Here is a 55,746-nt window from a genome sequence, read left to right on the forward strand (position 1 = left end):
TGCAGTTGGCCGAGCATCACATTACTCCTGGATAAAGTCAGGTTAACAAACTTGATATTTTTCCAATGTAACCGAGGGCGCACGCTGTAACCACTCCAACTGGTCAGGTGTTTGTCATGGCTCCTCTCTTCAAGCTGTGTTTCCCCGCGCTGTTACTCGCCATGGCCGTGTCCGCCCAGGCTGAGGAAAACGTCGTCAACCTTTACAGTTGGGCCGATTACGTGGCGCCCGAAACCCTGCAACGCTTCGAAAAGGAAACCGGGATTCACGTGCGCTACGACACCTTCGATGCGTCGGAGGTGCTGGAGACCAAATTGCTCACCGGTGGCAGCGGTTATGACGTGGTGGTGCCGTCGTCCAGTGTTCTGGCGCGCGGGTTGGCGGCGGGTGCGTTAAGGGCAATTCCTCACGAAGGACTCGAGGGTTACGCCAACCTCGATCCGGATTTGTTGGAGAAACTCGCGGCGGTCGATCCCGGCAATCGCTACGGCGTGCCGTATACCTGGGGCACGTTGGGCCTCGGGATGAATGTCGACGAAGTAAAAAAGCGCTTGCCGGACGTGCCGCTCAATAGTCTGGATCTGCTGTTCAAGCCCGAGTTCGCCAGCAAGCTGAAAGACTGTGGCATCGCCATTCTCGATTCGCCGCAAGAGGTGATTGGCCTGGCGCTGCACTATCTCGGTAAAGATCCCTACAGCACCGACAAGACTGATCTGTCAGCCGCCGAGGCGTTGCTGCATCAGCTACAGCCGAATGTGTTGTACGTCGCTACTGGCCGGCAGATCAGCGACCTGGCCAACGGCAGCGTCTGCCTGGCCCTGACCTATAACGGCGACGCGAGCATGGCGGCGGATCAGGCGCGCAAGGCCAACAAGCCTTACGAAGTGGCGTACCGGATTCCCAAGGAAGGCACGCTGGTGTGGCAGGACAACCTGGCGATCCCCAAGGGCGCGCCGCACCCCGAAGCCGCCCGCCAATTCATCGAATTCATGTTGCGCCCCGAATCCGTGGCGGCGCTGACCAACACGCTGTTTTTCGCCACGGCCAACACCGCCGCGACGCCTTTGGTGGATGAAGCGGTACGCACCGACCCGGACATCTACCCGCTGGCCGACGTTCGCGACCGTTTGTACGCCGACCGCAGCATGAGCCTCAAGGACATGCGCCAGCGCACTCGCCTCTGGACCACTTTCCGTAGCCGTCAATAATAAGGAACTCACCATGGATGTCCCTGTGCAAAACGACCAGGCCATGACGCGCGACAGCCTCTACGGGACTGCCGCCGAAAGCACCTACGCTGGTATCACCAGTTTCATGCGCCGACGCTACAGTCGCGACTTGCGCGGGGTCGATGTGGCCGTCAGCGGCGTGCCGTTCGACACCGCCACCAGCAACCGCCCCGGCGCGCGTTTTGGGCCGCGCGGGATTCGTGCGGCGTCCACCGGGATTGCATGGGAACGCCACTGGCCGTGGACTTTCGATCCGTTCGATCATTTGGCGGTGATTGATTACGGCGATTGCGACTTCGACTATGGCACGCCGCAGTCGGTGCCGGAAAGCATCGAAGCCCACGCCGAGCACATCTTGAACGCTGGCAGCGCGATGCTCACGTTCGGTGGCGATCACTTCATCACCTATCCGCTGCTCAAGGCCCATGCGCGCAAGCATGGCACGTTGTCGCTGATCCACTTCGACGCCCACAGCGACACCTGGCCGGACGAGGAGGGCAAGCGGGTCGATCACGGCACGATGTTCTGGCACGCGGCCAGGGAAGGGCTGGTGGACCCGGCGCGATCGGTGCAGATCGGTTTGCGCACCACCAACGACGATCACATGGGTTTTCAAGTACTGGACGCGCGGCAAGTGCATCGCCAAGGGTGTGAGGCGATTGTCGAGGCGATTCGGGCGCGGGTCGGGGATAACCCGGTGTACCTGACGTTCGACATCGATTGCCTGGACCCGGCGTTTGCTCCCGGCACCGGCACCCCGGTGTGCGGCGGTTTAAGCACGGTGCAGGCGCTGGAAATCCTCGGCGGCTTGCGCGGGATCAACCTGGTGGGCATGGACGTGGTGGAAGTGGCGCCGGCCTATGACAGCGCGGACATTACCTCGTTGGCGGCGGCGACGTTGGCGATGGAAATGTTGTGCCTGTATGCGGCCAGACACAAAGTCGACAAGTAATACGCGGTTAAAAATGTGGGAGCGGGCTTGCTCGCGAAAGCGGTGTATCAGACGGCATCATTGGTGGATGTGCCGCCGCCTTCGCGAGCAAGCCCGCTCCCACAGGGGTTGTGGAGATCCCGTAGGAGCGAGGCTTGTTGCCCGCGAAGCTTTTTCAGGCCACCGGAATCTTCGGCAGATCCAAGGTTTCAACCCCGGTATACCGCGCCGCCGACCCGGCGATCATCGCGTGAGGCACACCCAGTTCTACAGCACTGGACCCATCCAGCCGCGCCAGTTGCTCGTCACTCAACGCCACGTTCAACGCCCCCAATGTCGCATCCAGTTGCTCACGCGTCCGCGAGCCCAGAATCGGAATCAGCGCGGTGGTCGAACGCTTGGCTTTTTCACGCAACCAGGCAATCGCCACGTGGGTCGGTGTCGATTCCAGTTCTGCGGCGACGGCCAGCAAAGTGTCGAGCAGGGCGGTTTCCCGGGCGCTTTTCTCGGCGTGGATCAACATGCCGAGTTTGGCGGCGCGGTTGTTTTCGTCGTTGCTGCGGTACTTGCCCGTGAGGAAGCCACCGCCCAAAGGTGACCACAAGGTTGCGGCCAGGCCAAGGGCTTCGGCCATCGGCAGCAATTCACGTTCAGCGGTGCGTTCGGCCAGGCTGTATTCGGTCTGGATCGCGGCAATCGGCGAGAAACCGCGCACCTCCGCCAGCACGTCAGCCCGGGCGATGCGCCAGGCCGGGAAGTTCGACAGCCCTGCATAGTGAATCTTGCCGGCGCGCACCAGGTCGTCGAAGCCGCGCAGGATTTCTTCCATCGGCGTGACGCCGTCGGTGATGTGCGCCCAGAACAGATCAATGTGATCGGTTTTAAGGCGTTTCAGGCTCTCTTCCACGGAGCGGACCATGTTCTTGCGGTTGTTGCCGGTGAAGGAAATACCGGCAACCCGGTCAGTCCCCATCGTGAATTTGGTGGCGATGACCAGACGATCCCGTTCCGCGGCGATGAACTCGCTGAGCATGACCTCGGACTGGCCATTCTGATAACCGTTAGCGGTGTCGATGAAGTTGCCGCCAGCCTCCAGGTAGCCGTCGAAAATCCGCTTGGCTTCATCGCGCTCCGCGCCGTGGCCCCAACCGGTGCCGAAGTTGCCACCGCCCAACGCCAGTTCCGAAACCCGCAAGCCGGTTTTGCGACCAAAGACTTTGTAATGCATGGGAAGACTCCTGAAGGAAAACATCGCGCTTAAATATAAATGTCCAGCAACATGTATTTAATATGATGCGAGTAATATCCAGCGTCAAGGCGCTTTTTTCAGGGGCGATAAAAGGTGCGATCACTCCTGCCAGTTTCTGACAGCAGCCTTTGCTAAGCTGCGAGCACTTTTACGAACAGAGCGTGCCCATCGTGTCGCGAACCACTCGTTTACTGACCTTGCTCCAAGTGTTGCGGGGTAAAAGCCGTCCGGCGACCGCCGCAACCCTGGCCAGCGAACTGGAGATTTCCGAACGCACGCTGTACCGCGACATCGCCGAGCTCACGGCCCTCGGCGCGCCGATTTACGGCGAGGCGGGGATCGGTTATGTGTTGCGCAGTGGTCTGTTTCTGCCGCCATTGATGCTCAACGCCGACGAAACCGAAGCCATCGTGCTTGGTTTGCGTTATGTCGATCAGCGTGGGGACGAGGTGCTGAGCAAAGCCGCCGCCGACGCACTGGCGAAGATCGCCGCCGTGTTGGCGCCCGAGGCGCTGGACGCCTTGCACAACCCGACCGTGTTGCCCGGCCCGCCGGGCTACGGCTTTGCGCAAAACGCCGTGCCGCTGAATGTGTTTCGCCAGGCGATTCGCAACCAGGCCAAGTTGCACATCGATTACGCCGATGCCAACCAAGTGCCGACCCAGCGCTTGATCTGGCCATTGGCCCTGGGGTTTCTCAACGAAGTGCGGATCATCGTCGCCTGGTGCGAGTTGCGCAGCGCCTACCGGACCTTTCGCACCGACCGGATCTGCGCCGCGAGCGAGCAGGGCGAACGTTATCCGGGCCGGCGCAGCGACTTGCTGCGCACCTGGCGCAAGCAGATGCAACTGGACGAAAACGGACGATTCACTCCTGACAAGAACTGACACAGCAGTGCTTTAGCATGGCTCCAGAATCAAACAACAAGGAGCCTTCACCATGTCTAACCCAGCCACTTCACTGGCACCGGCCATCGCCGATTACATCGCCGCCGCCAATGCCCGTGACACCTCACGGGTCGCCAGTTTTTTCGCTGAGGACGCCAACGTCTTCGATGAAGGCGAGCATCAGGTCGGCACCCAGGCTATCGCCCAATGGATGCAAGACACCGCGCAACGTTACCAGCCTCGGGTCGAGGTGCTTGACGTGCAGTTGCGAACCGGCAAGGTGCTGGTGCACAACCTGATTTCCGGGACGTTTCCCGGCAGCCCGTTGGAATTGCGCTACACCTTTCGCCTGAACGAACAGGGCAAGATTGCGCGGCTCGACATTTCTCTCTGACACTATGCGGTCAATGTGGGAGCGAGCTTGCTCGCGATAGCGGTTTGTCTGCCAACATCAATGTCGGATGTGCAGCCGCCATCGCGAGCAAGCTCGCTCCCACAGGGGAATGCCATGTTTGAAATCTTTTCGGCTGGCATACTGCCTAGCTTCAAACCTGAAGCGCGGCCCCATGACTTTCGATTCCCCGTTAAGCGCCTGGCAATACGCCGTTGAACACAAGGGCTTCGTCCAGGACGAGGCCCAGGAACATGCCGTCTGGGCCTTGCAAAAGTGTCACGAAGCCTTGCACGACGGACTCAAGTCGATCACCGGGGTTTACCTCTGGGGCCCGGTCGGCCGGGGCAAGACCTGGTTGATGGATCAGTTCTACGAAAGTCTGCGAGTGCCGGCCCGGCGTCAGCATTTCCACCATTTCATGGGGTGGGTGCATCAGCGTTCGTTTCAACTGACCGGCACCGCCGACCCGCTGAAAGCCCTGGCGCGGGAGTTAGCCCAGGAAGTGCGGGTGTTGTGTTTCGATGAACTGTTCGTCAACGACATCGGCGATGCGATCATTCTCGGTCGTTTGTTCCAGGTGATGTTCGAGGAGGGCGTGGTCGTAGTCAGCACCTCTAACCAACCACCGGATCAGCTCTATGCCGACGGCTTCAACCGCGACCGCTTTACCCCGGCCATCGAGGCAATCAAACAGCATATGCAAGTGATCGCGGTGGATGGCGGGGAAGATCATCGCCTGCACCCCGGCACGGCGCTGCAACGGTATTGGGTGGGGGCACTCGATCAGCCCAGCGGCTTGGCCGAAGCGTTCAAGGCCCTGACCGTCGGCCAGTCGGTGTCGAGTGATCCGATCCAGGTCGGCTATCGCAGCGTCCACGTGGTGCAGGCCAGCGCCACGGTGCTGTGGTGTCGTTACGCCGATCTTTGCGAGCAACCTTTTGCCGCCATGGACTTTATGGCCCTGTGCGACACCTTCAGCGCTATTCTGATGAGTGAAGTGCCCAACCTCAGCGCGCAGAAGCGCGAAGGGCGGATTGCCCGGGGCACTGAAGACGGGGTGGAACGGGTGGTGGCCGGTGACCGCGAGTTGCCGCAGTTGTCGGTGCATGACGACGGCGTGCGGCGCTTCATCGCCCTGGTGGACGAATGCTACGACCGCAAGGTGCCGCTGTACCTCGAAGCCCAGGTGCCGATGGACGCTTTGTACACCGAGGGGTATCTGGAATTTCCGTTCCGCCGCACCCTCAGTCGCTTGCAGGAAATGCAATTGCAACGCTTTGCCGACGCTTGAGCACCAGGAGGAGCGACGATGAATCAGCCTCTGTCTCACCATTTGCTGACCATGGCCTACCAGAACGCCTGGGCCAACCATCGACTGGCCAAGGCCTGGGGCCAGTTGAGCGCGTCGGAACTGACGGCACCGCGGGTCAGTTTTTTCCCGAGCCTGTGTGCGACCCTCAACCACATCCTGACCTGTGACTGGTTTTATGTGGATGCCTTGGAGCGAGAGTTGCGCGGTGATGTGCCGCACCCGGATTGCTACGTGTTTTTCAAGGACGAGCAACCGTTCGCTGACGGTGTTGAACTCAGGCGCGAACAGGCCAGCGTGGACCGACGGCTGATCGCTTATTGCGAACAACTGCGTGACGCGGATCTCGGGCAGATGGTGACCATCGCGCGGGACACGCCGCAACACGACAGCCGTTTGCGCATGCTTTCTCATTTGTTCGAACACCAGATTCACCACCGTGGGCAGGTTCACGCCATGCTCAGCGGCACTTCAGTCAAACCGCCGCAACTGGACGAGTTTTTCTGCGCCGGGGAGGCGGGGTTGCGGGCAGAGGATTTTGCAGAGTTGGGTTGGACTGAAGAATTGGTGTGGGGTCATTAAAAGATCGCAGCCTTCGGCAGCTCCTACAGTGGATTTGCGTACACCCCGTAGGAGCTGGCGGAGCCTGCGATCTTTTGATCTTGATCCACTCCAACGCCCGCGCTAATGTCCGTGGCCAATTTGATGTGTGGTCGAGGGTGGAAATGGAATCCGCAGAAATACTTGTGCTTCAAGCCAGCTACATCAACCCGGTGCACGCCGAGGCCATTTGCCTGGTGCTGAACAGCTACGCCGAAGACCCGATGGGCGGCAGCGAGCCACTGGACGCCGAGGTGTTACGGCAACTGCCGGCGGAACTGGCCAAGCGTCCTTATGCGTTCAGTGTGTTGGCTTTCGTCGGCGGTGAGCCGGCAGGGCTGGTCAATTGTTTTGAAGGTTTCTCGACCTTCGCCTGTCGGCCATTGGTCAACGTGCACGATGTTGCGGTGGTGCCGAAGTTTCGCGGCCTGGGGCTGAGCCAGAAGATGTTGCAAAAGGTTGAAGACATCGCCCGCCAGCGCGGTTGCTGCAAAATCACCCTCGAAGTCCTGGAGGGCAACGCCGTGGCCCAGGCGTCCTACGCCAAGTTCGGTTTTGCCGCCGGCATGTTCGACCCGGCCCACGGTCGCATGCTGTTCTGGATCAAGACGCTGTAAATCGAAGGCATAAAAAAGGGCGCCCGTCAGGACGCCCGAAGTGTCAGCTCTGGCGGCGGAGCAGGGCCGCCAGAGGTCCATGGGTTCAGGGTTTGTAATATTCGGTCACTTGCGCGGTTTGATCGTCCGGTACCCGGAGTTCACCGCTTGGCCGTTGATCGGTCTGGCTTTGCGCCGTATGGACCGGAAAGTTGTCCCAGTGATGCTTCATCCGTTCGGCGCCGCCTTCGGCAAACGCGCTGGTGGAACCGAGGGCTAGCAAACCCGCGAGGATCAGGCTGACTCGTTTCATGATGAATCTCCCACTAAAGAATGACGGGGTGCCTTTCATCCGTGATTCAAGGGCGTGGGCGCAGTATCGGCAGAGCTCATTAAGTCGGGGTTAACCGGGATCAACCTGTGGGAGCGGGCTTGCTCGCGAAGGCGGCGGCACATCCAGCAATGATGCCGTCTGACACACCGCTTTCGCGAGCAAGCCCGCTCCCACAGTGGATCTGTGGTGAACGCAAGTACTGCATCCAGTTTCAATCCCTATGGGAGTGAGCAAGCTCACTCCCTCGGTAGATTGCAGCGATGGCTCAGAGTTTCCAGTCCAGGCTCAACGTCACCGTGCGCGGGTCGCCCCAGAACACGCCGTTGTAGAAGCCGACGTTGTCGTAATACTTTTTGTCGAACAGGTTATCCACGTTCAGCGAGGCGGACAGGTGCTTGTCGAACGCGTAGCGCGACATCAACTTGACCACGGTGTAGGCCTCCTGGCGGATCTTCGCGTTTTCGGTGATCAGGTCTCCCTGGGCGTCCCGACCGGTCGGGCGATTGGAGTTGCCCCAGATATCACTCTGCCAGTTCACCGCACCGCCAACGGTCAGCGCATGCCAGTCGCCGGGCAGGCGATACGCCGTCGACAGTCGCAACATATTCAGCGGTTCATTGGTATTTGCGCGCTGTTTATCGCCGTTGGCCGCGTGGGTGTAGGTGTAACCGGCGGTCATGTTCCAGTCGGTCATGACCTCGCCGGAGACTTCGACTTCGAAGCCCTGGACCTTTTGCCCCTTGCCCCCGGATTTATAGAACTGCTCACCGGTCAACGGGTCTTGCGGCACCGAGTTGTCCAGCTCGGCGACGTTATCCTGCTTGCTCCAGAACAACGCCGTGGCGACGTTCAGGCGTTCGTCCAGCAAGCTGCCCTTGAGGCCCAGTTCATAATTGCTGCCGACCACCGGTTCCAGGTATTGGCGATTGGCGTCGCGGTTGTTCTGGGGCTTGAAAATGTCGGTGTAGCTGACGTAGACGGTGTACTCGGGCGTGAGGTCGTAGAGCAACCCGGCGTACGGCGTCCAGATATCACTTTGTTGCTGGGCGGTGATTTCCACGCCGGTCAGTTGCAGGTTTTTATCGTAGCTGTAGTTCTTGTTCGAGGTTTTCCAGCTGCCGTAACGGCTGCCGAGCACCGCGTGAAAGCGGTCGGTCAGGCTCAGGCGCGTGGCCAGGTAACCGGCCTTTTGCCGGGTGCTATCCGAAGAGCCGGTGAGATGGGTGACGGTGTCGGGAAACTTGGCGATACCGCCCATGTATTTCCAGTCGGGTATGTTGCCGTAGCCCGAAGGAACGGCGCCGCCCACGGTGTGGGGCGATTCCGAGCTGCGTTCGGCTTCGCCATAACCAAACATCAGTTCATGCTCGCGCCCGAACAGCGCATAAGGACCGGCGACGTTGACGTCATAGGTATTCATTTTCTGCGTGCCGAGCATGTGGCCACGGTAGGCACTCATGCCGCTGCGATCCTCATTCGGGAATCCACCGCCACCGTAATAGACCTTGCCGTCGGTATCGCTGTCACGGTGGGTGTAGGCCGCTTTCAGATGCCAGCCGCCGCCCAGTTGCTGGTCGAGGTTGGCGAAAGCGGTCTTGTCCTTCAGCGGCCAGGAACTCCACGACGTCGCCATGTGGGTGGAGCGCCCGAGGTTGGCCTTGCCACCGGACGAATTCCAGTAAGGCACCGTGCCCCAGGACGTGCCCTGGACCTGTTTGTCCTGGTAGTCATAACCCACCGCCAGCAGTGTGTCGTCGGTGAGATCAGCTTCCAGCACGCCATAACCGACTTCCCGTTGCAATTGGTAGTGATCGCGAAACGACTGACTGTCGCGATAGGCCAGCACGCTGCGCCCGCGCAAACGTCCGTCGAATGCCAGCGGGCCGCCGACATCCACGTAGCTGTAGTAATCGTCATAGCTGCCGCCACTGACGCCGGTCTGGGCCTGCCATTGCGCGGTCGGGCGTTTGCGCACCATGTTGATGGTCGCCGAGGGATCGCCCGCGCCGGTGGTCAACCCGGTGGCGCCGCGAACCACTTCGATGCGGTCATAGATGATGGTGTCAGCGTCGGACTTCATACGGCCGAAGGTGTTGAGCATCCCATCGATCTGGAAGTTGTTGATCTCGTAGCCACGGGACGAATAACTCACCCGGTCCGAGTCATTGTGCTGAACCACCACGCCCGTGGTCTGGCTCATGGCTTCGGACAGGGTGCCGAGCTTGAAGTCGTCCATTTGCTGGCGGGTGACCACAGACACCGATTGCGGGGTTTCCTTGATCGACAGGTTCAGCCGCGTGGCGGTGCTCATGGCGCCGGTGGTGTAGGACTCGGTGTGTTCGGTGGTGCTGCCCAATCCTTCGGCGGTCACGTTGGTGCTGGCGAGTTCCAGGGCGCTGGCGGCCGGGTCCTTTTCAGGATCGGTTTCGGCCAGCAAATCCGGGCTCAGGGCTGCGCTGCACAGCCCAAGGGTCAAGGTCATGGAACGGGTGATAGGCGCGAACATCGCAGCCGACTCCTTGTCTTCGAGGGAAAAATTCCGTTTGCTCAAAGACGAAGGGGAACAGGGGGATTTAGCTTTAAACGAGAATAATTGTCATCTGAATGTTTCGGGCGCGGAAAACAACTGTGGGAGCGGGCTTGCTCGCGAAGGCGGTGTGTCAGGCAACATTTATGTCGACTGACACACCGCCTTCGCGAGCAAGCCCGCTCCCACAAAGGGTATTGCGGTGTGACTTACTGCTTCACGACTGCCGGCACTTCACTCGCCGCAGGTTTGGGTTTGATCAGGCTGAAGTCGATCAATGGACGCTGCTGACGTGTATAGGGATCGCCGATCAGCAATGGCCGCGCCTTGAAGCTGTCGCTGACCAGGCTCTTGCTGCGGTCCAGTTCATCGAAACTCAGGCCCGCCAGATCAGCCCAGGTGTGGATCAGATGCGAGCTGCTGTAAGGGCGGCTCAAGTCGGCGGCAAAGTTCCAGTTGTGGGTTTCACGCCATTTCGGCGAGGCCCAGGCCATGAACGGAATGGTGTACATCGGTGCCGTCGGCTTGCTTTCGTTACGCCCCAGGGTGTTGTGGCCCGGGGAGTCGAAGACGTCTTCGCCGTGGTCGGAGAGGTACAGCAGGAAACCGTTCGGATCGACCTTGGCGTAGTCTTTGATCAGGCTCGACACCACGAAGTCGTTGTACCGCACCGCGTTGTCATAGCTGTTGTAGGTCGGCACTTCATCGTCGTGTACGCCGGCCGGAACGCCAGTGCGGTCCTTGAACGTGTTGAACGTCGGCGGGTAACGGTACTGGTAGCTCATGTGCGTGCCGAGCAAATGCACGACGATCAGCTTGCGCGGCGCCGCATCGCCCAACGCCTTGTTGAATGGCTCGATCACATCGCCATCGTACTGGGCGGCATTCTGGTTGCGGTTGTTGTTCAGGTACACCTGCTCGTCGGCTTGTTCAGAGAACGTGGTGAGCATGGTGTTGCGCTTGGTCATGGTTTGCTGATTGGTGATCCAGAAGGTTTTGTAACCCGCCTGTTTCATCATGCTGACCAGGGAGGGCGTCGTCAGGTACAGGTCCGGGTTCTCTTCGTCGGCGAAGGTCAGTACCTGTTGCAGCGCCTCAATGGTGTATGGGCGCGGGGTGATGACGTTATTGAAGATCGCCAGTTGATCCTTGAGCTTGTCCAGTTCCGGGGTGGTTTCCCGGTTGTAGCCGTACAAGCTCATGCGCTGACGGTTGGTGGACTCGCCGATCACCAGCACCAGGGTCGACGGTTGATCGGCCGAGGAGTTCTTGAGGTTTTTCAGCGGCGCGATCTTGCTCGCACTGTCGAGCATGTCCTGCATGCCGGCCAATGTGTCGAGGTAACGGTGATAAGCCACGGCCATCTGCCAAGGCACGGCGGGCTCGATGCGGGTTTCGAATTTTTCGAAACCGCCGGCCAGACTGCCGGTACGCGCGGTTTGCTTGATCAGCGGATAACCGACCACCGCCACCAGAATGGCAGTCGCAGCCACCAGCGCACGGCCACGCGGCATGTACACCGGACGCAAGCGGGTCCACAGGAAGTAGGCGAACGCGGTGTGAGCGAGGAACGCCAGCACCATCCACCAGGCAAAGTACTGGGTCATGTACTCGCCGGCTTCAGAGATGTTCGACTCGAACATAATGAAGATGACGCTCTGGGAAAACTCCTGCTGATAGATGAAGAAGTAGCCCAGGCTCGCCATCGAACAGGCCCACAGCACAACGCCGATCAGCGCGGCCAGCAGGCGGGTGCGCTTGGGGAACAGCAACATCGGCGCCAGCCACACGGCACTCATCACAAAGGCCTGACGGAAACCGGTGAAACCCGAAGTACCCGTCAGTTGGATCAGCAGTTGTGTGATACCGGAAAAGTACCAGAAGAACACAAATAGCCAGATAAACCCGGCCCAATCGAAACCTGTCGCAGACGTTTTGCTGCGTTTAAGCAATGCCATTAAGTACGTACTCCCACCGGCGTCATGGAGTCGCCAGCGTCATCAAACGAACCTACGAGAAACCGCTACTCGAGAGCCGAGCAGCCACAAGGACCGGGAGTATCGCTAGGGGAATGTGAAAACTTTGTGAGTTTTGTTCAGGAACGCGACAGGAAGCGTCAGCGCGAATGGCTTTTCATGTGGGAGCGGGCTCGCTCGCGAAGGCGTCCGGTCAGTCAGCATTTGTATTGCTGACACACCGTTTTCGCGAGCAAGCCCGCTCCTACAAGGGATGGCGGGGGGTACTGAGGGAAATCAGGCGTTCAGCGCAGGCATCGATTGCCCGGCCAATTGAGCCTGTTGCTGCAACAATTGCCGAAGCTGTGCCACCTGGGTCTTCAAGGTGTCACGCTCGTCTTTCAATTGGCGCAGTTCATCACGACGAATCGTGACGTAGAGAGTTTGTGGGGGACGTGCGGTAACGATTGTGTCCATTGCTCACCTCGCAAATGGCCTGCATCAACTGTGATTGCGTCATTTATTTAAATGACACCTTCACTATCGGCGCCGATTTTGATTTCTTTTGCCTCTGAAGGGAACTTTTTTATTTTTCATGGTCGGTGTGTCTTCAACACGATTCCCGACGTTATCAGTGTGAATCGGGCACAATGCCCGGAAACTTCATCCCGGCGCTCTGGACTAACCCACATTAGTCGCGTTGGGCTATAACCTTTGACACACATTATTTGCAGTAAGGAGCATCAGCACATGCAACTCGGGATTATTGGACTGGGCCGCATGGGCGGTAATATTGCGCGGCGCCTGATGCTCAATGGGCATACCACCGTTGTTTACGACCGCAATACCGCCTTCGTCGAGAACCTCGCAGCAGAGGGTTCCACCGGCGTCGCCGACCTGCCGGCGCTGGTCGCCGGCCTGGCCAAGCCGCGTGCGATCTGGGTCATGCTGCCGGCCGGCGCACCGACCGAAGACACCATCGACACCCTGAGCAACCTGCTCGAAGCCGGCGACACCATCATCGACGGCGGCAACACCTTCTATAAAGATGACATCCGTCGGGCCAAGACCCTGGCGGAAAAAGGCCTGCACTACATCGACGTCGGCACCTCCGGCGGCGTCTGGGGCCTGGAGCGCGGCTACTGCATGATGATCGGTGGCGACGCCGAAACTGTCACGCGCCTCGATCCGTTGTTCGAAAGCCTGGCGCCGGGCCTGGGTGACATCCCGCGCACCAAGGACCGCAAGTCCGACGACGATCGCGCCGAACGCGGCTACATTCACGCCGGCCCAGCGGGTTCCGGGCACTTCGTGAAGATGATCCACAACGGCATCGAATACGGAATGATGCAGGCCTTCGCCGAAGGCTTTGACATTCTCAAGACCAAATCCAGCGAAAACCTGCCGGAAGACCAGCGCTTCGACCTCAATGTCGCTGACATCGCCGAAGTCTGGCGTCGTGGCAGCGTCGTATCGTCGTGGTTGCTCGACCTGACCGCCGATGCCTTGGCCAGCGACCCGAAACTCGATGGTTACTCCGGCTCGGTAGCCGACAGCGGCGAAGGTCGCTGGACCATCGAAGCCGCCATGGAGCAGTCCGTGCCGGTACCGGTGCTGTCGAACTCGCTGTTCTCGCGCTACCGTTCCCGCGGCCAAGGCACTTTTGGCGACAAAATTCTCTCGGCCCAGCGCTTCGGCTTCGGCGGCCACGTGGAGACTTCGAAAAAATGAGTAATACGATCCGCAGGAAATCCAAGGCAGAACCCGCACCACCGACCACGCTGTTCCTGTTCGGTGCCCATGGTGACCTGGTCAAGCGTCTGTTGATGCCGGCCCTGTACAACCTCAGTCGCGACGGCCTGCTGGGCAATGGACTGCGGATCATCGGCGTTGACCACAACGCCATCAGCGATGAAGCCTTCGCGCAAAAGCTCGAAGACTTCATTCGCACCGAAGCGGCCGCCAAGGTCGGCAAGGGCGATGAAGCTCTTGATCCGGCCTTGTGGGCCAAACTGGCCAAAGGCATCAGCTACGTTCAGGGCGACTTCCTGGACGACAGCACTTATCAAGCCCTGGCGGCAAAAATCGCCGACAGCGGCACCGGCAATGCGGTGTTCTACCTGGCCACCGCGCCACGGTTCTTCAGCGAAGTGGTGCGCCGCCTCGGCAGCGCCGGTTTGCTGGAAGAAACCCCGGAAGCCTTCAGAAGGGTGGTGATCGAAAAACCGTTCGGCTCCGACCTGCAAACCGCCGAAGCCTTGAACGCGTGCTTGCTCAAGGTGATGTCGGAAAAGCAGATCTACCGGATCGATCACTACCTGGGCAAGGAAACCGTGCAGAACATTCTGGTCAGCCGGTTCTCCAACAGCCTGTTCGAAGCGTTCTGGAACAACCATTACATCGACCACGTACAGATCACCGCCGCTGAAACCGTCGGCGTGGAAACCCGTGGCAGTTTTTACGAACACACTGGCGCCTTGCGGGACATGGTGCCCAATCACCTGTTCCAGTTGCTGGCGATGGTGGCCATGGAACCGCCGGCTGCGTTCGGCGCGGATGCGGTACGTGGCGAGAAAGCCAAAGTGGTCGGCGCGATTCGTCCCTGGTCCGTTGAAGATGCGCGGGCCAACTCGGTGCGTGGCCAATACGCCGCTGGCGAAGTCGACGGCAAGCCGTTGGCCGGTTACCGCCAGGAAGGCAACGTGGCACCGGACAGCAACACCGAAACCTATGTCGCGCTGAAAGTGATGATCGACAACTGGCGCTGGGTCGGCGTGCCGTTCTACCTGCGCACCGGCAAGCGCATGAGCGTGCGTGACACCGAGATCGTTATCTGTTTCAAGCCTGCGCCGTACGCGCAATTCCGCGACACCGAGGTCGACGAGTTGCAGCCGACGTACTTGCGGATCCAGATCCAGCCCAACGAAGGCATGTGGTTCGACCTGCTGGCCAAGCGACCGGGACCGGCGCTGAAGATGGCCAATATCGAACTGGGGTTCGCCTACAAGGACTTCTTCGAGATGCAGCCGTCCACCGGCTACGAAACCCTGATCTACGATTGCCTGACCGGCGACCAGACGCTGTTCCAGCGCGCCGACAACATCGAGAACGGCTGGCGCGCCGTACAGCCGTTCCTCGACGCCTGGCAGCAGGACGCGAGTGTGCAGAGCTATGCGGCAGGTGAGGATGGCCCACAAGCTGCCGAAGACCTGCTGACCCGTGATGGCCGCGTCTGGCACAGCCTCGGATGAGTGAAGCAGCGAAGCATCCCATCCGTTTTCTGCTCAGCGACATGGACGGCACCTTGTTGCTGCCCGATCACAGCCTCAGCCAGCGCACGATCGACGCGGTTCGTGCGCTGCGCGAGGCGGGCGTTTTCTTTAGCCTGGCCACTGGCCGGCCACCGAAAGCCATGTTGCAGCAGATCGAAGCCCTGGGCGTCGACCTGCCGACCGCAGCCTTCAACGGCGGCACCATCGTCAACCCGGACGGCAGTGTGCTGGTCGCGCATTACTTGCCGGCCACTGCGGCGCTGACCGCATTGGCGCTGTTCGCTGACCGGCCGGACATCGAAATCTGGGTGTTCAGCGGTGGCGACTGGTTGCTGAAAGATCCCCACGGTCCGATGGTTCCCCGTGAACAGCACGGCCTGGGCTATCCGCCGGTGGTGGTCGAGAGTTTTGAGCCGTACCTGGAACGCATCGACAAGATCGTCGCCACCAGCAACAACACGGACTTGTTGATCGAGCTGGAAGCGCTGCTGCTGCCGAAAGTGGAAGGTCAGGCGCAAGTCTCCCGTTCACAGCCGATTTACCTGGACGTGACGGCGATGCAAGCCAACAAGGGTGCGGCGCTGGCAACATTGGCCGAGTTTCTCGGCGTGCCGCTGGCGCAGACGGCCGCACTGGGTGATGGCGGCAATGACCCGGCGATGTTTCATCGTGCCGGGTTGTCGATTGCCATGGGCCAGTCCGAGGAGGCGGTGAAGCGCCAGGCCGATGTGGTCACCGGTGCCAATACCGAAGATGGTGCGGCGCAGGCGATCGAGCGGTACATCCTCAAACGCTGAGCCTCCACCGTAGGAGCTGCCGAAGGCTGCGATCTTTTGATCTCGTTTTTAAAGATCAAGGTCAAAAGATCGCAGCCTTCGGCAGCTCCTACAGGTAAATCGGAGTTACAGCCAGAAACTCACCGCATACCACCCCAAAACCCCCATCACCACCGTATACGGCAACGCCATCCACACCATCCGCCCATACGACAGGCGAATCAGCGGTGCAATCGCCGAGGTCAGCAAAAACAGAAACGCCGCCTGACCATTTGGCGTCGCCACGCTCGGCAAATTGGTCCCGGTGTTGATGGCAATCGCCAACGTCTCGAAATGCTCGCGGCTCATGTGGCCGGCGATGAACGCCTGTTTCACTTCGGTGATGTAAATCGTCGCCACGAATACGTTGTCGCTGATCGCCGATAACAATCCGTTGGCAATAAACAGCATGCCCGGCTGTTGATCCGCCGGCAGGGCCAGCACCCATTGAATCAGCGGCGTGAACAGTTGCTGATCATGAATCACCGCCACCACGGCGAAGAACACCACCAGCAGCGCGGTGAACGGCATGGCGTCTTTAAATGCGTTACCGATGCGATGTTCGTCCGTGATGCCGGTGAACGCAGTGATCAACACGATCACCATCAAGCCGATCAACCCGACTTCCGCAATGTGAAACGCCAGCCCGGCAATCAGGATCAGCGCCGCCGCGCCCTGGACCAGCAACGCCGCCCGTTGGCGCGCGGTGCGCTCGGCATTGTCTTCGGCGGCGTAGTTGGCCAGCACCGTGCGCACGTTGTCCGGCAGCAGCGTGCCGTAACCGAACCAGCGCAGCTTCTCCAGCAGCACACAGGTCACCAGGCCGGCGGCCAGTACCGGCAAGGACACCGGGGCGATCTTCAGGAAGAATTCGGCGAAATGCCAACCCATCTCATGGCCGATCAACAGGTTCTGCGGCTCGCCGACCAGCGTGCACACGCCACCGAGTGCCGTGCCCACCGCGCCGTGCATCAGCAGGCTGCGCAGAAAGGCGCGGAACTGTTCGAGGTCTTCATGGTGAAGGCTGGGCAGGTGTTGATCGTCGCTGAAACCGCTGTCCAGGCGTGGATCGTTGCCCGAGGCGACGCGGTGATACACCGAGTAAAACCCCACCGCCGCGCTGATGATCACTGCCGTGACGGTCAAGGCGTCGAGAAATGCCGACAGGAACGCCGACAGAAAACAGAACATCAGCGCCAGCAACGCCTTGGAGCGAACCCCGAGCAACAGGCGCGAGAATAGAAACAGCAGCAGGTCTTTCATGAAGTAAATGCCGGCGACCATAAACATCAGCAGCAGGATCACCGGAAAGTTGTGCACCAGTTCGTCATACAGCGCCTGGGGCGTGGTCATCTTCAACAGCAGCGCTTCGATCAGCAGCAGGCCACCGGGCATCAGCGGATAACATTTGAGGGCCATGGCCAGGGTGAAAATGAATTCCAGGACCAACAACCACCCGGCGGCTACCGGGCCCACGGTCCACAGCACCAGGGCGTTGAGGATCAGGAAGCCGACGATGCTCGCCTTGTACCAGCGGGGAGAGTGCCCGAGAAAGTTGTGCGCGAACGCCTGGGCCATTGAACCGGACATCGGCTACTCCTTGTATTAAGAAGCGCGCAACTTGCCGGAAGCGACAGGGAAGATCAAGCGCCGGGGCTAGCTCAGGTATCGCGCCACCACCGCCCGGTAGTTGCCGTCCAGTGAATAGCCGCCGACGACGATCCGACCGTTGTCCTGCACCGCCAGGGACGTGGCCGTGTCGAGGCTGCGGCCCAGTCGGGTACGCACCCAGCCGATGCCATTGGCAAAGCGGCGATCCAACTGTCCCTGAGGCAGGTATCGAGCCAGGATGAAATCGGCTTCGACCCCGCCGATCGTGGCTCCGACGGCCAGGATGCTGCCATCCGCTTGAACCTGGGCGGCGGTCCATTGGCTGCCGCTGTGGCCGATTTCCAGGCGTTGCGGCTGACCTCCGTTGCAATGTTTATCCGGGCGACCGTTGCTGTGCAATTTCAGTGACAGGCAGTGCATCGGGTCGCGGCTGCTGCCAAAACAGTGCAAGTCACTGTTGCCCTGCTGAACGATCTGGCTGACCTGAGCACTGCGTCCCTGAGCCTTGAAAGTCATGAATCCATCCACGGCGAAGCTGTCGTCCAGTCGGCCGTCGGCGTGATAGCGGGCGAGTAATCCTTCCGCCGGAAAATTGATCGAGCCACCTGCGAGGATGCGCCCGTCCTGTTGCACCATGAGGCTGCCGAGCCAGGTGTTCATCAGCAAATGCCTGACCACCACGAAACCGCGGCCGTTGAAGTCCTTGTCCAGAGTGCCGTCGACATTGAGGCGGATCAGCAGGCCGACGTGATCGGCGAGTTCGAAATGATGATTGGCCAGCACCAGGATTCGACCGTCCTCCTGCACGGCGATATCGCAGGCTTCGGCGCCCGGCACACCTGGTGGCAACCAATCGTCGCGCAGCCCCCGGGACAGATCACCGGGAAGCCGCACCACCTGGCGTCCGTTGTCGCCAAAGCTTCGAACCGGGTGGCCATGGGGATCGAACAGCGCCAGAGCGGGCAAGGTGCGGTGAGCGTTTTCGTAGTGCAGGCCAGCCAGCAGAATGGAACCGCAGGGCAGGACATGGACCTTGCTGGCCATGGCCTCGAAGCCCAATGCGAACTGACCGATCAGGCTGCCCTGATTGCCAAAGCTCAGGTCCGCCGAGCCATCTTCCAGCAAGCGGGCGAGGCCAAAGCGGCTGCCGCCATGGGTGCCGACCTTGGCTGCGACCAGCAAGCGACCTTGCGGGTCGATGGCGACACCGTTGGCCATGCTTGAGGAACTGCCGGCGAAATACACTTGGGTTTTGCCGGCGGCGGCAAATTCCGGGTCGAGGTGCCCGGCTGCATTTGCTGTGGCAGGGCAGGCGAAAGCGGTCTGGATTGACATGCACGCATCTCCTTGCCAGTCGACCTGATCCCGGTAGCCGGGAGGGTGACTGCGCGTGCGAAACATTCAATCCCTGAATGCGCAGACGCACAACTGTCATAACTAACAGGTGGAGGGTCGTTGTGTGCCAGAACAGTGTCTTTTGGAACCACTGAAGAAGGGTGCCAACAATCAAGCCTTTATAAAGCAAAAGATCGCAGCCTTCGGCAGCTCCTACAAGGAAACGCATATTCCAATGTAGGAGCTGCCGAAGGCTGCGATCTTTTGATCTTTAATTAATGAGGCATGGACCACGATTGCAAGGTGTAACCATCTTCGCTAAGTGCGGCACGCGCCTGTTCCAGCAGATGTTCAAGTTGCACCGGATCCGAATAAGCGCTGCTTGGGATCTGTGCACGGCCGATGCGGGTATTGGTGCGGTCGATAACGCTCAGGCTGAGTTCGCCGTTGCCGTCTTGTGGGGCCCAGGCCACGCATTGAAATGGCTTGAACGCGCGGTCGGCAATCAAAAGAGCTTCGTTGATACGGAGCGGGGCGGTCATGGGATCTTCTCTCTGTATGCCCAATCAAGTGATGTGCCGTCGGTTGGGCTTACCGTTCGGCTGGTTACTTGTACTGATGCCCGCAATAGGGGGTTGGGTCACACACAACGCAAAGAAAATTCAACTTTCTTTCATATACTCAATATTCAGGCTGTTTTTGAAAGCTGGGTGAAAGGTTCAGTCGTTAGGTAACTAACAAAGTCTCTTCTTATAACTAATTAGTTAACACTCCTATAGTCAAACGATACAAGGCCCCGTCAAATTCTTGCTAATGTTACAGCCAGGTCCGCCAAATGACTGTTTTTAATAATATTTCCTTAAATTTGGCGCCAAGGAACAGTCATGATCGAAGCGCCTGCCTTACGACGTCTGTTAGTGGTTGATCCTTGCGACGATTGCCATCGTCTTTTGCCGGGTTTGCGCGCTGTGGGATGGGATGTAGACAGCTGCACGCTGGAAAACGCCGCCGATAGAACGTGCGATGTCGGCCTCTTGCGATTGCAGCCGTTCCATCTGGAACGGCCCGAAGCCGTCAAAGAATTGATCAGCCGCAGCGGCACCGAATGGATTGCCGTGCTCAACCAGGAAGTCCTGCGCCTGCAAAACGTCGGGGACTTTGTGTGCGAATGGTTTTTTGACTTCCACACCTTGCCGTTCGACGTCTCCCGGGTTCAGGTAACCCTCGGGCGTGCGTTCGGCATGGCACGCCTGCGCGGGCAGGGCACGGTCCACATTGATCAGCCCGAACACGAGTTGCTTGGCGACAGCAAGCCCATTCGTGAGCTGCGCAAATTGCTGAGCAAACTGGCGCCGACCGAGTCGCCGGTCTTGATCCGCGGCGAAAGCGGCACCGGCAAAGAGTTGGTGGCCCGTACCCTGCACCGACAATCCCAGCGCCACAGCAAGCCTTTCGTCGCGATCAACTGCGGCGCGATTCCCGAACACCTGATCCAGTCCGAATTGTTTGGCCATGAGAAAGGGGCCTTTACCGGTGCGCATCAACGCAAGATCGGGCGGATCGAGGCGGCGAACGGCGGCACGCTGTTTCTCGATGAAATCGGTGACTTGCCGTTGGAGTTGCAAGCCAACCTGCTGCGCTTCCTCCAGGAAAAACACATCGAGCATGTCGGCGGCAGCCAGCAGATTCCGGTGGATGTGCGGGTATTGGCTGCGACCCACGTCGACCTAGAGGCAGCGATCGAGAAGAAACGCTTTCGCGAAGATTTGTACTACCGCCTCAACGTTCTGCAAGTGGTCACCGCGCCGCTGCGTGAACGCCATGGCGATCTATCGATGCTGGCCAACCACTTTTCCCATTTCTATAGCCATGAAACCGGTCGCCGCCCACGCAGTTTCAGCGAAGACGCGCTGATTGCCATGGGCAAACATGACTGGCCAGGCAATGTTCGCGAACTGGCCAACCGCGTACGTCGCGGGCTGGTACTGGCCGAAGGGCGCCAGATTGAAGCGCGAGACCTGGGGCTGATCAGCCAACAGACCATTGTCGCGCCGATGGGCACGCTGGAAGACTACAAGACCCGCGCTGAACGCCAGGCCTTGTGCGATGTACTTAACCGCCACAGCGACAACTTGAGCATCGCCGCCAAAGTACTGGGGATTTCCCGGCCTACCTTCTACCGTTTGTTGCACAAGCATCAGATACGTTAACAATTTCAAAAGGTCAAAAGATCGCAGCCTCGTTTCACTCGACAGCTCCTACGGGTTCACGGAGTCCTTGTATGAGCTGTGTAGGCGCTGTGTAGCAGCTGTCGAGTGAAACGAGGCTGCGATCTTTTGCGATCTTTCAACAATCCACAAAAAAAGCCCCTCCGCGATTGAAGTCGCAGCGGGGCTTTGTACTTGTGGCTTAGAAGTAGTACGGGAATTTCAGGCTGAAGGAAAAGTCAGGCGAGTCGTCGGTCAGGCCGATGGCCAGGTTGGGCACGATCGTCAGGTTGTCGCTGGCTGCCAGCGTCATGCCGATGTTGAAGTTGGCCGCGTTGTAATCGCTGTTGGAAATCGACTGCCAATCTCCACCGTCGGGCCTGATCTTGCTCTTGCGGGCGAACTGATCGGTGAACGAGAACGACATACTCATCTTCTCGTTCAAGGCGAACGCAATGCCGGCGCCAACCTGCCAGGAATCACCCAGTTTCACGTCGCCCTTAACTTTGGAGCCAACCTGAGGGCTGATATCGCTGAAAGAGTCTTGAATGTTGTAGGTGTAGGCCAACGTACCGAACAGCACGGCCGGGTCGAAGGTCTTGACCAGCGAGAGCCCCGGGGTGACCGACCAGACACCGTTGCCGGTAGGCAGGTCCTCGGGTACCGAGAGGTTATCGTTGGTCGGGTCACTGACCAGCTTGATACCGTAAGGGTCCTTGCCGGTCGGAGCCTTGACGCGCAATGTAGCGACCGCGTCGGGCCAGTTGGACGACTCATCCAGAAACTTGTAAGCGACACCCACGTTCACATCGCCGATGGTCGGGTCCCGGGTAACGGTTGCGTCCGACGTCACCGGGCCTGCGCCACCCGCGCCACCGGAGGAGTACGTCGATTCGCGATAAACAACCGGGACGTTAATGTCGAACTGCCAACGTTGCGCCACGTTGTAGCGGGCCGTCAGGTCCAGCGTCCAGTTGTCGGCCTTGATCCGGTCGAGGTTGATGTTGCCGAGAAAAATCGAATCCAGTGCCAGGAAGCCGTTGAGCGTTAATGCCCGGGTATCGTAGTGCGTATAGGTCAGGCCGGTTTCGACGCTGAACTTGCCACCACCGAAGAATCCGCTGGCTTCGTCGTACAGGTTGGAAACGCTTTGCGCCGGTTCCGAGTCATCCTTGAGCGATTGGCCGTAAGAACTGCCTTGGGTTCCGGGCGCACCGGCGGCCACCGTCTGACCACCCCTGGCCGGCTCGGCAGGGGATTTGGTCAGGCGTTTGGGAGCCGGTGTCGCAGGTGCTGCTTCGACTTGGCGAACGCGCTGCTCAAGTACCATCAGCGCGTTCTGTTGTGCTTCGTAACGCTGTTTCAACTCCATAAGTTCTTGTTTTAATGCTTCGACCTGAGGGTCCGGCGCTGCGTATAGCAGTGTCGCCGGGGTCAGGCTACTCAAACAGACGATAGCTCTGAACGTTAACGATCGGTGCATGGGTTAGCCGTCCCTTCTGATTAAATCTGATGAGACAGAGCGTAGATCAGAATCCGATAGTGCGAAGACCTTTGAGCTGGTCCAGATTGCCACTCACCGACCCGGTTGTCGGCACGTTGTCACGCAGCACGACATTGAAGGAAGTGAGATTGCGAACCTGGTTGCTACTGCCAAGCAAAGTCGTGTTCTGCATCAGTCCACCCTGGGCCAGGCGCTGCACAGTATTGCCCTGGTTGTTGTTTGCGACGATGTTGAGTTGCACTCCCGAACCGGTTGAGGAAACGCTGAGCGAGCCAGCATCATTGGAGCCAAGCAGCGTCGAGCCTGCGGTTAATGCCTGGCCCTGCGGTTGCGTTGCGGGTGTCTGGTTGACCTGGCTGGTTTTGGCGACGTTGATATCAACGTTGTTGTAGGCGGTGTTGTTGTCGCCGGCAGCCCGCACGACTTGAGTCACGCCTTCGGTGGTGTTGAGGCCGGCGCCGCCAGTGACGGTGCCTGTACCGGTGCCTGTGTTTGCGCCGGCGACTTGCGAGCTCGTTGAGCTACCAGGTTTTTCGTCGATCATCGACACATAGAACTGTGGCTTGATGGTCGATTGCTGGACTTGCATCGCGGAAGTAGCACCGATCAATGCACCGTTGGCGTTCTGCCAAGTGGTGGTCATGACAATGCCAAAACTGACGATCCGTCCCGGCATGACAAACCGGCCTCGCAGGTTCGCCAGTTCCTGATCTTTCAGTTCAATGGGTTTGAATATCTCTGCCTGGGTCGGCAGGCTGGCGGCCAGGCAAACCACAGCCAGCCAGGTTGAAGTTTTCATGGGATGCTCCCGGAGCTTCGTGCTCCCTTGTTATTAGAAGAAGTCGCTTTGGATGAATCCGAAATCCATCAACTCCGCGTCTTGCACCGGGCTGAACATGTTGATGCGGTTTTTGGCAGTCAGGGGCAGGGGAGGCTCGAGCAGCGCATTGGCTTTGTCGTAGCCCTGGCCGATGACGGCGAAGATGATGCCGTTCCAGCCTTTGACAAAGTCGTCGACGCTGTAACGTTTATGGCCGAGTACCGGATCACCGATATAGACCCAGCCTTTATGGACTCTTTGCAAGACCACAAAATGTTTGTAGCCACGGATGTCCATAAGGACCACGACCGGAATTTTGATTTCACTCAACGTTTCCGTCGCTACCCGGTAGCCGCGGGCGCGCATGCCGATACTTTCCACGTAATGCTTCATGTCGAGCATGGAGAAGCCCTGGACGCGGACAAGATTTTGATCCGAGTGGGCCAGCATGCCTTCGATGATTTGATTTTCAGTCACGTCCAGCCAATAGGCCTGGCGCAAAATGGTCGCCAGGGCAGCTGCACCGCAACTGAAGTCGGTTTTCTGTTGGACCAGGTCCTCAAATTTTCGCTCGCGTACGCTCTGGATCGGCTTGTACACCACCGCGCCGCCCGGCAGGACGGAAAGCGGCATACGTGCAGCCTCGCTCACACTGGCCACGCAAAGCAAAAGTGCCAAGGCAATCATGCGCATGGTGGGACGCCTTCTGGTTGTTGCTGAAAAGGCCCCCAAAAGGGGGCCTCAAGACAGCCATTAGAACGAGTTGTTGGAGATGGCCAACGAGTTGCTTTGTTGGTTGCCCACACCCGCAGCCACGTTGACGCCCAGGTTGCCGCTGCCGCCATTCACCGAACCGCTCAGGGTTGCAGTGTTGGTCACAGGGTTGGCCCAGCCGGTTGGAGTCAGCACTTGATAGGAATACGTGTTGCTCAGATCAAATGAACTGCTCTCAGCGTAGGCTTTCGCCTTGTCATACGAAGACTCGTGGGATTTGCTGCCCGATTTTTCGAACGAGGAGTCGAACGATTTATCGAACGAGGAGCTGCCCGCACTTTGGTGCGATTTATCGACCGATACGTCCAGCGTTGCGTCAAGCGATGCGGTCAGAGAAGCGTCGGATGACGAACTGGTGCTGCCCGAATTGTGGCGGCCATAGTCCCAGGATGCGTTTCTGGAAGCCTCGACGGAAGCATCCAGCGTAGCGTTCAACGAAGCATTCAGATCAGAACTGGAAGAACTGCTCTTCTCGAAGCTTTTTGAGCCACTGGCATCGAAGCTTTTCGAACCGCTCACGTTAAAGCTCGACGAAGAGCTTTTACTGCCCGACGCTGCGCTTGCTTTAGCGAAGTTGGAACTGCCGCTGGCCGAAGTGGTAAAGGTCAGCGTGTCTACGCGATAGGTCCGATCGGCATTGTTATTGACGGTCAGGCCAGGACCACTTTGTGTAGCAGAGGCGGTGGCGGTTGCGTTACCCAGTGGCGCATTGGTGTTGGCAATGGCCATGGTGTTTTTCTGTTGGTTAAGGTCGCCAGCTGCAACGTTGACACCCATGTTGCCGCTGCCGCCATTAGCCGATCCGCTCATCGACGCAGTGGCAGAGCTGCCATAGTTGTCGACCCGGTTGTTGCTGCTGGTTTGCTGGACGGAAGCGGTGGCGCTGGCGGTGCCGAACACGAAGGCGTTATCCGGAGCAGCAGCAGCGGCGTTAGCAATAGCGGCCGCGTTGTCTTGTTGGTTGCCGTCGCCACCTGCCACGTTGACGCCGACGTTGCCGCTGGTGCCGGTGGCAGAGTTGTTCATCTCGGCTGAGTTAACCGTCCCGGCATTGCCGATACGGTTGTCGGTGCTGCTTTGGGTATCCCATGCATTCGCCGTGGCGTACACAGGGATTCGGGTTGGAGGAGGAGTGTGCTCACCATTGTTGTTATGGCCACCGTTATGGTGTCCATTATGGTGGTCGTCACTTTGTCCAGCTTGTACAGCAACAGCCATGACCGCAGCAATTGCGAAAACCAGAGGCTTGATTGCCATCGAAGGTTTCATGGTGATTCTCCGTACTTATTTTAGGTTAAGTGTTGTTTTTACCTGTTTTGGGTCAATCCGCGACCCGTACGCTCACGGTGTTGGCCGTTCGGTTTCCCACCCCGGCGCTCTGATTCAACTGAATTACCCCGCGGCTACCGGTGAAGGCCTGATCGCTTGTGGCGACCTGGCGATAGCCTGGTGCAGAGGCAGTTGGATCGGAGTTGTTGATCAGCGCCACGTTCTGTTGCAGGAGGACGCTGTCGTCGATACTTTGCGGCTGTGTGCTGATGCTGATCCGCAGGGCGTTGGCCTGCTGGTTGTTGGCGCCCGAGCTCTGGTTGACGCCCAGCACGCCGTTACCGTGGCTGAAGGAGTCACCTTGAATACTGGAGCTGGCGTCGATGCTGGGGTCTACGTGTGAACGCAGCCGTTGGCGAATCTGTGTGGAGGCATTGGCGTGGGTGCCAATGGCAATAGCGCGGGCGTTGGCCTGTTGCTGCTGGTCGCCAGCCGCCTGGTTGACCCCGAGGTTGCCCTGATACTGCGCGCCCGACCCGTCGATGTCGGCGTTATTGATGACGGGAGGTTGGGCAAAGGACGATGCACTGCAAAACATGGCAACAAGCAGCAGCGAACGATTCATGCTAACGGTCTCCCGTTATGATTTTCAGAGCACCCAGGCCTTGCTGGACGTTCGAATTGACCATGTTGGCAATGCCGTTGCCCGAGTTTCCCGAACGCCCGCCGGGGAGGTTGGACAGTTGATTCTGGTTGCTGATATTGCCGCCCAGGTTGTTGGTGTTTTGCGTCACCAGGCGGGAGATGCCTGCACCACTCGCGACACCGGCAAAGTCGCCGTCGCTCAACTCGTTCGTTTGATTGAGGATGTGTTGGGACGGGTTGGCGTTGACGGTCGTAGGGTGCGGGTCTGGGATCACCGGCGGAATCGTTGCATTGCGCGTCTGGACATCACGTTTGATCGTAATGATGCCGTTGTCAGCCTGGACGGGCAGGCTTGAGCCCAGTGCGCATCCGATCAGCAGGAGGCTATAGATGCTTTGATTGAGTTTCCCCACGGCGGCAATTCCTTCTGTAATGAAACGCTGGCCCTTATCAGCGTTGCGAGGTAGAGAGCAGAAGGTGTGCCGGTTTTGGTTTTTACTTTAAAAACAGTGGGTTGGATTTATTTCTCGAAATAGTCAAAAAAAATTTGTAACGTTGCTGAGACAGAGCCACACAAAAACGCCGTCCATGCGGGCGGCAGTGCTTGCTGGAGCGCTGAAAGGCGGGTTGTATCAGTGGCTTAACAGTTTTGTTCTGAAGTGCGCAGACCGCTTTAGTTCGCGGGTTCGCTCAGGAGAGGGTGTTTCAGAAATGGACATTGGCGGTAGGGTTCGGTCAGGCGTTGAGCAAGCGCGTCACGGCCTCGAATGCTGCGTCCTTGCGCTGATTCCAGTCACCGTGCAGTACCTGAAACGTCTGGCGGTGCAGCGCAAGCCATTCCTGGCTGGCCTGGAAAAATGCCTGGCGTTGCGCCAATTGCGGTTGGCAACGTTGCCCGTCGTCATGCCAGTCCACGGTTTCGGGGCTCAGCAGCAAATGCAGGTCGTAGTGCCGGTCCAGCAAGGCTTGTTCGATCCACGTCGGGCACGCGCCAAACAACGTGCGACTCCAAAGGATATTGCTCAACAGGTGCGTGTCGAGAATCAACAGTGCCGGGTGTTGGGCGCGCGCTTCATCTTCCCAGGCCAGCTGGCCGAGTGCGATGGCAGGAATGTCATCGTAGCGGGTGTCGCGGGCTTCGCTGTCGATAAAGTGCCGAACGTACTCACCGACCAACAGGCCGCCAAAATGGGCTTGAATCTCACTCGAAAGCCAGCTTTTACCGCTGGATTCCGGACCTGTCAGCACCAGCACCTTCATGCGCGCAACGCCGGGTCGGCGCGCCATTCACGCCAGCCTTGTACTGCCAGCAACAGGAACAGCGCATAGAGGGTGGCGGTCAGGTACATGCCTTTATAGATGAACAGCCCGACAAAAATCACATCGATGGCGACCCACAGCGGCCAGCATTGCACGCGTTTCTGCGCCATCCATAACTGCGCCACCAGGCTGAAACCGGTCAGCGCGGCATCGAGCCAGGGTTGCGCGGCGTCGGTCCAGTGGGCCATGGCCGCGCCCAGCAACAGACTGCCGACGGCGCCGACCGCCAGCCCGACTGTTATCGATTTCCCATCAAGCCGAGTGACCTGCCGACCGGCGTTCGTCTCGCCCGCACGGGTCCATTGCCACCAGCCATAGACTTGCAACGCGGCGTAAATCACCTGCAGCAGCATGTCCGAATACAGCTTCACCTCGAAGAAGATCCAGCTATAAAGCAGCACCATGACCAGACCGATCGGCCAGCACCAGGGGTTCTGTTTGACCGTCAACCAGACGGCAATGACGCCGAGGGCGGCAGCAAACAGTTCAAGCCCGGACATGGCGGTTCCTTGGGGGAAGTCGAAGAGGGGGGCGATTGTACCCAGATTGTCAGGCGCGGGCTTGCCCGACATCTTCAGTTAAAACACAAAAACCTGTGGGAGCGGGCTTGCTCGCGAAAGCGGTGTTCCATTCAACTTTTACATTGACTGATACGACGCTTTCGCGAGCAAGCCCGCTCCCACATTTGATCGGTGATCAGACGCGGAATTGCTTGAGCAACCCGTTAAGCTGTTCACTCAATCCCTTGAGGTGAACACTGGCCAGGCTCGACTGCTCCGCCGCCAATGCCGTGCTATGGGACAACCCGGCGGCCTGGGTGACGTTCTGGTTGATGTCTTCCACCACATGGGCTTGTTGCAGGGTGGCGCTGGCGATCGAGGCGTTCAACCCGTTGAGGTTGCGCAGGGCCTGGCCGATGGCGCTCAGGCTTGCACCGGCGAGACCGGCCTGTTCGATGGTCAATTGCGATGCCCGGCTGCTGTCGCCGATCACCTTGACCGCCGCTTCGGAATGGTTTTGCAGGCGTTCGATCATCGCCTGGATTTCCGCCGTGGACTTCTGGGTACGCTGCGCCAACAGACGCACCTCATCGGCCACCACCGCAAACCCGCGACCTTGTTCACCGGCCCGGGCCGCTTCAATGGCGGCGTTGAGGGCCAGCAGGTTGGTTTGTTCGGCAATCGAGCGAATCACTTCGAGCACGCTGCCGATCTGAGTGCTTTCGGCGGCAAGGGTGCGAATCACTTCCACCGCTTGATCAATGGTCCCGGAGAGCTTATCGATCTGCTGCAAGCTGCCATCAATGTTGACCTGGCCTTGCTGCGCCTGAGTCTCGGCATCGCGCATTTCGCTGGCCGCGTGTTCGGCGTTCTTGGCCACGTCCTGCACGCCGTAGGTCACTTCATTGATCGCAGTCGCCACCAGTTCCATTTGCTGGGACTGTTGCTGGCTGCGTTGCTGAGCCTGTGCGGCATCGTTGCCCAAATCGCTGGACGACTGGCCCAGTTCACTGGCGGATACCTGCAACTGGCTGATCACCAGGCGCAGCTTGGCAGTAAAGGCGTTGAAGTGCCGCGCCAGTTGCGTGACTTCGTCCTGGCCATGGGTGTCGAGGCTGCGGGTCAGGTCGCTTTCGCCGCTGGCGATGTTGGCCATGGCGTTCACGGTTTCCTGCAACGGGCGCACGATGCTGCGGGCAATCATGATCACCAGCAGCGCCATGATCAGCGCAATCCCTACACCGATGAACGACGCTTTCCAGACCTGAGCGTAGAACTCGGCCTGCATGTCATCGATGTACACCCCGGAACCGATGATCCAGCCCCAGGGCTCGAACAGTTTGACGTAGGAGGTTTTTTCCACCGGCGCACTGGCGCCCGGTTTCGGCCAACGATAATCGACCATGCCGGCGCCCTTGGCCTTGGCGATGACGACCATCTCATTGAATAGCGCAAAACCATCCGGGTCGCGGATCGACGACAGGTTCTGGCCTTCGAGTTTCGGGTTCGCCGGGTGCATGATCATCACCGGCGTCAGATCGTTGATCCAGAAATAGTCGTTCTGGTCGTAGCGCAGGCCGCGAACCGCCGTCAGCGCCTGCTTCTGCGCCGCCTCGCGGGTGAGGGTGCCGGCGGTTTCCAGGTCATGGTAGTAATTCAGAATGCCACTGGCGGTCTGCACCACATGCTGGGTTTTCTGGCCTTTGGCGTGATACAGGTCGTCGTGAATCTGTTTGAGCATCAGCATGCCCAATGTCAATAACATCACGATGGCCACGATCAAGATGAGCCACAAGCGTCGACTGATCGACACACTGCGCAAGCTGTTCATAACGCTGTCACTCCCTATTCTTATTCTTGTCATAAACGATCGCCAGCATCCAACCACGCTTTGGTTGTGGGAACCATGCGACGCAAGTCCAATTACGCAGCGGCGTTAATCAGGCATGTCTGATAGGATTTCGGCCCCGCGCGGAAAAACCTGAGTCCAAGTTGATTTTTCACGGAATTTTTACGGTTTCGTAGAGATCCTGTGCGCGCCGGACATCAGCTACGCTCAGCGCGGTGAACGTATTAAAAATATTAACGGGGCATGCCTATGAGCAATGCCTTTGGGGGATTGATGGATCTTTGGACCGCCTTTCAGGCACTGATTCTAGGAGTTGTAGAAGGGCTGACGGAGTTTTTGCCCATTTCCAGTACCGGACACCAGATTATTGTCGCGGACTTGCTCAACTTCGGTGGTGAACGGGCCATTGCATTCAACATCATTATCCAGTTGGGCGCGATCCTGGCAGTGGTCTGGGAGTTTCGCCGCAAGATCCTCGACGTGGTGACCGGTTTAAAATCCGAGCCGAAAGCACGTCGCTTTACCGCGAACCTGCTGATCGCCTTTATGCCAGCCGTGGTGCTGGGGGTGGTCTTTTCCGACTTGATTCACCATTACCTGTTCAACCCGATTACGGTGGCGGCGGCATTGGTCGTCGGCGGGATTGTCATGTTGTGGGCCGAGAAGCGTCAGCATGAAGTGCACGCAGAGACGGTCGACGACATTACCTGGCAGGACGCGCTGAAAGTCGGCTTCGCCCAGTGCCTGGCGATGATCCCGGGGACCTCGCGTTCCGGCTCGACCATCATTGGCGGCTTGCTCTTTGGCCTGTCGCGCAAAACCGCGACTGAGTTCTCGTTCTTCCTGGCCATGCCGACCATGGTCGCGGCGGCGGTGTATTCGGGGTTCAAGTACCGTCACCTGTTCGTACCGGCAGACTTTCCAGTGTTCGCCGTGGGTTTCATCACCGCGTTTATCTTCGCGATGATCGCGGTCAAGGCGCTGCTCAAGTTCATTGCCAGCCACAGCTACGCGGCATTTGCCTGGTATCGCATTGCGTTTGGCCTGGTGATCCTCGCGACCTGGCAGTTCGGTTGGGTGGATTGGGCCGCTGCCAAGCCATGAGTGATTCCGGCGCGCGGTATAACCCCGGACGCCCGTCCGGGGGGCAGGTCCAGCATCCACGCTTGAAACTGCTGGCGTTCGCGGTCCTCTGTGCGCTGCCGCTGTATGGCTCGCTGGCGTTGTGGCTGCACGGAGTGTCAGTGATCCCGCTGGCCGCTTACGGCGTGGTCAGCGTGATCGCGTTTTTCCTGTACTGGAGCGACAAGCGCAAAGCCCGAGCCGACACCTGGCGTACGCCGGAAAACGTCTTGCACGCCGTGGAACTGGCCGGTGGCTGGCCGGGCGCGTTACTGGCTCAGCAAGTGTTCCGGCACAAGACCCGCAAAGTGTCGTTTCAACTGGTGTTCTGGCTGATCGTGCTGCTGCACCAGGTGTTCTGGATCGATCAGTTGTTTCTCGGCGCAAACCTGTTGGCGTTGTTCTAAGAACACGCACGTCTCACGTAGCAGCTGTCGAGCGGAGCGAGGCAGCGTTCGGCGGCGAAGCCGTCGTGAATCCAGACGATGCGGTGTTTCAGGAATACCGCGTGCGCAGGTTTTACGACGGCTTCGCCGCCGAACGCTGCCTCGCTCCGCTCGACAGCTGCTACAGCAGCAACCCGACCTGGGTGCGCTTGGGTAACTTGCTCACCACCAATTGGTGGGAACGTTGCAGCAAGGCTTGCAGTTCTTCGGCGCCCAGCGGGTAGGGCGTCTGCATGATGATCCATTGCGCCCGGGCCAGGTACGGCGCCGGGTGAATGCCCGGACGGTCGCAATGACCGAGAAACAGATCCTTGTCGACCTTGAACGCCAGGGAGTCTCCCCGCAAATTCTGCAGCGCGAACATCTTGTTGCCGGCAATCGAAAACACCCGCACACCGCCCCATTTGTAGTCTTCCCGCGCACCGGGCAGCCCCAGGCAAAACTCTGCGACATCCGCTTCGCTCATGCGTCCAGCCTTCATATCAATCGGTCCCCACAGGCATTGAATGATTCGATCAAATGGTCGAGCCAGGCGCGTACGGCCGGCATTACCCCGCGCCGGTGAGGGTACACCGCTTGCAGCCAGCCGCCAGGCAATGACCAGTCAGGCAACAACTGGATCAGCGAGCCGTCCTCGATTTCCTGTTCGCAGTACATCATCGGCAGGACTGTAAAGCCCTGGCCGGCGAGGGCGCAGGACCGGCGCACAATAAAGTCATCGATGCCCAGCCGTGCCTCCAGCGCCAGATCATGGCTTTTGCCCTGTTGATCGAGCATGCGGATATGCACCATGCGATCAGGTTCCAGTGCGCCGAGCACCGGCAAGCCCTTGAGGTCATCCGGGTGATTGATCTCCCGACCGTGCAGGAAGGCGGGACTGGCGACGATTAGCGTCTGCGCCTGACGCAGGCGCCGGGTGACCAACAATGGGTCTTCATCCCCCAGTTCGCGGACCCGCAGGGCGACATCGACGCCCTCGTTGACCAGATCCACCCGACGGTTGAGCAGCAAGACTTCCAACTGGACCTGCGGGTATTTCTCCAGGAAATCGCTGATCACCGTCGGCAACATCTGATGGGCCAAGCCCACTGGGCAGGACACCCGCAGCCTTCCTCGGGGCTCGCTGGACATGCTGGCGACCGCTTCGTCGGCCATCTCCGCTTCCAATAACATCGCCTGACAGTGGCGCAAGTAACGTTCACCCACGGCCGTCAGCTTGAGTTGCCGGGTGGTGCGTTGCAGCAGGCGCGCACCCAGGCGTTCTTCCAGTTCGGCGATGCGCCGCGACAGTCGCGACTTGGGAATCCCAAGCAACCGCCCGGCCGCAGCGAAACCACCGGCTTCGACAACCTTGGCGAAATAGTAGAGGTCATTAAGGTCTTGCATGGCGTGAACTCGATTGTTCTATCAGTGAGACGAACTATCGCATTGTTGCGGGCTAATCAGCTATTACATTCATCTGTAGGCTTCTCCCCATCAGATCGCCCGGTGGCGATCCTCACCTGGAGATCCTTTATGAAACTGTTGCATATCGATTCGAGCATTTTGGGTGACAACTCGGCCTCCCGTGGTTTGAGCGGTGACGTGGTCAAAGCCTGGCAAGCCGCTGACGCTTCGGCCGTCGTGACTTACCGTGACCTGGCCGCTGATGCCATCAGCCATTTCTCCGCCACGACCCTGGTCGCTGCCGGCACCACCGCTGAACTGCGCAACGCCGCGCAACAGCACGAAGCCGAACTGAGCGCATCGACCCTGGCCGAATTCCTCGCCGCTGATGCCATCGTGATCGCCGCGCCGATGTACAACTTCACCATTCCGACCCAATTGAAAGCCTGGATCGACCGCATCGCCGTTGCCGGCCAGACCTTTCGCTACACCGAAGCCGGCCCTGAAGGCCTGTGCGGTGGCAAGAAACTGGTGATCGTTTCGACTTCTGGCGGTCTTCACGTTGGTCAGGCCACAGGCGTTGCCCACGAAGATTACTTGAAGGTGTTGTTCGGTTTCCTGGGCATCACTGATATTGAGTTCGTTCGCGCCCACGGCCTGGCTTACGGTGACGAAGTGCGGACCAAAGCCCTGAGCGACGCTCACACGCAAATCAGCGAGCAATTGTTCGCCGCGGCATAAGGCCTTTGTAAGGCTTGCGTAAAAAATACTAAACGGCTCAGGCAATACCCGAAAAACTCTGTATTCTGATCATGGTAATGATCGGTTACAGAGTTTTTTTGTTTTTTATGGTTTTTCATGTTGTGGCCCAGGTTATGCAGTCGAGGGTTAACGTCCCCGTTGCGCAACGACCTTGGTGGCCGCAAACACTGGCACAAGGCCGCGTTCTCCGTCATCGGAGCACTACGGGCTTTTCAGTCAAGTAACAAAGGTAGGGCATCCCATGGTGCGTCTTTGTGCAACGTTACTGATATGCCTGCTCAGCAGCCTGATTTCAGTGCACGCTGCGCCTGGGCTGCATTCGCACTGGGGCGTCGGTTATCACGAGATGACGTTCCTCGATCCGCTGGATTTGCAGCCGATGCGCGCCATCGCCTTTTACCCGTCCAGCGACAAGGATCAAACCAGCAAGCTCGAGGGTTACACCGTCGAAGCCGGTGAAGATGCCCGCGTCGCCATCGGGCGTTTCCCGATGCTGATGCTTTCCCACGGCAACGTCGGCACCCCGCTGGCCTTGCACGATCTCGCGACCTCGCTGGCGCGCAAAGGCTTCGTGGTGGTGGCGGTGATCCATCCGGGCGACAACTCCAAGGATCACAGCCGTCTCGGCACCTTGAGCAACCTGTACGGTCGGCCCCTGCAAATTTCCGAAGCGATTACCGCGACCCTGGGCGATTCGATGTTGGCGCCTTTCGTCAACGCCGACCAAGTGGGGGTGATTGGCTACTCGGCGGGCGGCGAAACGGCGTTGATCCTGTCCGGCGCCACGCCTGACCTGGATCGCCTGCGCCGTTATTGCCAGGAACGTCCGGATGACCGCGATGCCTGCAATACCCAGGGCGAGCTGATTGTCGATCGGGATGATTTGCAGCCAGTGGCCGACCCGCGGGTCCATGCCTTATTGCTGATGGCGCCGTTGAGCCTGAAGTTCGGCCGCCACACCCTGGCTGATGTGCATGTGCCAGTGCTGCTGTACAGCGGCGACGGCGACAAACTGGTGGCCTTCGACAAAAACGCCGCAGCCCTGGCGCGCAAACTGCCGATCGCACCGGACTTCAAGCTGTTGGCCGGGGCAGGGCACTTCGTGTTCATGGCGCCGTGTAATGAAGAACAGATCATCGCCATGCCGGCGCTGTGCACCGATGCCGATGGGGTTGATCGCGAAGACATTCACCGCAACCTGATCTCCGAAGCGGGGCGGTTTTTCTCACACGCCCTCGGCAAGCCGAGCCGGGCGGGGATGCAGACTGCCGATCAGTAATCTAATCAACACCACATGACACCTGTGGGAGCGGGCTTGCTCGCGAAGGGGCCTTGTCAGTCAACATTGATGCTGGATGACGCACCGCATTCGCGAGCAAGCCCGCTCCCATAGTGGATCGTGGTTGTCAGGCCATAGCGCGGCGCTTCAGCAGTAGCGTCAGGCCGAGACCTGTAACGGACAACAGCGCCGCACTAAAGAAAATCCACGAATACCCCAGGTTCAACGCCACCGCACCCATCAGCGGCCCGGCAATCGCCAGCGCCAGATCGAAAAACACCGCATAAGCACTCAACCCCGCGCCGCGACTGGAGTTGGGCACCTGTTTGATCGCCTCGACTCCCAGCGCCGGATACACCAGCGACAGGCCAAAGCCAGTCAATCCAGCGCCGATCAACGCGAAACCAGTGGACGGTGCCAGCCACAACAGCACCAGGCCCACGGTCTCGATGGTCATACAGGCAATCGCCGAGGTGAACCCGCCGAAACGGCTGATCGCAGAAATGAACAACAGCCGCGACAGAATGAAACACACGCCGAACACCGTCAGGCAATACGCTGCGCCGGCCCAGCCGCGATTGAGGTAATACAAGGTAATAAAAGTGGTCAGCGTGCCATAGCCGATGGACGCCAGGCTCAGGCTCGCCCCGAACGGTGCAATGCGCCCGAACACGGCCCAGAACGGCAGGCGTTCACCGCGAATCACCGGCACCGACGGTTTGTTGCGGATCAGCAGCAGCGCGCCCAACGCCAACACCGACAGGACAATCCCCAGGCTTTCAACCCCGTACTCGGCGACCATCACCACCCCCAGCGGCGCACCGATGGCAATGGCGCCGTAGGACGCAATCCCGTTCCAGGAAATCGATCGCGCGGTATGTTCGGCGCCGACCTGGCCCATGCACCAACTGATGGTGCCGACGCCGATCAAGCCTTGGGCGATCCCCAGCAGCAGACGACCAGCGATCAGGACCAACAGACTCAGCAACGGAAAGCTTTGCAACAAGGTCGACAGCAACGTCAGCACACCGCTCAACACAATCCCCGACAAGCCGTAAACGATCGCGCGCTTGGTGCCGACGCTGTCCGACATGCGTCCGGCCATCGGGCGGCTGAGCAGGGTGGCCAGGTACTGGCAACCAATGGTCAGCCCCGCGATGATCGCGCTGAAACCCAGCTGTTCATGGACGTAACCCGGTATCACCGCAATCGGCAGGCCGATGCAGAGGAAGGCAATAAAGGTATAGAAAACGATGGAGACGATCTGCAGGGTGATCGCCATGGAGCTTTGCGGGGGCAGTTGCTGCGCAGACATGAGGGCTCGTTCGCGGGCGGCGGTGGGAGAGTTGCATCATGGCGTGGGCAGGGAATAAAAGGAAGCAGGCTAACGATCAAGATCAAAAGATCGCAGCCTTCGGCAGCTCCTACGTTGAAATGCGTGCCCCTGTAGGAGCTGCCGAAGGCTGCGATCTTTTGATTTTCAGGCAACAAAAGCCCCGTCACCAGGACAGGGCTTTTACTTGCCGCTTGCCGCTTGCAGCTTGAAACTAATCGCTGCTCTTAAAACACAACGCCCTGGCTACGCAGGTAATCATCATAAGTACCGCTGAAGTCGATCACGCCGCTAGGGCTCAACTCGATAATGCGGGTGGCCAAGGACGATACGAACTCACGGTCATGGCTGACGAAGATCAGCGTGCCCGGGTAGTTCTCCAGCGCCAGGTTCAGCGCCTCGATGGATTCCATGTCCAAGTGGTTGGTCGGTTCGTCCATGATCAGCACGTTCGGCTTTTGCAGGATCAGCTTGCCGAACAGCATGCGCCCTTGCTCACCACCGGAGATGACCTTGACCGACTTCAGAATCTCGTCGTTGGAGAACAGCATCCGGCCGAGGGTGCCGCGAACGATCTGCTCGCCGCCCTGGGTCCACTGGCCCATCCAGTCGAACAGGTTGCAGTCGTCTTCGAAGTCGTGCGCGTGGTCCTGGGCGTAGTAGCCCAGTTCCGCGGCGTCGGTCCACTTCACGGTGCCGGCATCCGGGGTCAGTTCGTTGACCAGGGTACGCAGCAGGGTGGTTTTACCGATACCATTCGGGCCGATGATCGCCACGCGCTCGCCGGCTTCAACCTGGAAGCTGAAGTCCTTGAACAGGGTTTTGCCGTCGAAGCCTTTGGCCATGCGCTCGACGATGACCGCCTGACGGTGCAGCTTCTTGGTTTGTTCGAAACGGATGAACGGGCTCACGCGGCTCGAAGGTTTGACTTCGGCCAACTGGATCTTGTCGATCGCCTTGGCGCGGGAGGTGGCCTGCTTGGCTTTCGAGGCGTTGGCCGAGAAGCGGCTGACGAACGATTGCAGTTCCGAGATCTGTGCTTTCTTCTTGGCGTTGTCCGACAGCAGTTGCTCGCGGGACTGAGTCGCCACGGTCATGTACTCGTCGTAGTTGCCCGGGAACAGGCGCAGCTCGCCGTAATCCAGGTCAGCCATGTGGGTGCACACGCTGTTCAGGAAGTGACGGTCGTGAGAGATGATGATCATCAGGCTGGAGCGCTGGGTCAGAATGTTTTCCAGCCAGCGGATGGTGTTGATGTCCAAGTGGTTGGTCGGTTCGTCGAGCAACAGCACTTCAGGATCGGAGAACAGTGCCTGAGCCAGCAATACGCGCAGTTTCCAGCCTGGGGAAACCTCGCTCATCGGGCCGAAGTGCTGCTCGATGCCGATACCCAGGCCCAGCAACAGTTCGCCGGCACGGGATTCGGCGGTGTAGCCGTCCATTTCGGCGAATTCGGTTTCCAGTTCAGCCACGGCCATGCCGTCTTCTTCGGTCATTTCCGGCAGCGAGTAGATGCGGTCGCGCTCGGCCTTGACCTTCCACAGCTCTTCGTGACCCATGATCACGGTGTCGATAACGGTGAATTCTTCGTAGGCGAACTGGTCCTGGCGCAATTTACCCAGGCGTACGTTCGGCTCAAGCATGACCTGGCCGCCGGACGGCTCGAGATCGTCACCGAGGATTTTCATGAAGGTCGACTTGCCGCAACCGTTGGCGCCGATCAGGCCGTAGCGGTTGCCCGCGGCGAATTTGACCGAAACGTTTTCGAATAGCGGCTTGGCGCCGAACTGCATCGTGATGTTAGCTGTAGAGATCAAAGGTTTTTCCTGCGAAGCATTCAGAATAGCTAAAGGTGCGGCAGTACCGATTCAGTACCCGGTTCCGGTATCCAAACCACGGGAAATGCATCCCGGTCAGAAGCGGAAGGTCCATCTGGCAATAAGTGGACAGCAGCAATGGAGCGCTTGGCCCGAGTGAAAGTGCGCTGAGGCGGGGTTCATTCCCGTCATCAACCAAGGGGGGCGCGTAATGTTTGGCGGCGATTGTACTGGTCTGGCTCTTTAAACGATAGGGCGTTGAGGCCGCGCGGGCACTTTGGCAGTATCAGCGGACACATTTTCACAGTTGAACGTTAACTATTGGTTACAAACTGTGGCTAAAATGCCACCTATCAACCCGGTGCCGCTGTTGGCATGGGCTCAAGGACGTGTCACCGGGAACGCTGTTTCGTATTCAGACACTGCACCAGACCGCTTGACCGGCTAGGCGCAGTTTGTTCACTTTTGACCTGTGACGATTGCCGTGAAACTGATCATTGCCGCTATTTATGTTGTCTCCATCGCGTATGTTCACCTGCGCGGTCGCGTGCGCCACAAACTGGGTCGTCAACTCAGCGACCACTCGACGTTTCTGGCGCCGATCAATTGCTTCCTTTATATGTTCTCCAAAATCCCGAGCAGGCCTTACCTCAACCCGGCCGACTTTCCGGACTTGAGCCCGTTGCAGGCCCATTGGCAAGAAATTCGCGCCGAAGGCCAGAACCTGCTCCGGGCCGGAGAGATCAAGCGCTCGAACCAGTACGACGACGTGGGTTTCAACTCGTTCTTCAAAAGCGGCTGGAAGCGTTTTTATCTGAAGTGGTACGGCGACAGCCATCCATCGGCGGAAAAACTCTGCCCGCGCACCACGGAACTGGTGCAAAGCATCGGCTCGATCAAGGCGGCGATGTTCGCCGAGTTGCCGCCGGGTTCAAAACTGGTGCGCCACCGCGACCCGTATGCCGGTTCCTACCGTTATCACCTGGGCCTGGATACACCGAACGATGCCGGTTGCTACATCAACGTCGATGGTGAGAACTACCATTGGCGCGACGGTGAAGCGGTGATCTTCGACGAAACGTTCATTCATTACGCCGAAAACACCACGGACCAGAACCGCATCATCCTGTTTTGCGATGTCGAGCGGCCGATGAAGTACCGCTGGGCGTCGGCGTTCAACGCCTGGTTCAGCCGTAATGTGATGTCGGCGGCGGGCGCGCCGAATGATGCGGGGGACAAGACGGGCGGCATCAACCGTTTGTTTACCAAAATCTACAAAGTGCGTTTGCGGGGCAAGGAGCTGAAAAAGCGTAATCGGGCCCGCTACTACCTGGAAAAATGGGCGATTTTTGGTGGGTTGTTGGCGGTGTTCGTCCTGATCTGAGTTTTTCAGCGAGGCTACTGGCGCCTTAGCGAGCAAGCCCGCTCCCACAGGGGATTTGTGTACGCAACAGATCCAATGTGGGAGCGGGCTTGCTCGCGAAGAGGCCAGAACATTCAACATAGTTCTTAAGGTTTTTTCCCGCCCAACTGCTTCCACATCTTCGCCGTGATCTTCTGCCGATTCGCATACCCGACCCACGGATCCTCTTTCAACCCTTCCAACCGCTCCAGCAAATTCGCCACCGTCCACTCCTGCGAACCGTGCAGCGCTGTCAACTCATCCCGCGCAATCGGCACTGAAACCGGCAACCCCGGCCGCGCCCGCACCGAATATGCCGCCACCGTACTGGCGCCGCGGGTATTGCGCAGGTAATCGACGAAGATCTTGCCGACCCGGTTTTTCGGGCCCATGGTCGCGGTAATCCGTTCCGGCAGTTGCTGCGCCATGAATTGCGCGATGGCTTTGGCGAACGCCTTGACCGTGTCCCAGTCATCCTTGCGCGCCAGCGGCACGATAATGTGCATGCCTTTGCCGCCGCTGGTTTTCAGGAATGCCTCCAGGCCGATTTCGTCCAGCACCGACAGGGTCAGTTGCGTCGCCTCGACCATGCTTTTCCAGGGCAACGCCGGATCAGGGTCGAGGTCGAGGACAAACAGGTCCGGGGTTTCAATCCGATCATGGGTGGCGCCCCAGGTATGCAACTCGATGGTGCCCATTTGCGCCGCCCCAATCAGCGCCTGGACGCTGTCGATTTCCATCAGGCGCGCGTGGCCAAGGTCAATGTTCGGGTCCAGGTGCTTGATGTTGGGGATCGCCAGGCGTTCGGCGTGTTTCTGGAAGAACTGCTCGCCCTCGACACCTTCCGGCGCCCTTAACAGTGACACCGGCCGGTCGCGCAGGAAGGGCAGGATCCACTGGCTGATACTTTCGTAAAACTGCACGAGTTCGAGTTTCTGCGTGCCACTGTCCTTGTCGATGACACGCTCGGGATGCGTGATCTTGACCCCGGCGACGGTGCTGTCCTTGCTGCTGGTTTTCTTCTCGCTCACAGGTTTGCCCGCCTTGGGGGATTGTGGCTGTTCACGGACAATCTCCGTCGCCGGTTTGTCGGTGCGCATGGCGATGAACGCCGCTTGCCGGACCACACCTTCGCGGGTCCACTCGGCAAACTCGGCTTCGCACACCAGCGCCGGTTCGACCCAGTGCACGCCTCGGGCCTGGGCGGCGGTCAACGATTTGGCCAGGGGCGAGGTCTTGCGTTCGATCTTCTGTAATTGGCCATGAAACAACTTCAGGTTGGCCTGATTGAACCCGGTCCCGATACGCCCGGCGTAGACCAGCGCCTTATCGTCGTAGACGCCCAGCAGCAGGGCGCCGAACCCACTGCGCGAACCTTGCGGCGCCGTATAGCCGATGATCACAAATTCCTGGCGCAAGCGGCATTTGAGCTTGATCCAGTCCGGGCTGCGCCGCGAAACGTAAGGGCTGCCGGCGCGTTTGCCGATAACGCCTTCCAGGGACAGCGCACACGCACTCTCGATGATGTCTTGATGTTTGGCCGTGAAGGCCTCGGAGAAGCGCACGATCTGCCGAGACTTGCGGCCCAGGGCTTTCTTCAACGCGGCCCGGCGATCTTCTACCGGCGATTCACGCTGATCGACGCCGTGCAGGAACGGCGCATCGAACACGAAATAAATGATGTCCACGGAGCGGCCGATTTCGAACGCATTTTGCAACGCCTGGAAATCCGGGAAGCCTTTGTCGTTCAGCACCACCACTTCGCCATCAAGCCAACTGCCGTCGAGCTTCATCTCGGCCAACGCCTTGGCCTGCAAGGGCAATTTGGCCGTCCAGTCGTGGCCGTTGCGGGTCAGCAGCCGCACTTCACCGTTGTCGATGCGAGCCAGGATCCGATAGCCGTCGAACTTGATCTCATAGCGCCAATCGCCGGCCGGGGCTTTGTCCATCAGCGTGGCCAGTTGCGGGCTGAATTGTTCGGGCAGGGTGGTGGGTTTTGGTTTTTCCGCTTTGGGCTTTTTGGTGGCTTTCTTGGTGGTTTTTGTGGTCTTGTCACCGACTGTCGCGTCGCTTAATACGCTTTTTGGCAGCTCGGCCACGACATCAAACTCGCTGATCGGCCGTGCCTGTTGATCCTTTTCCTTAATCAGCAGCCATTGCTCCTTGTCGCCACTGCCGCGCAGATGAGTGCGCACCAATGCCCAGTCGCCGGAGAGCTTTTCGCCGATCAGGGTGAATTTCAGTTTGCCGGCCTTGTAGGTTGCTTGCGGGTCACCGATGGGTTGCCAGACGCCATGGTCCCAGACAATCACATCCCCGGCGCCGTACTGGCCTGCGGGAATGCTGCCCTCGAAGGTGCCGTAGCTGATGGGATGGTCCTCGACATGCACCGCCAGGCGCTTTTGCGTCGGATCCAGGCTTGGGCCTTTGGGCACGGCCCAGCTTTTCAGGGTGCCGTCGAGTTCCAGGCGAAAGTCGTAATGCAGGTTGCGCGCATCATGCTTCTGGATCACGAAACGCAAGGCCGAAGGCGCTTTCTTGCCGCGTTTGGCCGGCGCCGATTCGGGCGGTTCCGAGGTGATTTCGAAGTTGCGTTTGCGCGTGTATTCACTCACCGGTTTAGCCATGGCGGACTACCTTGTGCTGCGAATTCCCGGGCCGTCAGCCGCGAGAACTCTTCGTGGCTTTTTTCGCCGGGGCCGGTTTGGCCGCGGCTTTGCGCGGCTTGGCCGCTGGTTTGCTGGCTGCCTTGCCGCCAAGGCTGCGTTTGAGCAGTTCGGTCAAGTCAATGACATCCGCCGTTTTACGTTCTTCTTCGCCGGTGCTGCTCTCGACGTCTTCGATCTTGCCTTCATTGGCCTTTTTCTCCACCAGCGCCATGATCTTGTCTTCGAAACTGTCGCGGTAATCCTCGGGTTTCCAGTCGGCGCTCATGTCCTCGACCAAGCGCTTGGCCATCTCCAGTTCTCCCTTGGCCAATTCGGGTTTGGTCACCTCACTGCCCAACTCCAATTCATCCAGGCTGCGCACTTCCGCCGGCCAGCGCAGCATCACCAGGACCATCGCCGATTCCAGCGGCATCAGCGCCGCCAGGTGCTGGCGGGTATGCAGCACGACATGGGCGAGGGCGACCTTGTTGGTTTTGCTCAGGGTTTCACGCAACAGCGCATAAACCTTGCCACCGCGTTTGTCCGGCGCCAAGTAGTAGGGTGTGTCGATGTTTTGCAGCGGGATCTGTTCGCTGTCGACAAAGGCGAAGATGTCTATGGTCTGTGTCGACAGCGGGTGCGCCGAGCGGATTTCCTCTTCGCTGAGCACCACATAGCGGCCCTTTTCGTAGGCCACGCCTTTGACGATATGTTCCTTGGTGACTTCCTTGCCGGTGACCTTGTTGACGCGCTTGTAGCCCACCGGGTCCATGCTGCGGCTGTCGAGCCAGTCGAAATCCACCCCTTGGGATGAAGTCGCTGACACCAGTGCCACGGGGATGTGCACCAAGCCAAAACTGATTGCGCCTTTCCAGATTGCTCGGGCCATCGTCGTCTACTCGCAAGTGATGATCAGGTGACCTGCGGCCCGGCGCAAAAGTTTCAGCGGCTTTCGCCCAGGCCCTGCGGGGGGATCAGCGGCGTGGCAAACGGGTGTTACATCTGTGAAGGAGGTTTCAGTTAACAAATCCGAACGTCGGGCGTAGCGTGGCATCGAAGACTCTATTCCCGCGTTCGTAGAGAGGCTCCCCATGAAACGATTTTTGCTCGGCTGCACCGTGTTGGCCTTGAGCGCGTTGCTCGGTCCGGTGGCGCTGGCCCAGAGCCCGACGGGCAGCAGCAATAACAATCCCTACAACAGCCCGATTCACCGGGCCAACCCCAACAGCATGCAAGGCACCCAGCCGGCCACCCGGCAACCGACGTTCGCCCCCGTGCCGCGTCCGCCAACCCTGGACAACGGCGGCATCGGCAATCGCTATCCCCAGGACAAATCGGCGCCGAGCACGCCACCGAAATTCATTCCCAACCCACCGCCAAGGGACTCGGACAGCAGCAACCGTTGAACGGCAGGACTGAGGTTCTGTCAGCCATTCGAACGACAAAAGGAAGCGTGCATGTTGCGTAAAACCCTCCTGGCCACCTTCTGCGCCAGCGCACTGATCATCGCCGCGGCGCCTGTTTTCGCGGCACCCACCCAGGAACTCAAAAGCGAACAAGGCACCCTCGAGGTCACGCCGATAACCAAAGGTCTGGAACACCCGTGGGCCCTGGCCTTTCTGCCGGATCGCCAAGGCATGCTGGTGACCGAACGGCCCGGCAACTTGCGCGTGGTCACCGCCGATGGCAAACGTTCAGCGCCCATCAGTGGCGTGCCCAAGGTCTGGGCCAAAGGGCAGGGCGGATTGCTGGATGTGGTGTTATCGCCGGATTTCAAACAGGACCGCACGGTCTATCTGTCCTACGCCGAGGGCGGTGGCGAGGGTGACAAGGCCGGAACCGCCGTGGGACGCGGGCGTTTGTCCGATGACCTGACGACGCTCAAGGATTTCAAGGTGATCTTCCGCCAGGAGCCGAAGCTCTCCGTCGGGAATCATTTCGGCTCGCGACTGGCGTTCGACCGGGACGGCTATCTGTTCATCACCCTCGGTGAAAACAACGACCGCATGACCGCGCAGGACCTCGACAAGCTGCAAGGCAAAGTCGTGCGGATCTACCCGGACGGCAAGGTGCCGGACGACAATCCCTTTGTCGGTCAGGCCGGCGTACGCCCGGAAATCTGGTCCTACGGCCATCGCAACCCGCAGGGCCTGGCGCTTAATCCGTGGAGCGGGACGATTTGGGAAAACGAACATGGGCCCAAGGGTGGCGACGAGATCAACGTGATCGAACGCGGCAAGAATTACGGCTGGCCACTGGCAACCAACGGCATCAACTATTCCGGCCAGCCGATTCCAGAGGCCACGGGCAAGACCGCCGAAGGCACCGTGCCGCCGCACCATGTCTGGGAAGTGTCTCCGGCCATCAGCGGCATGGCGTTCTACGACGCCGATCGTTTCAAGCCTTGGCAGCACAACGTGTTTATCGGCGCGCTGGGGAGTCAGGAACTGATCCGGTTGCAGTTCGATGGCGACAAAGTGGTTCATGAAGAGCGCTTGATGGGCGAACTCAAGGCACGCATCCGCGATGTGCGGCAGGGACCGGATGGGTATTTGTATGTGCTGACGGATGAGGAGGATGGGGCGTTGTACAAAGTCGGGTTGAAGTGAAACCCTTCCACCGCTTTCGCGAGCAAGCCCGCTCCCACAGTTGGAGTGCGTTCCCCTGTGGGAGCGGGCTTGCTCGCGAAGGCGGCCTTACAGCCACCACAACGCTGGGCTTTCCTCACTTTCGGGCATACAAAATCACCGCCGCCCGAAGCTTCCCCCGCCCAAAACTGCACATCTTCTCGAATTCCCCATGACTCACCGGCAAATGCTGGCAATCCATGGGCTGGCGATGCTGGCTGTGATCCACATCCGGGTCGTGCAGGTAGACAAACTCTTCGTCGCAATCGGTGACTATCACCCAGTGCGGCGCCTTGGAGCGGGTCAGGCGATAGCTGCTGATCAGCACCAGCGGCTGACCGCCATCCCCCAGCAACCGTGGCAAATCCAGCGTCCCGCCGATCACCCGTTCCACATCGGTGTCCTGCAACTGCGCGGTGAACTCTTCGTGCACCAAACGCATTACGTCCTTTTTATGCTCGTCGCGCACGCCATCGAGAAACAACGGCCCGGCCATGCTCAGTTGCAAGTGCACACGAAACCCGCGTCGCCACGCTGCCAGCGCCAACCCTTGAGGGCTGCAACCGCCGTGGCCCGAGGTCATGAACACCGTGGTTGCCTCACGCCAGATTTGCAGTTCTTCGCGACGTTCCAGCAACCGACCCCGTTTCAGCGCGCCCATCGCCATCAACAAACAGGCCGGGCCGCAGGTGAAGTCCGTGGTCTGGCGATACCAGGGCACCTGGATGTTGCGCGAGTCGCGGTGCTGGAGGATGCGTTTTTCGAGGCGTATCGCATCGGCATGGTCCTGGTAATAGTCATGAATCAGCGCAAAACGCCGGTAACCGTTGCGCTCATACAGCGCAATCGCCGCCGGATTGTCGATACGCACCTCAAGCCGCAAATAGGCGCAATCGTGCTCAAGGGCGCAAGCCTCGACACGTTCCAGCAACTGTTTACCTAAGCCATTGCCACGGGCCTCGGTGGCAATGGCAATCGAATACAACCGCGCCAGGGACGTGCCTCGGTGGAACAACACCACGGCGTAGCCGGCCAGTTGCCCCTCATCTTGGGCGACCAGCAACTGCCCATGAGCCCGCGTGATCATCCACTGAAAACTGCGACTGGTAAGCCGGTCCGTGGTGAAGCATTGCGCTTCGAGTTTGAGCAGCGCCGGTAAGTCTTCAACTACCGCCAAGCGAAAGACAGGATTCATATGACCGCCGTAAAAGTTGCGTAACGAAACGGGACTTTCGAAAAAGTTCGTGCTTAATAGGAAAGGTCTTGTTCTCCAACGGATCAATCACTATGTCAGCGGTACAAGGTCATTGGCGCGAAGTATCCGAGCAAAGTTTGCCGGCGGCAACTTATTTAAATGACGCAGTCAGAACTTCAAGTCAGTTGATTATCATCGTCGAACGCAAGGAAGACTGGGCGTCCTACTTTCCCAGTGAAGACATCGTCACGGCCCAGGAATACCTGGAACAAACCCGTGACAACGAGCAGGGTAAACGGGTCCAGGTGATCAACCTGTGCCGTAGCTACAAGTACCTGGGGCATGGTTATTACTGCTCGCTGCTGGCTGAAGCCCGAGGGCACAAGGTCATTCCGTCGGTGCGAACCATCAGCGAACTGACGCGTAAATCTCTTTACGGCCTAGCGTTGGATGATCTGGATAAACCACTGGAAAAAGCCCTCAGTAATCATCTTTACAGTGATACCGAAGGCTTTACCCTGACCCTGTATTTCGGCAAGACCAATATCGAGCCCTTACAGGATTTGGCGCGACAGTTGTTTGAAGTCTTCCCGTGTCCGATTTTGTTAGTTGAATTTAGACGAACTAATGGCTGGCACATCGAAGGCATAAAGTCCGGTGCGTTACATAAGTTGCGCGAAGACCAGGAAGACCAGTTTGCCAACTCCCTGGACAGTTTCAGCCGCAAGATCTGGCGCATGCCGCGCTCCCGGCGTTTGGCCCGTTATGACTTGGCGATCTTGCATGACCCGCAAGAAGCGTTGCCGCCATCCAACGCCAAAGCCCTGGACAACTTCGTCCGCGTCGGTAAAAACCTGGGCATCGACGTCGAGCTGATCGAGCGCAAGGACTACGCCCGTATCGCCGAATACGACGGGCTGCTGATTCGCGAGACGACAAGTGTCGATAACCACACCTACCGCTTCGCCAAGAAAGCCGAGAGCGAAGGGCTGGTGGTGATGGACGACCCGGCGTCGATCCTGCGCTGCACCAACAAGGTTTATTTGACCGACCTGCTGAAAAGCCACCAGTTGGGCATGCCCGCTACCGAGATTCTCTACAAGGAACGACCGGAAGACTTTGAACGAGTCGGCGAGCGGCTGGGCTTTCCGCTGGTGTTGAAAATCCCCGACGGCTGTTTCTCCCGGGGCGTGATCAAGGTCGAAAGCCAGCAAGCCTTGCTCGAAGCCACCGCTGAACTGTTCGAGCACTCGGTGTTGTTGCTGGCTCAGGAATTCTTCTACACCGAGTACGACTGGCGCATCGGCGTACTCAACCGCAAACCGATCTTTGCCTGCCAGTACTTCATGTCCAAGGGCCATTGGCAGATCTACAACCACAAGGCCAAGGGCCAGGACATCAACGGCGAATGCCGCACCCTGGCGGTCCACGAAGCACCGCGCGCGGTGGTGGAACTGGCGGTGAAGACCGCCAACCTGATCGGCGATGGCCTTTACGGCGTCGACCTCAAGCAGTCCGGCGACAAAGTGGTGGTGATCGAGGTCAACGACAACCCGAACATGGACGCCGGCATCGAAGACGCCTATTTGCAGGACGACTTATACTCGCTGGTGCTGGAAGAGTTCGTCCGTCGCCTGGAGCTCAAGCGTCGCGGCCAGGCCTGGTGAACGGCCGATGATCAAGAGTTTCCAACTGAGCCACGGCGCCCTGCACAACGTTGAACGTCTGGACGCCGAAGTGATGCTGTTCAGCAACCCCGATGCCGCCGAGCGCGACTTGCTGCACAGTCATTTCAAACTCAATGAACACGCCTTGGCCTCGGCCCTGGACCCCGACGAGGTGTCGCGCATCGAGTTTCACCCGGACAACCTGTTCCTGATCTGGAAACGTCCGGAAAACTATTCCGGCGCCGGTAGCCTGGCCTTCGAAGTCTCGTCCTGCGGCTTGCTGTTCTCGCCGGGCCGCTTGCTGGTCATCGCCACCGACGACTCGCCGCTGCATGGCCTCGGCACCCGCCAACGGCTCAATACGCCGCTGGATGTGTTGCTGGATTTGTTGTTCAACAACATCCATCACTACCTGGGCCACCTGAAGGTGATCAAACTGGTTGCCCGGGAGTTGCAGCAAAAATTCAACGCCTCGATGGAAAACCAGCACCTGATCCAGATGTTCAACCTCAGCGAAAGCCTGATCTATTACATCAATGCAATCCACAGCAACGGCGCGGTGCTGACCCGACTGCGTAACCACGCTGAAAAGGAGCACTTCAGCGCCGAGGCCATCGGCCTGATCGATGACCTGATCATCGAAAACAACCAGTGCTACAAACAGGCGGAAATCTACTCCACGGTGTTCTCCGGGCTGATCGACGCCCGGGGCAACCTGATGAACAACAGCATGAACAACCTGCTGCGCAAACTGACGTTGATCAACGTGGTGTTTTTGCCGCTGAACCTGATCGCCAGCATTGGCGGCATGTCCGAGTTCAGCATGATGACGGCGGGCACGCCGTGGTGGGTGTCGTATCCGTTGTTTTTGACGGCGATGATGCTGGGGGCGGGGGTGATGGTGCTGGGGCTCAGGCGGTTGGCGAAGTAACTTGGTGTCTGTCAAATCGCCTTCGCGAGCAAGCCCGCTCCCACAGTTGGAATGCGTTCCCCTGTGGGAGCGGGCTTGCTCGCGAAAGCAATATCAAAATCACCGCAAGTCCCGGATCAAACTCGTTGGCCTGCATCGACACGAACTGACCGCTCCTGAACCCCCCGAACCACCAAATACAACAACGGCCCAACCGAAACAAAAACAGCGGTAAGCACCAGATAAGGCACCACAGACAACGCCGACCGTCCACGCTTGCGCGCATCCCGGTACATCCAAACTCCGGCCAGCGTCGCCAGCAGATATAGATCAATCACCACCTGCGCCGTATCGGGTCGCGACATCAGGCTGATCCCAAACGCGATCAACGACTGTTCCGCCTGCAACATCACCGAAACGGTGTAGCCGGCAAACGCGATCAAGGCAATCAGGGGCAGGGCGACAGACTTCATGGTTTCCTTCCTTGGGGACAATGAGCAGAATCGCCAGCCTACAGACGCCCGACAAAATTGGCCATTGACTTGCCATCGGCGCCCGGCTAATTTCCAGCCATGACTTCCACCGTATTGCGCTGCCAGCCAAGCATTATTACCGCCATTCCTTATTTGGCGGGCTAGCTCACGACTGCAGCACCCAACCCGCCCTAGAGGCGGGTTTTCACTTTCTGTCTCCTGGGTCTTGAACCGGAATACGCCCGGTGTAGGAGCTGCCGAAGGCTGCGATCTTTTGCTTTTTGAAGATCAAAAGATCGCAGCCTTCGGCAGCTCCTACGCCGGGCGTGTAGAACAGGAGAGATGAGCATGAGCAGTACCGCAGCCCAGCAAAGCTTGCTTGAGCACTACGTAAAAAAGATCCTCGCCGCGCCGGTGTATGAGCTGGCGGTGCGCACGCCGCTGCAACCGGCGCCCGCGCTGTCGGAAGCGCTGGGCAATCAGATCCTGCTCAAGCGCGAAGACCTCCAACCGACGTTTTCCTTCAAGATCCGCGGCGCCTACAACAAACTGGTGCAACTCAGCGCTGAGCAAAAGGCCCACGGTGTGATCACGGCCTCGGCCGGCAATCATGCCCAAGGCGTGGCACTGGCCGCGCGGGAACTGGGGATTGGGGCGACTATCGTGATGCCTCGCACCACGCCGGAATTAAAGGTGCTGGGCGTGCGAAGCCGGGGCGCCGACGCGGTGCTGCATGGCGAGAGTTTTCCATTTGCTTTGGAACATGCCTTGAGCCTGGCTCAACACTCCGGCCGCACCTTTGTCTCGCCGTTTGACGACCCGGACGTGATTGCGGGGCAGGGCACCGTTGCCATGGAGATCCTGCGTCAGCATCAAGGTCCGCTGGATGCGATCTTCGTTCCGGTGGGTGGCGGCGGGTTGATCGCCGGCATCGCCGCTTACGTCAAATACCTCCGACCAGAAGTGCGCATCATCGGCGTCGAGTCGGAACATTCCGCGTGCCTGCAAGCCGCATTGCAGGCGGGGGAGCGGGTCGTCCTGCCCAACGTCGGCACCTTCGCCGACGGCGTGGCCGTGGCGCAGATCGGCGCTTATGGTTTCGATGTCTGCCGATTTTGTGTCGACGACGTGATCACCGTCAGCAATGACGAACTCTGCGCCGCGATCAAGAACATCTACGACGACACCCGTTCGATCACCGAGCCTTCCGGCGCCTTGGCCGTCGCCGGGATCAAGAAGTACGTGGCGCAAACCGGCGCTCGGGGGCAGACCCTGGTGGCCATTGACTCAGGCGCGAATATCAACTTTGACAGCTTGCGCCATGTCGCCGAGCGCGCCGCTGTGTGCAGTGCCCCGGCGTGAACGGCGTTCAAGGCAACATCGGGCGCAGGAACGTGCGTTCGTAGCTGACGATAAACTTCTTCTCGACCAGCGAGGCCACCAGCGCGGTGCTCTCCGGGTCGGTCATCGCGATGTGGCGGTAGCTTTCGTAGTCCGCCAGCGAGGGAAAACTGAACAGGCAGTAAGCGATATTGCTTGCGCCCTCGGACGGCAGGAAATACCCATGATGAGTACCGCCCAAACGCTCGACGATGCCGAGCCAGGTCTGGGCGTAGGCTTCGAACTCGCTGAGCTGGTAAGGATCGATGACATATTTGACGTGGCAGGTAATCAAAAGGCAGCTCCTGTTTTTATTGGAAAACGCAATTCCCCATGTGGGAGCGGGCTTAATCGCGAATGCGGCGGGCCAGTCACCATTAATGTTGGATGTGACGGCCCCTTCGCGAGCAAGCCCGCTCCCACAGAAATTGTGGTGGCTTATTCTTGAACAGCTTTCTCGACCTTACTCGACAACAACCCGGCCACTATTCAGCCCAGCGGTAGTGATTAAGGTCAATGAACCCATGATGCCTCCTTGCGTGTCAGTCGGGTCAGCGGATACTGAAATATTGGGTAGCATTTTTTACGTCCATGCTTGGCTGATGCAACCCCACGCCTGATACCTGCAAATTGCAGGGCTTCTACAGGCCTTTCTTGCATCTTGCATGAGAGCAATCTGATGGCGCCCGCACTAAGCCGTTGATTTGCCGACGAGGTGCAGAGCGAAATCTTGGGCATGAATTATGCTGTAGCTGTCTTTAAGCTGACCGGCGTTTTATACGAGTCAGCGTTGCTACGAGAGAACGACCGGATATGAAATGGGATGGCCCGCACGGATGACAAAACGGGTGATTTCAGTATCGGTCGATGATTATTTGATTGGCAGTCTCACATTAAGGAGAGGGTCGCCATGTTTTTATCTGCCTTGGAACTTCGCAATATCATTGAAAGCAGTTTCCTGCCGAAGCGCTGTCAATGCACGCTGTCGCCGGACCTGTCGATGACCATCAAAGTCTATGCCGACACGCAAACCGATCAGCTGGATCTGTTGGTGACCGGTATCAACGCCAAACGTTTGAATGGTTGTCGGGAAATCAACGATCTGATCGCCGAACTTCGTTCAGACATGCAGCACAGGGCGCAGGTTCAGCCTCTGCATCTGGACCGAAAAGCGCTTTAACCTGCCGTTTCAAGTTCTACCGACACGCGCCGGGTCTGGAAAAATCCCAGGCCCAGCGCCAGTTCGACCCCGACCGCCAGCAAAATCCCTGGCCCGGCATGGCCATTCAGCCATTCGCCGAAGCCCAGTGCTGCCAAGCCCCAGCATCCGACGATAAACCCGTTGCTCAACGCACTGCGAGTCGCGGACGGCGCCTCGTTGCGAACCAGATAAAACATCACCCCCAGCGCCGCAAACAACACCGCGCTGCGCCGCGCAACCAATCCCGCCGCTGACGAATACTCGATGCTCCAGACCGCCAACAACTGATCCGGCATCAAACCCCACACCAACGCCAGCACGAAGCACAACGCGGCGGTGAACGTCGATAACGTACGAAACGATAACTGCATGGCGAATCCTTGCGGCAGTGAGGGAGGCGCCCAAAGCATAGCGCCACAACCCCTCACAGGCATACCGCAAAGTGCCGAATCAGAGCCTTCCGTCAGTTTTGATAACTGCAGGCGTCAGACAATTTCCGATAAGTGATTTCCGAAGGCTTGCCCGAGACGCTATCGATGTACTTCATGTCCGCCTTGATCACTTTGCAGTCCGGCGTCGACGGCTCGGTCAAGGCAACTACCTTGCCCACGTTCAGTGGCATGCCGTATTGGTAGGGCACCGCCTGGGAGGTTGAAGTGTCAGCGGCCTGGGCCAGACCGGCGAAAGCGGTGCAGGCGAGGGCGGTGGTGAGCAGCAGGGTGCGCATGTTCATGAATATTCTCCGGTGCAGGCTTGAAGTCGGCTCGACGTGTAACGCGTCGAACCTGCCGCACTGGGCATCAGGAGAGTCTGAAGGCGTGCGGTCCAGTAAAGTTTTGGACCGCGGCGTTAAGCGATGGTTAACCCGGCTGAATACCACCTGTCGTGAGGCGGTTTCTGACAGAGCTTTCATGTGGGGGAAAAATGTGGGTTCATACCGGTCAGCTAATGGCCGGAACGCTGCTCCAAATGCACGACCTTAAAACCATGGGTTTCGGGAGGCGTATCAATGCCGATAGCCGTTTCGGCCTGGCCCTTGCCGGCCACATAGTCATAGAGCAGAAACTTCGTCGGGACTTCATAGCCCAGGTTTGGAATCACCAGCCGCATCTGCTCTCGCCCCAGATAAAGCCAATGGGGCAGGGCTTTCTCGGCAAAATCGATTTGCTCGACGCTGTGGGTGACGGGGTTTTTGCGCATCACCACGCCTTTCATGTACGGCGAGCCGTATTCGAGGGCAAAAATCAGACTTGAGGACACGCACTTTGCCAGGACGATTCGGCCGATGAAGTCCGCTTGGGGCATGTCGGTGAAGGCGATGTGGGTTTTGCCGTCAAGTTTTACGAAAAGACGATGGCCGTCTTCGGCGGGCTCGGCCAGCAGCGATACCTTGGAGTTGCCGGCTAAAGGGCAGGTGAGGATGGTCTTGAGCGGTTGCGCGTAGGCCTGGGTGGTTAGCAGTGCTGCGAAGAGGTATGGCCAGGGTGATTTCATTGTGGGTGAGTCCATTCTGTTGTTGGGTCCTACAGCGCTACCCGGTAGTCGTGAAAAATCCTAAGAAAGCTTCGTCCCGGTCCTACAGGCTCGGACGCTTTGTCGTCTTTCGCCGGGCGGCTGCCAGCGGGTACTGTTTGGACTCGTTGAAAAATCAGCGAACAGGTTTGGTCACCTGAGAACAGTGCACACATGTGTGCCATGATTCGCCTTGCGGACATCTATGTCCTTAAGACGCGTTGTTGTGGCGGCTGTGTGCAGGACGCCTTCGGGCGAGCTGAGTTACTGTTCTCGGTTGACCAAGCCTGTGCACAGTCCGCCTCCCATCGTTTGGTCACGGTGCTGGCGGTTACCTCAAAACAGATGAGTAACTAACTATGCCAACGCTAAATCCTTTTCCCGATCGTTATCGTTCAATCAAAAGCAACGTTACCGACACAAATCCCATGGTCATCGACACCCAGGCCAATCCCCAAGACATTCTCGAAGCCGCCCTACAGCGTATCCGCGCCTCCAGCAATCTGCTGGAAACGCTGCATTGCCAGTGCTTCAAGAACGGCGATGTCCAGGACATTCCGCACATCACCCACGCGCTGTATCTGCTGACGCAAGACGGCTGCGATCTATTGCAGGTTGCGCAACAGCAGATGTTGGGCTGGACAGCGCCGGCCTGACGCCTGCTGATACACACCTGCCTCCTATGAGGCAGGTTTTAAAGCGGCAGAGGCGGGCACCCGACTCAAGAACAGTTCCAAACCTTGCTGATACTGCTCCGAGTCCATCACATCGCTGCGCTTGGGAATGTGATAGGCCTTGCCCTCACGATCCAGTTTGGCGCAGGCAATGGAGTAGAAGTCGGGCGTCACCTTGAGCCGCACAATCTGCGCCCAAGCTAACTCGCTTTTGGCACCCTTCGCCCTGGTGTTGGTCAGGATGAACCCTTGGTCATCAAACTGCAGACGATATGCACCTTCAGTCGCCTTGAGGCGAATGCGCAAATTCGACTCGATGAGGCGCTGGTTCACGCGGCGAAAAGGCATGCGCACGTTCGCACGATTGTTGGCCATACGTTTGCGCAAATGGCTGAGCAGTCGCCCGGAATAGCACCACCAGAACACAACGAAAATCACCCCAAACAGGGCCATGGAGATAAGTTTCTGGGGGCTGAACTCGCGCGCAGGAAAATAGATCGCCAGCATGCCGCCAGCCAGACCCAGAAGAAACAGCAGTGGCGCTAGCAAACGATCCTGAAGACGTGTGATATGGCCCAACAGCCGGGCCTGCAGTTGATCATCCTTAAGCATTTCTTGCTCAAGCAGTTCATTGACTCTGAGCTGGGTGTGCTCGGGGGTAATGGTGAATTGCAGTTCCATGGCGTTGAATCCGAAGTCCGTTTCTTGGTGAGACGGGAGTTTACTTGTTTGGGGTGTTCCTGGCGTATTCAACCAGGTCTTTGGGGTAAACCATATGATCGATTTGGCTGTCGTCGATGCCGTATAAAAAAGCAATGGCGCCCGCTTCAAAAGCCCAGTAAGCGACGTAGTTGCCATCGTCGTCTTCAATGTCCAAATGACTGTCATGCCAGTTGGTTTGCAGTGTGGCAAAAGCGGGATACCACGTTTCGCAATAGTGCTTTAACAAGTGGCTCGATTCTTCAGGTTCGGTGGCGTATATCGCCCTGATCAGCGGTGTGTAGAGAACGTGGAACCACTCGTCCAAATCCACACGACCAGGTAAATACTTGCGCAGAAGATCTTCGTATAGCGTGTCTTCGTCGGCATATCCCCCGCGATCTATCAGGGCGACGACGCGAGTCAGCAGGTCGGTACGATGCAACAAAATATAAAGGCTGATGACTTGAATGCACTCTTCATAGTGTTCAGGCCAGTCATCAATGGCCAAGGGGGAAATATCAGATTCGCGTTCTTCGACAGCCAGGGCTTGCTGGTAAATCTCGTAGCGACTGATCAGCTTCTCCAGCCGGGGAATGAGGCTGTCAATCGGCTCGCCTGCTGTGTAACTGATCAGCAAGGCATTAAATGCTGCCTCCTTGAAGTACTCCGTCCGTAGAGCGTTCTCCACTTTGCAAAGTAAATCCTCATACAGCGTGTCATCACCCGCATAGCCGGCATTGTCTATAAGCATTACAAATCTGGAAAGGAGATCTGTGCGGTGTAGCAGGATGCAAAGACCTATGACCTGAACACATTCTTCATACTGGTAGGGGTAAATATCTATCGCAAGCGGAGAGATATCAGGGGGTTGTTCGGCTGCCGCCAATTTTGCCTGTCTGATTTCATATTTATCAATCAGGTCTTCAAGCAAAAGGTGAAAGGAGCCGATCTCTTCTCCTGCAGAGTAAGCCGCCAAGATTTTATAAAGTGCCATGCGTTGAAAGAATCTTGAGCGGAGCTCCGCTTCCTGTTCGGGAGAGTCCGACTGGAATGTGTTTGTCTTGGAGAAACTCAATGGCTTCGTCGTGTTCTATCAGGAAAATCTGGTAGTGGTTTTCACTAAAGTATTCTTGTCGTTTAATCAATGTGCTATGCCTCTAGCGTAGTTGACCAGGTCTTTTGGGTAAATCATATGGTCAATGTCGCTGTCATCGATATCGTACAGAAACGCAATGGCTCCCGCTTCCAACGCCCAGTAGCCAACGTAACTGCCTTCGT

At 58.6% G+C, this 55,746-nt stretch carries 55 protein-coding genes and 2 pseudogenes (2 of these 57 only partly in view); 24 read left to right on the forward strand and 33 right to left on the reverse strand.

Annotation, left to right across the window (positions count from 1 at the left end; genetic code table 11):
* Positions 1-17: the 5' portion of a LysR family transcriptional regulator gene (locus HB680_RS12340; protein ID WP_213938902.1), read on the reverse strand. 883 nt of this gene lie to the left of the window's left edge; the window shows 17 of its 900 coding nt (coding positions 1-17); it begins with the start codon at positions 15-17; its stop codon lies off the left edge, out of view.
* A gap of 99 nt (positions 18-116) precedes the next feature.
* On the opposite strand from HB680_RS12340, the gene HB680_RS12345 reads away from it, so the two are divergent.
* Positions 117-1,208, forward strand: coding sequence for a polyamine ABC transporter substrate-binding protein (locus tag HB680_RS12345; RefSeq protein ID WP_213938903.1), 1,092 nt, complete (start codon positions 117-119; stop codon positions 1,206-1,208).
* Between the two features lie 13 nt (positions 1,209-1,221).
* Positions 1,222-2,181 carry an agmatinase gene (gene speB / locus HB680_RS12350; RefSeq protein ID WP_213938904.1) on the forward strand — a complete coding sequence of 320 codons (960 nt, stop codon included), beginning with the start codon at positions 1,222-1,224 and terminating at the stop codon, positions 2,179-2,181.
* Between the two features lie 154 nt (positions 2,182-2,335).
* Here the strand turns inward: speB and HB680_RS12355 are convergent, their stop codons facing one another.
* Complete coding sequence (locus HB680_RS12355; RefSeq protein ID WP_213938905.1) at positions 2,336-3,388, reverse strand: aldo/keto reductase; 1,053 nt, start codon at positions 3,386-3,388, stop codon at positions 2,336-2,338.
* A gap of 191 nt (positions 3,389-3,579) precedes the next feature.
* Here HB680_RS12355 and HB680_RS12360 point away from each other — a divergent pair, with 191 nt between their 5' ends.
* The 6 genes and pseudogenes from HB680_RS12360 (at position 3,580) to HB680_RS12380 (ending at position 7,216) form a co-directional block, all read left to right on the forward strand.
* Positions 3,580-4,296: an HTH domain-containing protein gene (locus HB680_RS12360; protein ID WP_213938906.1), complete on the forward strand. Its 717-nt coding sequence runs from the start codon at positions 3,580-3,582 to the stop codon at positions 4,294-4,296.
* Between the two features lie 52 nt (positions 4,297-4,348).
* Entirely contained in the window at positions 4,349-4,690 is a 342-nt protein-coding gene (locus HB680_RS12365) for a nuclear transport factor 2 family protein (RefSeq protein ID WP_163909999.1), read from the forward strand.
* A pseudogene (locus tag HB680_RS32750) lies at positions 4,687-4,797 on the forward strand (YqgE/AlgH family protein); the annotation flags it as partial. The gene HB680_RS12365 and the pseudogene HB680_RS32750, both read left to right, overlap by 4 nt.
* Positions 4,798-4,862: 65 nt before the next feature.
* On the forward strand, positions 4,863-5,981 hold the full coding sequence (gene zapE / locus HB680_RS12370) for a cell division protein ZapE (protein WP_213938907.1): 1,119 nt from the start codon (positions 4,863-4,865) through the stop codon (positions 5,979-5,981).
* 18 nt (positions 5,982-5,999) lie between these two features.
* The gene (locus HB680_RS12375; RefSeq protein ID WP_213938908.1) at positions 6,000-6,581 is read left to right on the forward strand and encodes a DinB family protein; all 582 of its coding nucleotides are present in this window, start codon (positions 6,000-6,002) and stop codon (positions 6,579-6,581) included.
* 143 nt (positions 6,582-6,724) lie between these two features.
* A complete protein-coding gene (locus HB680_RS12380) occupies positions 6,725-7,216 on the forward strand; it encodes a GNAT family N-acetyltransferase (protein WP_213938909.1) in 492 nt (163 codons plus the stop codon).
* A gap of 85 nt (positions 7,217-7,301) precedes the next feature.
* Here HB680_RS12380 and HB680_RS12385 read toward each other — a convergent pair whose 3' ends face one another.
* The 4 genes from HB680_RS12385 to HB680_RS12400 all read right to left on the reverse strand — a co-directional run bounded on the left by HB680_RS12385 (position 7,302) and on the right by HB680_RS12400 (position 12,488).
* Positions 7,302-7,508 carry a hypothetical protein gene (locus HB680_RS12385; protein WP_213938910.1) on the reverse strand — a complete coding sequence of 69 codons (207 nt, stop codon included), beginning with the start codon at positions 7,506-7,508 and terminating at the stop codon, positions 7,302-7,304.
* A 286-nt stretch (positions 7,509-7,794) separates the two neighbouring features.
* Positions 7,795-10,035, reverse strand: coding sequence for a TonB-dependent siderophore receptor (locus tag HB680_RS12390; protein WP_213938911.1), 2,241 nt, complete (start codon positions 10,033-10,035; stop codon positions 7,795-7,797).
* A gap of 230 nt (positions 10,036-10,265) precedes the next feature.
* The gene (locus HB680_RS12395) at positions 10,266-12,014 is read right to left on the reverse strand and encodes a phosphoethanolamine transferase CptA (protein WP_213938912.1); all 1,749 of its coding nucleotides are present in this window, start codon (positions 12,012-12,014) and stop codon (positions 10,266-10,268) included.
* Positions 12,015-12,308: 294 nt separating this feature from the next.
* Complete coding sequence (locus tag HB680_RS12400; RefSeq protein WP_213938913.1) at positions 12,309-12,488, reverse strand: DUF6026 family protein; 180 nt, start codon at positions 12,486-12,488, stop codon at positions 12,309-12,311.
* Positions 12,489-12,761: 273 nt separating this feature from the next.
* Here HB680_RS12400 and gnd point away from each other — a divergent pair, with 273 nt between their 5' ends.
* From gnd to HB680_RS12415, 3 genes are read left to right on the forward strand one after another with little or no spacing between them, the layout of a single operon-like run.
* Positions 12,762-13,742, forward strand: coding sequence for a phosphogluconate dehydrogenase (NAD(+)-dependent, decarboxylating) (gene gnd, locus HB680_RS12405; RefSeq protein ID WP_213938914.1), 981 nt, complete (start codon positions 12,762-12,764; stop codon positions 13,740-13,742).
* Positions 13,739-15,262 (forward strand): glucose-6-phosphate dehydrogenase, encoded by a 1,524-nt coding sequence (gene zwf, locus HB680_RS12410; protein WP_213938915.1) that lies wholly within the window; start codon positions 13,739-13,741, stop codon positions 15,260-15,262. The genes gnd and zwf overlap by 4 nt, the downstream gene beginning before the upstream one ends.
* Positions 15,259-16,080, forward strand: coding sequence for an HAD family hydrolase (locus HB680_RS12415; RefSeq protein ID WP_213938916.1), 822 nt, complete (start codon positions 15,259-15,261; stop codon positions 16,078-16,080). Before zwf ends, HB680_RS12415 begins: the two co-directional genes overlap by 4 nt.
* A 105-nt stretch (positions 16,081-16,185) precedes the next feature.
* Here HB680_RS12415 and nhaB read toward each other — a convergent pair whose 3' ends face one another.
* The 3 genes from nhaB to HB680_RS12430 all read right to left on the reverse strand — a co-directional run bounded on the left by nhaB (position 16,186) and on the right by HB680_RS12430 (position 19,586).
* Complete coding sequence (nhaB, locus tag HB680_RS12420; RefSeq protein WP_213938917.1) at positions 16,186-17,688, reverse strand: sodium/proton antiporter NhaB; 1,503 nt, start codon at positions 17,686-17,688, stop codon at positions 16,186-16,188.
* Positions 17,689-17,754: 66 nt separating this feature from the next.
* Complete coding sequence (locus HB680_RS12425) at positions 17,755-19,044, reverse strand: hypothetical protein (RefSeq protein ID WP_213938918.1); 1,290 nt, start codon at positions 19,042-19,044, stop codon at positions 17,755-17,757.
* Between the two features lie 275 nt (positions 19,045-19,319).
* Entirely contained in the window at positions 19,320-19,586 is a 267-nt protein-coding gene (locus tag HB680_RS12430; protein ID WP_213938919.1) for a hypothetical protein, read from the reverse strand.
* A 342-nt stretch (positions 19,587-19,928) separates the two neighbouring features.
* On the opposite strand from HB680_RS12430, the gene HB680_RS12435 reads away from it, so the two are divergent.
* Positions 19,929-21,254, forward strand: coding sequence for a sigma-54 dependent transcriptional regulator (locus tag HB680_RS12435; RefSeq protein ID WP_213938920.1), 1,326 nt, complete (start codon positions 19,929-19,931; stop codon positions 21,252-21,254).
* Positions 21,255-21,453: 199 nt separating this feature from the next.
* Here HB680_RS12435 and HB680_RS12440 read toward each other — a convergent pair whose 3' ends face one another.
* From HB680_RS12440 to HB680_RS12480, 9 genes are all read right to left on the reverse strand, one after another.
* Positions 21,454-22,734, reverse strand: coding sequence for a hypothetical protein (locus HB680_RS12440; protein WP_213938921.1), 1,281 nt, complete (start codon positions 22,732-22,734; stop codon positions 21,454-21,456).
* Between the two features lie 46 nt (positions 22,735-22,780).
* Positions 22,781-23,554, reverse strand: a complete 774-nt coding sequence (locus HB680_RS12445) for a hypothetical protein (RefSeq protein WP_213938922.1) — start codon at positions 23,552-23,554, stop codon at positions 22,781-22,783.
* Between the two features lie 33 nt (positions 23,555-23,587).
* Positions 23,588-24,268: a C39 family peptidase gene (locus tag HB680_RS12450; RefSeq protein WP_213938923.1), complete on the reverse strand. Its 681-nt coding sequence runs from the start codon at positions 24,266-24,268 to the stop codon at positions 23,588-23,590.
* A 60-nt stretch (positions 24,269-24,328) separates the two neighbouring features.
* Positions 24,329-25,618, reverse strand: a complete 1,290-nt coding sequence (locus HB680_RS12455) for a heme utilization protein (protein ID WP_213938924.1) — start codon at positions 25,616-25,618, stop codon at positions 24,329-24,331.
* A gap of 52 nt (positions 25,619-25,670) precedes the next feature.
* Positions 25,671-26,243, reverse strand: a complete 573-nt coding sequence (locus HB680_RS12460; RefSeq protein WP_213938925.1) for an adhesin — start codon at positions 26,241-26,243, stop codon at positions 25,671-25,673.
* Between the two features lies 1 nt (position 26,244).
* Positions 26,245-26,676, reverse strand: coding sequence for a hypothetical protein (locus tag HB680_RS12465; RefSeq protein ID WP_213938926.1), 432 nt, complete (start codon positions 26,674-26,676; stop codon positions 26,245-26,247).
* A 322-nt stretch (positions 26,677-26,998) separates the two neighbouring features.
* Complete coding sequence (locus HB680_RS12470; RefSeq protein ID WP_213939016.1) at positions 26,999-27,523, reverse strand: AAA family ATPase; 525 nt, start codon at positions 27,521-27,523, stop codon at positions 26,999-27,001.
* Positions 27,520-28,083: a nicotinamide riboside transporter PnuC gene (pnuC, locus tag HB680_RS12475; RefSeq protein ID WP_213938927.1), complete on the reverse strand. Its 564-nt coding sequence runs from the start codon at positions 28,081-28,083 to the stop codon at positions 27,520-27,522. Before pnuC ends, HB680_RS12470 begins: the two co-directional genes overlap by 4 nt.
* A gap of 196 nt (positions 28,084-28,279) precedes the next feature.
* Positions 28,280-29,914, reverse strand: coding sequence for a methyl-accepting chemotaxis protein (locus HB680_RS12480; RefSeq protein WP_213938928.1), 1,635 nt, complete (start codon positions 29,912-29,914; stop codon positions 28,280-28,282).
* Between the two features lie 291 nt (positions 29,915-30,205).
* Between HB680_RS12480 and HB680_RS12485 the strand changes: the two genes are divergently transcribed.
* Positions 30,206-31,036 (forward strand): undecaprenyl-diphosphate phosphatase, encoded by an 831-nt coding sequence (locus HB680_RS12485; RefSeq protein ID WP_213938929.1) that lies wholly within the window; start codon positions 30,206-30,208, stop codon positions 31,034-31,036.
* A complete protein-coding gene (locus HB680_RS12490; protein WP_213938930.1) occupies positions 31,033-31,461 on the forward strand; it encodes a DUF1294 domain-containing protein in 429 nt (142 codons plus the stop codon). The genes HB680_RS12485 and HB680_RS12490 overlap by 4 nt, the downstream gene beginning before the upstream one ends.
* A 160-nt stretch (positions 31,462-31,621) precedes the next feature.
* Here the strand turns inward: HB680_RS12490 and HB680_RS12495 are convergent, their stop codons facing one another.
* Together HB680_RS12495 and HB680_RS12500 are read right to left on the reverse strand one after the other, a co-directional pair.
* A complete protein-coding gene (locus tag HB680_RS12495; protein WP_213938931.1) occupies positions 31,622-31,981 on the reverse strand; it encodes an MmcQ/YjbR family DNA-binding protein in 360 nt (119 codons plus the stop codon).
* On the reverse strand, positions 31,978-32,886 hold the full coding sequence (locus tag HB680_RS12500) for a LysR substrate-binding domain-containing protein (RefSeq protein ID WP_213938932.1): 909 nt from the start codon (positions 32,884-32,886) through the stop codon (positions 31,978-31,980). The genes HB680_RS12495 and HB680_RS12500 overlap by 4 nt, the downstream gene beginning before the upstream one ends.
* Before the next feature lie 129 nt (positions 32,887-33,015).
* On the opposite strand from HB680_RS12500, the gene HB680_RS12505 reads away from it, so the two are divergent.
* Together HB680_RS12505 and HB680_RS12510 are read left to right on the forward strand one after the other, a co-directional pair.
* Positions 33,016-33,627, forward strand: coding sequence for an FMN-dependent NADH-azoreductase (locus tag HB680_RS12505; protein WP_213938933.1), 612 nt, complete (start codon positions 33,016-33,018; stop codon positions 33,625-33,627).
* A gap of 262 nt (positions 33,628-33,889) precedes the next feature.
* A complete protein-coding gene (locus HB680_RS12510) occupies positions 33,890-34,927 on the forward strand; it encodes a dienelactone hydrolase (RefSeq protein ID WP_213938934.1) in 1,038 nt (345 codons plus the stop codon).
* A gap of 127 nt (positions 34,928-35,054) precedes the next feature.
* Here HB680_RS12510 and HB680_RS12515 read toward each other — a convergent pair whose 3' ends face one another.
* Together HB680_RS12515 and HB680_RS12520 are read right to left on the reverse strand one after the other, a co-directional pair.
* Positions 35,055-36,242, reverse strand: a complete 1,188-nt coding sequence (locus tag HB680_RS12515) for an MFS transporter (protein WP_213938935.1) — start codon at positions 36,240-36,242, stop codon at positions 35,055-35,057.
* Between the two features lie 245 nt (positions 36,243-36,487).
* Entirely contained in the window at positions 36,488-38,077 is a 1,590-nt protein-coding gene (locus HB680_RS12520; protein ID WP_008149954.1) for an ABC-F family ATPase, read from the reverse strand.
* A 484-nt stretch (positions 38,078-38,561) separates the two neighbouring features.
* Here HB680_RS12520 and lpxO point away from each other — a divergent pair, with 484 nt between their 5' ends.
* Positions 38,562-39,461: a lipid A hydroxylase LpxO gene (lpxO, locus tag HB680_RS12525; protein ID WP_213938936.1), complete on the forward strand. Its 900-nt coding sequence runs from the start codon at positions 38,562-38,564 to the stop codon at positions 39,459-39,461.
* Between the two features lie 125 nt (positions 39,462-39,586).
* On the opposite strand, the gene ligD is transcribed toward lpxO, so the two are convergent.
* Together ligD and HB680_RS12535 are read right to left on the reverse strand one after the other, a co-directional pair.
* Positions 39,587-42,106, reverse strand: a complete 2,520-nt coding sequence (ligD, locus tag HB680_RS12530; protein WP_213938937.1) for a DNA ligase D — start codon at positions 42,104-42,106, stop codon at positions 39,587-39,589.
* Between the two features lie 34 nt (positions 42,107-42,140).
* Complete coding sequence (locus HB680_RS12535; protein ID WP_213938938.1) at positions 42,141-43,016, reverse strand: Ku protein; 876 nt, start codon at positions 43,014-43,016, stop codon at positions 42,141-42,143.
* A gap of 202 nt (positions 43,017-43,218) precedes the next feature.
* Here HB680_RS12535 and HB680_RS12540 point away from each other — a divergent pair, with 202 nt between their 5' ends.
* Positions 43,219-43,533, forward strand: coding sequence for a hypothetical protein (locus HB680_RS12540; RefSeq protein WP_213938939.1), 315 nt, complete (start codon positions 43,219-43,221; stop codon positions 43,531-43,533).
* Between the two features lie 51 nt (positions 43,534-43,584).
* A complete protein-coding gene (locus HB680_RS12545; RefSeq protein ID WP_213938940.1) occupies positions 43,585-44,736 on the forward strand; it encodes a PQQ-dependent sugar dehydrogenase in 1,152 nt (383 codons plus the stop codon).
* Between the two features lie 115 nt (positions 44,737-44,851).
* Here HB680_RS12545 and rimI read toward each other — a convergent pair whose 3' ends face one another.
* The gene (gene rimI, locus HB680_RS12550) at positions 44,852-45,949 is read right to left on the reverse strand and encodes a ribosomal protein S18-alanine N-acetyltransferase (RefSeq protein ID WP_213938941.1); all 1,098 of its coding nucleotides are present in this window, start codon (positions 45,947-45,949) and stop codon (positions 44,852-44,854) included.
* Between the two features lie 92 nt (positions 45,950-46,041).
* On the opposite strand from rimI, the gene HB680_RS12555 reads away from it, so the two are divergent.
* Positions 46,042-47,616, forward strand: coding sequence for a RimK family protein (locus HB680_RS12555; protein ID WP_256735520.1), 1,575 nt, complete (start codon positions 46,042-46,044; stop codon positions 47,614-47,616).
* Positions 47,617-47,623: 7 nt separating this feature from the next.
* Entirely contained in the window at positions 47,624-48,547 is a 924-nt protein-coding gene (locus HB680_RS12560; protein ID WP_213938942.1) for a magnesium transporter CorA family protein, read from the forward strand.
* 116 nt (positions 48,548-48,663) lie between these two features.
* Here HB680_RS12560 and HB680_RS12565 read toward each other — a convergent pair whose 3' ends face one another.
* Positions 48,664-48,999: a DUF2834 domain-containing protein gene (locus HB680_RS12565; protein ID WP_213938943.1), complete on the reverse strand. Its 336-nt coding sequence runs from the start codon at positions 48,997-48,999 to the stop codon at positions 48,664-48,666.
* Between the two features lie 342 nt (positions 49,000-49,341).
* Between HB680_RS12565 and ilvA the strand changes: the two are divergent.
* Positions 49,342-50,337 (forward strand): annotated as a pseudogene (gene ilvA, locus HB680_RS12570) (threonine ammonia-lyase, biosynthetic); the annotation flags it as partial.
* Positions 50,338-50,368: 31 nt separating this feature from the next.
* Here ilvA and HB680_RS12575 read toward each other — a convergent pair.
* Positions 50,369-50,674: an NIPSNAP family protein gene (locus HB680_RS12575; RefSeq protein WP_213938945.1), complete on the reverse strand. Its 306-nt coding sequence runs from the start codon at positions 50,672-50,674 to the stop codon at positions 50,369-50,371.
* A 615-nt stretch (positions 50,675-51,289) separates the two neighbouring features.
* Between HB680_RS12575 and HB680_RS12580 the strand changes: the two genes are divergently transcribed.
* Positions 51,290-51,559 (forward strand): DUF1652 domain-containing protein, encoded by a 270-nt coding sequence (locus HB680_RS12580; RefSeq protein WP_054046253.1) that lies wholly within the window; start codon positions 51,290-51,292, stop codon positions 51,557-51,559.
* Here HB680_RS12580 and HB680_RS12585 read toward each other — a convergent pair.
* The 3 genes from HB680_RS12585 to HB680_RS12595 all read right to left on the reverse strand — a co-directional run bounded on the left by HB680_RS12585 (position 51,556) and on the right by HB680_RS12595 (position 53,074).
* The gene (locus HB680_RS12585; protein WP_169369825.1) at positions 51,556-51,951 is read right to left on the reverse strand and encodes a hypothetical protein; all 396 of its coding nucleotides are present in this window, start codon (positions 51,949-51,951) and stop codon (positions 51,556-51,558) included. The genes HB680_RS12580 and HB680_RS12585 overlap by 4 nt on opposite strands.
* A 92-nt stretch (positions 51,952-52,043) precedes the next feature.
* Positions 52,044-52,313, reverse strand: coding sequence for a DUF2790 domain-containing protein (locus HB680_RS12590; protein ID WP_213938946.1), 270 nt, complete (start codon positions 52,311-52,313; stop codon positions 52,044-52,046).
* A gap of 212 nt (positions 52,314-52,525) precedes the next feature.
* Positions 52,526-53,074 carry a hypothetical protein gene (locus HB680_RS12595; RefSeq protein ID WP_213938947.1) on the reverse strand — a complete coding sequence of 183 codons (549 nt, stop codon included), beginning with the start codon at positions 53,072-53,074 and terminating at the stop codon, positions 52,526-52,528.
* A gap of 377 nt (positions 53,075-53,451) precedes the next feature.
* On the opposite strand from HB680_RS12595, the gene HB680_RS12600 reads away from it, so the two are divergent.
* Positions 53,452-53,748 (forward strand): hypothetical protein, encoded by a 297-nt coding sequence (locus HB680_RS12600; protein ID WP_213938948.1) that lies wholly within the window; start codon positions 53,452-53,454, stop codon positions 53,746-53,748.
* Between the two features lie 24 nt (positions 53,749-53,772).
* Here the strand turns inward: HB680_RS12600 and HB680_RS12605 are convergent, their stop codons facing one another.
* From HB680_RS12605 to HB680_RS12620, 3 genes are all read right to left on the reverse strand, one after another.
* Positions 53,773-54,447: a YcxB family protein gene (locus HB680_RS12605; protein WP_213938949.1), complete on the reverse strand. Its 675-nt coding sequence runs from the start codon at positions 54,445-54,447 to the stop codon at positions 53,773-53,775.
* 40 nt (positions 54,448-54,487) lie between these two features.
* Entirely contained in the window at positions 54,488-55,462 is a 975-nt protein-coding gene (locus HB680_RS12610; RefSeq protein ID WP_256735521.1) for a PoNe immunity protein domain-containing protein, read from the reverse strand.
* Between the two features lie 147 nt (positions 55,463-55,609).
* A protein-coding gene (locus HB680_RS12620) for a PoNe immunity protein domain-containing protein (RefSeq protein WP_213938950.1) crosses the window boundary here: on the reverse strand, positions 55,610-55,746 show its final stretch. 631 nt of this gene lie beyond the right edge of the window; only the last 137 of its 768 coding nucleotides appear in the window; its start codon lies beyond the right edge, outside the window; its stop codon occupies positions 55,610-55,612.

The sequence above is a fragment of the Pseudomonas sp. dw_612 genome (assembly GCF_018449725.1).
Taxonomy (GTDB): domain Bacteria; phylum Pseudomonadota; class Gammaproteobacteria; order Pseudomonadales; family Pseudomonadaceae; genus Aquipseudomonas.

What these genes read in the sequence shown, in the direction of transcription:
- HB680_RS12460 (WP_213938925.1), bottom strand. Translation starts at nt 26,243, where the DNA reads ATGAATCGTTCGCTGCTGCTTGTTGCCATGTTTTGCAGTGCATCGTCC.
- HB680_RS12555 (WP_256735520.1), top strand. Translation starts at nt 46,042, where the DNA reads ATGTCAGCGGTACAAGGTCATTGGCGCGAAGTATCCGAGCAAAGTTTG.
- HB680_RS12505 (WP_213938933.1), top strand. Translation starts at nt 33,016, where the DNA reads ATGAAACTGTTGCATATCGATTCGAGCATTTTGGGTGACAACTCGGCC.
- HB680_RS12540 (WP_213938939.1), top strand. Translation starts at nt 43,219, where the DNA reads ATGAAACGATTTTTGCTCGGCTGCACCGTGTTGGCCTTGAGCGCGTTG.
- HB680_RS12400 (WP_213938913.1), bottom strand. Translation starts at nt 12,488, where the DNA reads ATGGACACAATCGTTACCGCACGTCCCCCACAAACTCTCTACGTCACG.
- HB680_RS12415 (WP_213938916.1), top strand. Translation starts at nt 15,259, where the DNA reads ATGAGTGAAGCAGCGAAGCATCCCATCCGTTTTCTGCTCAGCGACATG.
- HB680_RS12580 (WP_054046253.1), top strand. Translation starts at nt 51,290, where the DNA reads ATGTTTTTATCTGCCTTGGAACTTCGCAATATCATTGAAAGCAGTTTC.
- HB680_RS12375 (WP_213938908.1), top strand. Translation starts at nt 6,000, where the DNA reads ATGAATCAGCCTCTGTCTCACCATTTGCTGACCATGGCCTACCAGAAC.
- HB680_RS12560 (WP_213938942.1), top strand. Translation starts at nt 47,624, where the DNA reads ATGATCAAGAGTTTCCAACTGAGCCACGGCGCCCTGCACAACGTTGAA.
- HB680_RS12595 (WP_213938947.1), bottom strand. Translation starts at nt 53,074, where the DNA reads ATGAAATCACCCTGGCCATACCTCTTCGCAGCACTGCTAACCACCCAG.
- HB680_RS12605 (WP_213938949.1), bottom strand. Translation starts at nt 54,447, where the DNA reads ATGGAACTGCAATTCACCATTACCCCCGAGCACACCCAGCTCAGAGTC.
- HB680_RS12395 (WP_213938912.1), bottom strand. Translation starts at nt 12,014, where the DNA reads ATGGCATTGCTTAAACGCAGCAAAACGTCTGCGACAGGTTTCGATTGG.
- HB680_RS12510 (WP_213938934.1), top strand. Translation starts at nt 33,890, where the DNA reads ATGGTGCGTCTTTGTGCAACGTTACTGATATGCCTGCTCAGCAGCCTG.
- rimI (WP_213938941.1), bottom strand. Translation starts at nt 45,949, where the DNA reads ATGAATCCTGTCTTTCGCTTGGCGGTAGTTGAAGACTTACCGGCGCTG.
- HB680_RS12450 (WP_213938923.1), bottom strand. Translation starts at nt 24,268, where the DNA reads ATGCGCATGATTGCCTTGGCACTTTTGCTTTGCGTGGCCAGTGTGAGC.
- HB680_RS12515 (WP_213938935.1), bottom strand. Translation starts at nt 36,242, where the DNA reads ATGTCTGCGCAGCAACTGCCCCCGCAAAGCTCCATGGCGATCACCCTG.
- HB680_RS12610 (WP_256735521.1), bottom strand. Translation starts at nt 55,462, where the DNA reads ATGGCACTTTATAAAATCTTGGCGGCTTACTCTGCAGGAGAAGAGATC.
- HB680_RS12440 (WP_213938921.1), bottom strand. Translation starts at nt 22,734, where the DNA reads ATGCACCGATCGTTAACGTTCAGAGCTATCGTCTGTTTGAGTAGCCTG.
- HB680_RS12445 (WP_213938922.1), bottom strand. Translation starts at nt 23,554, where the DNA reads ATGAAAACTTCAACCTGGCTGGCTGTGGTTTGCCTGGCCGCCAGCCTG.
- HB680_RS12345 (WP_213938903.1), top strand. Translation starts at nt 117, where the DNA reads ATGGCTCCTCTCTTCAAGCTGTGTTTCCCCGCGCTGTTACTCGCCATG.
- HB680_RS12390 (WP_213938911.1), bottom strand. Translation starts at nt 10,035, where the DNA reads ATGTTCGCGCCTATCACCCGTTCCATGACCTTGACCCTTGGGCTGTGC.
- HB680_RS12485 (WP_213938929.1), top strand. Translation starts at nt 30,206, where the DNA reads ATGGATCTTTGGACCGCCTTTCAGGCACTGATTCTAGGAGTTGTAGAA.
- HB680_RS12500 (WP_213938932.1), bottom strand. Translation starts at nt 32,886, where the DNA reads ATGCAAGACCTTAATGACCTCTACTATTTCGCCAAGGTTGTCGAAGCC.
- HB680_RS12385 (WP_213938910.1), bottom strand. Translation starts at nt 7,508, where the DNA reads ATGAAACGAGTCAGCCTGATCCTCGCGGGTTTGCTAGCCCTCGGTTCC.
- HB680_RS12545 (WP_213938940.1), top strand. Translation starts at nt 43,585, where the DNA reads ATGTTGCGTAAAACCCTCCTGGCCACCTTCTGCGCCAGCGCACTGATC.
- HB680_RS12425 (WP_213938918.1), bottom strand. Translation starts at nt 19,044, where the DNA reads ATGTCAATCCAGACCGCTTTCGCCTGCCCTGCCACAGCAAATGCAGCC.
- gnd (WP_213938914.1), top strand. Translation starts at nt 12,762, where the DNA reads ATGCAACTCGGGATTATTGGACTGGGCCGCATGGGCGGTAATATTGCG.
- HB680_RS12470 (WP_213939016.1), bottom strand. Translation starts at nt 27,523, where the DNA reads ATGAAGGTGCTGGTGCTGACAGGTCCGGAATCCAGCGGTAAAAGCTGG.
- HB680_RS12480 (WP_213938928.1), bottom strand. Translation starts at nt 29,914, where the DNA reads ATGAACAGCTTGCGCAGTGTGTCGATCAGTCGACGCTTGTGGCTCATC.
- HB680_RS12600 (WP_213938948.1), top strand. Translation starts at nt 53,452, where the DNA reads ATGCCAACGCTAAATCCTTTTCCCGATCGTTATCGTTCAATCAAAAGC.
- HB680_RS12585 (WP_169369825.1), bottom strand. Translation starts at nt 51,951, where the DNA reads ATGCAGTTATCGTTTCGTACGTTATCGACGTTCACCGCCGCGTTGTGC.
- HB680_RS12455 (WP_213938924.1), bottom strand. Translation starts at nt 25,618, where the DNA reads ATGAAACCTTCGATGGCAATCAAGCCTCTGGTTTTCGCAATTGCTGCG.
- nhaB (WP_213938917.1), bottom strand. Translation starts at nt 17,688, where the DNA reads ATGTCCGGTTCAATGGCCCAGGCGTTCGCGCACAACTTTCTCGGGCAC.
- HB680_RS12430 (WP_213938919.1), bottom strand. Translation starts at nt 19,586, where the DNA reads ATGACCGCCCCGCTCCGTATCAACGAAGCTCTTTTGATTGCCGACCGC.
- HB680_RS12435 (WP_213938920.1), top strand. Translation starts at nt 19,929, where the DNA reads ATGATCGAAGCGCCTGCCTTACGACGTCTGTTAGTGGTTGATCCTTGC.
- HB680_RS12535 (WP_213938938.1), bottom strand. Translation starts at nt 43,016, where the DNA reads ATGGCCCGAGCAATCTGGAAAGGCGCAATCAGTTTTGGCTTGGTGCAC.
- HB680_RS12565 (WP_213938943.1), bottom strand. Translation starts at nt 48,999, where the DNA reads ATGAAGTCTGTCGCCCTGCCCCTGATTGCCTTGATCGCGTTTGCCGGC.
- ligD (WP_213938937.1), bottom strand. Translation starts at nt 42,106, where the DNA reads ATGGCTAAACCGGTGAGTGAATACACGCGCAAACGCAACTTCGAAATC.
- HB680_RS12380 (WP_213938909.1), top strand. Translation starts at nt 6,725, where the DNA reads ATGGAATCCGCAGAAATACTTGTGCTTCAAGCCAGCTACATCAACCCG.
- speB (WP_213938904.1), top strand. Translation starts at nt 1,222, where the DNA reads ATGGATGTCCCTGTGCAAAACGACCAGGCCATGACGCGCGACAGCCTC.
- zwf (WP_213938915.1), top strand. Translation starts at nt 13,739, where the DNA reads ATGAGTAATACGATCCGCAGGAAATCCAAGGCAGAACCCGCACCACCG.
- zapE (WP_213938907.1), top strand. Translation starts at nt 4,863, where the DNA reads ATGACTTTCGATTCCCCGTTAAGCGCCTGGCAATACGCCGTTGAACAC.
- HB680_RS12490 (WP_213938930.1), top strand. Translation starts at nt 31,033, where the DNA reads ATGAGTGATTCCGGCGCGCGGTATAACCCCGGACGCCCGTCCGGGGGG.
- HB680_RS12590 (WP_213938946.1), bottom strand. Translation starts at nt 52,313, where the DNA reads ATGAACATGCGCACCCTGCTGCTCACCACCGCCCTCGCCTGCACCGCT.
- pnuC (WP_213938927.1), bottom strand. Translation starts at nt 28,083, where the DNA reads ATGTCCGGGCTTGAACTGTTTGCTGCCGCCCTCGGCGTCATTGCCGTC.
- HB680_RS12365 (WP_163909999.1), top strand. Translation starts at nt 4,349, where the DNA reads ATGTCTAACCCAGCCACTTCACTGGCACCGGCCATCGCCGATTACATC.
- HB680_RS12355 (WP_213938905.1), bottom strand. Translation starts at nt 3,388, where the DNA reads ATGCATTACAAAGTCTTTGGTCGCAAAACCGGCTTGCGGGTTTCGGAA.
- HB680_RS12495 (WP_213938931.1), bottom strand. Translation starts at nt 31,981, where the DNA reads ATGAAGGCTGGACGCATGAGCGAAGCGGATGTCGCAGAGTTTTGCCTG.